This is a genomic window from Phocaeicola salanitronis DSM 18170 (genome assembly GCF_000190575.1).
GTDB classification, from domain to species: Bacteria; Bacteroidota; Bacteroidia; order Bacteroidales; family Bacteroidaceae; genus Phocaeicola; species Phocaeicola salanitronis.
Window position 1 is genome coordinate 3,087,501 of sequence record NC_015164.1, and the last position, 57,671, is coordinate 3,145,171.

Sequence of the window (57,671 nt, forward strand, 5' to 3'; positions counted from 1 at the left end):
AAAGTTCACGCTTCCATAGTGCCGGTGTTCGGAGAAGTGCGGATGATTTTCAAAGTTCAGGTTTTTCCCGTGCTCCAATACGAATAAACCGTCTTGTTTAAGCAGGTTGTATTCAAATATTCTGTCGGGGATATCCGCTAATTCGGGCAGCGCATAAGGTGGGTCTGCAAAGATGAAATCGAATTGTTCCTGGCATTTGCTGATGTATTTGAACACGTCTCCTCGTATTGTCCAGCTTTTATCGGTTTTTATTTCTTTCATAACCTTGCAGATGAAAGCGTAATGTTGCGGGTCTTTTTCTACAGATACCACCTTTTCGCATCCTCTCGATATTAATTCAAGGCTGATGCTTCCTGTGCCGGCAAACAAGTCGAGGGCTGTTATGCCGTCTTCGAAATCCAAATAATTGTTCAGGACATTAAACAGGTTTTCTTTCGCAAAGTCGGTGGTGGGGCGGGCTTTGAATGTATGGGGTACATCGAATCGCCGGTGTTTGTAAATTCCGCTTATTATTCGCATATCAATAAGGATAAGATGTCGAAAGGCATATCTTCAATCCCTTCGGGCGAAGGTGTGCTGATTTCAGACAATGGGTTCATGACAAAAATTTTTCTTATAAATTGCCTTAGAAAAGTGATTAGCCCGTTTCTTTCCGCTTTGTTTAAGCCGATTAGATGCAATTCACTGTGTTCAGGGTTTAAGGCAAGTTGTTTCCAAAGATTTAGCAGGTAATACGAACGGTCATCGTTATTTGTTACGGAGTATGTATTTGCCAATTGTAATTTCCCGTTAACATAACAACATACTTCCATGTCGTTTTCATGAAAGTTCGCATATACTTTATGTGCATTCTCGTGCTTATTCTTGTTTGTAAAATATTCCACTTGCGGGCTGATACTTGCAAAAAAACGAGCTTGAGGAAAGTGTTCAGATAAAAATATGTGGGTAAGTTTATCGATGGAAAACAATACCGCCACATTGCTTTTCCCTAATACATTGCATAAGATGATTTCGTTGTTTTGTTTGGGCAAGTTCTGATAGAAAAGCATTTCCATTTGTTCGTCTTCAAAAAGCTCGAACGGGATTGTCGTATAGCGCTGGGTATGAATCAGGATATTGGTCTGCCGGTAAGCAATGTTCAGCTCAGGCGTATTTGTTAAGAGGCTTTTTACGTTTGCCGCCATGGAGCGTTGGATATTTACCGGTATGTATTTATAGTAAAGGTTGTTTTTCTTGTCCGGATTATAGATGGAAAAAGAAAATCCATCCGTACTGAGACGGATGGATAATGTATTGTGTTCTAATTGGGTAAAATCAACGTTATTGTCACTCATGCTTATTATTCCCAATTTCCTGCGTTATTGTTCGGTTGCTCGATGTCGCCCACTCTTAATCCGCAATACTTGCCTAATTTCTCTTGTACGTCTTTCAGGTTAATTAATTCCTGGCGGTTCAGGTCACTCAGGTATACGTCATAAGCTACTTGTGCTTGGAACAAGTTCAACGGTGCGCCTGATTGTGTCGTGTCTTTGCGGATAGCCATTTCAAATTTAGCTCCGTTTCCGTAAGGAACGAATTGCAAAGAGTCTGGGTTAAAGCCTTTTTCGAAAATGGTATCCATTACGGCTACCCACATTGTATCACGGCGGAAATTTTGCAGCCCGGCTTTTTCCACTTCAGTCCAGTTATTGGTTTTCTTCGCTTTGTTTATAAGATCCATTGCTTTTTGTTCGGTCATGCCATTGTTCAATTGGTCATCGGTCAAGCTACCGATTTTCATGATGAATGGAAGCTTTGCCGTTTTGACAAAATGAATAAGGGTATCAAAGCTTGCCGTGTAGGCTCCTTCGTGCACAGAGCGGTATTCTTGTTGTGCTTTACGAATATCAATCAATCTGGCGATGATTGCTTTTTCACGGATGTCTTTTTGCTTGTCGAAGTTAATGGGGCCCATAATACTGCCATAGCAAATGTACACTAAAGCTAATGCACATATAACCAATACACAATTAATGACTGTTTTCATGATATTATTTATTTTTTTAGTTTATATTCGTGTCTTAAATAGGTAAAGCGTTCAACTTTTTGAAAAGAAGTTGATATTTTTTTATTGGTTAAATTGATGTATTATGAATTTATCGGAACAAATTAAGCAAAAATTTTTGTATCAACCAACAAAAGAACAAGAAAATCTGCTTAAGATATTGGCAAATTTTCTATTATCTTCCAATAAGGACGAAATTTTCCTGTTAAAGGGATATGCCGGAACAGGAAAAACCACTCTGGTAAGTGCATTGGTGAGAGCTCTCGACGAGATGAAGCAGAAATGTATATTGCTGGCTCCTACGGGGCGGGCGGCCAAAGTATTCGCGCTTCACTCCGGACATCCGGCTTACACCATCCACCGGCGTATTTACCGCCAGCGTACTTTTTCGAACGAGATGGATAATTTTACGATGAATGTCAATCTGCACCAGCACACGTTGTTCATTGTGGACGAAGCCTCGATGATATCTAATCTGGGCTTGTCGGGGAACGTGTTCGGGAGCGGACGCTTGCTGGACGACCTGATACAATATGTATATGGCGGGCAAGGGTGTAGGTTGGTGTTGGTGGGCGAGACCGCCCAGTTGCCTCCTGTAGGCGAAGAAGAGAGTCCGGCACTCTCGGCAGATGTGTTGAGAGGGTACGGGTTGGAGGTTGTAGAGCAGGAGCTGACGCAAGTAGTCCGGCAGGAGTCTGAGTCGGGCATCTTGTACAATGCCACTTGCCTGCGCCGGAAAATGGCGGAAGAGTTTTCCGGAGAGCTTCCCCGCATACGGGTAGAGGGATTTCCCGATGTGCGTGTGGTGCCGGGGAGCGAACTGATAGAGACCCTCAACACCTGTTATGGGCGCGAGGGAATGGACGAAACCATCGTGATTTGCCGTTCGAACAAGCGGGCTAACCTTTATAACCAGGGAATACGGAATACGATTCTTTATCGTGAGGATGAATTGAATGCGGGCGATATCCTGATGGTGGCGAAGAACAATTATTTTTGGGGAGCCGATGTCAAGGAACTGGATTTTATCGCCAACGGGGATATAGCCGTGGTACGCCGGGTGCGCCGGGTGCACGAGATGTATGGATTCCGTTTTGCCGATGTGCTTCTTGCGTTTCCTGATTACAACGATATTGAGCTGGAGGTGAAAATCCTGCTTGATACGCTCCATACCGATGCGCCGGCATTGCCCAAAGAGCATGCCGACCGTTTGTTTCATGCCGTGCTCGAAGATTACCAGGATATTACCACGAAAGCGGGGCGGATGAAGAAGATAAAGGCAGACCCGTGGTATAACGCTTTGCAGGTGAAGTATGCATACGCCGTAACGTGCCACAAAGCGCAGGGCGGGCAATGGCAAAACGTGTTCATCGATCAGGGGTATCTGACCGAGGATATGGTTTCGCCCGATTATTACCGCTGGCTTTATACGGCAATTACGCGTGCTAAAGGAACTTTGTATTTGGTGAACTGGCCCGAGAGCCAAAAGGAATAAAAAAGAAGTGCGCCCGATAGGACTCGAACCTACACGTCTCACGACACCAGATCCTAAGTCTGGCGCGGCTACCAATTACGCCACGGGCGCATGTCCATGTTAAAATGGAATTGCGGGTGCAAAGGTAAGGCTTATTTTCGAAATCGCCAAATCTTTGTGTGAAATTTCACTACAGAGGTGCATAGAAACCATTTCCTTACTGTCCTTTCAGCACCCGGCATGCCGTTTCTATCATGGTATCTTTCCCTTGGGCAATGTCTTCGCTGGTCATGTCTACTTTCACATCAGGGTCTATCCCAAATTCCAGATGGTTCATTTCGGGGTCGAGCATCGGGCTGGCAGAGAAACGGATGGACCAGCCGCAGGGGATTTCCGACGAGAAGGGAAGCCCTGAGCCTCCGCCTGTCTTGTCACCTACAAGGGTCACGTTGGGGAACTGGTTCATGCTGTTCACAAAATCGTTGGTGGCACTATAGGCACGGCGGTTGGTGAGCACTACCACCGGCTTTTGCCACCGGATGCCGTCCGAAGGCTCGATGTAGACAGGTTTGGGGTCGGAAAAATCATCGTGGGCAGGTCCCGTCTTGTGGTACATATAGCCTACAAGCACCCGCTCGTTGGTGAAACGTGCCGCCAGTTTTTGTGCCGTGGTCAGGTTTCCGCCTCCGTTATCCCGTACATCTACAATCAGTCCGTCGCATACGGCAAGCGAGTTCAGGGTCTGGTCCAGATTTCCGTCTCCAATGCCGTTCGAGAAACTTTCGCAATAGATGTAGCCGATGTTGTTTTCCAGTATCGACCAGGTAATGCCCGACGAGTTCACGTAGTCTTTTCCCAGGTAATTGCTCTGGATGCTGTCACTGAAATTATGGGGGAAGGCGTCAAACCATGCGCGGTATTGCGATGTGCCGATGGAACTGGACAGGTTGACATGCCCGTCTCTCAGCTCGTTCACCATGTCCGAGAGCACTTCGTAGAGGTTTTCCCACGTCATGTCGGACGTGATGCGCTGGGCGTAGCGGGTGTGCACTTCGTCCCAGTCCAGCCCGTATTCTTCGTGCTTGTATTCCAGAAAGCAATATTGTTCGTCAATGATTTTCCATAGGGACTCGAAGTTCGACTCGGGCGTATTGCCTGATATGTCTTCGCGGATGCAGGAGGCGAACAATGCCTGCACGGTAATGCATAGGTAGAGGATATATTTTCTCATGGTTTAAAACGGAGTTATTTTAGGTGGCGTGGTCATGTGTTTCTTTCCATGGAACAGGTACAGATTGCGTACGACGCCTATCATGAAGTCGTGCGAGTAGGTATGGCTTTTCAGGTTGTTTACCTTTGCTTGCTGGAGGTCGCATACGTAGCCCACACGCATCACCGTGTTCCCTACCGGGAAGTCGAGGGTAAGGAGCTGGCGCAGGGACGGGTTGTTGTGCAGGGAGGTGAACACTGCGTTCCGTCCTCCGTTGCCCAGCGAGAATATTTCGTAATACGATTCGCCGAACTCAGGCGAGAACATCACGCCCAGCAGGGGCAGGTTCGCTTGCCAGCGTACCGTGAGCGGATAGTTCTTGATGCGGAACCGGTAGATGAGCATCCCTGATGCCCCTAAGCCCCCGTAGGCTTTTGCCTGGGCAGGGTTGTTCGAGTTGCGCCGGTTGTATACCACGCCTGCATTGAGGTCGAGCATGGGGCCGAAAAGTATCTTCAGTCCCTTGGCAGGGCGGAACTGGTAATGCAGGGCATAGCTCCAGTTCACCAGCCCGCCGTACGTATGATTGGTCTGCGAGATGTTTTCGGTGTACGAGGCATGTAGCTGGAACAGGTTTTGCGCCGAAACGTTCCCGTCCATCAGGCGGGTCATCCGCATCGTTTCGTAGGCGAAGCGCACTTCTGGACCTTCGTATTCCAAGGGCGAGAGATAGGTTTCGAATGTGTTGTTGTGTCCGGCTCCTATCATCACCGAGCGCATCACGTGGCGTGTGGCTTGCAGGGAGTCTTGTGCTTGGATACGGGTCGGAAGGCAGGTTAAGACTATCAGAATAAGAACACAGAGGCGCAGAGGCACAGAGGCTTTATTTTTTATTCTCTGTGTCTTTGTGTCTCTGTGTTCGATATAAATCAATGTTTTCATTCTTCTTCGTTATCGAATAGGTTCATTTGTCCGTTTTCGTCTTCGGGCGTTCCGTTATCCTCTGTGTCGGGAGCTTCTTCTGGTTCTGGCATGCGGGTAGGTTCCAGTTCGTTTACCTCGCCCACGGTGTAGGTGGTGAGGCGTTTGCCCTTAGCCTTGTAGCTCTTTATGCCTACAAAGTCGGACGCTTCGACTATCAGCGGTTCCCGGAACGCGTCGTGTCCGCCGAATACCACCTGGATGCGCGGATAGGCTTCGGGGCTGAGCAGGAGCAAACGGTTTTGCTTGTTCTCGCCCAAGTAGTTCTGGCGCTTGCTTGTCGCCTCGAAGCAGAAGCGTTTCAGGTACGGGTAGTTCTGCTGGTCGGCATCGTAGAGCACGGCGGTCCATACCTTGTCGGCATCAAACTTCTCGATGAGCCGGATATCGGGGTCGTAATGGTTGTTCAGGTCGAAGTCGGTAGTATAGAAGTCGCCGTCTGTATGTACCACGAGGATGCGGTCATCGCTTTGGAACTCGCCTAAGTATTGTCCGCGCCCGTCGTAATTGAGGCGTAATACATCGTGGTCGAACCACACCTTGCGTCCGCCCAGGGTAGAGCCTCCGCGTTGTTTCAGCCCGATTTTGTGTACCTCGTACTTGGTGAGCAGGTTGCCCATCGACTGGCGTCCCTTGATGTTGATGGTGCTGAAGTCGCGTTCGAACACCAGTTTCTTGATGCGCGGGTTGGGGCGCAGGGTCACTTTCACGGTTTCCGCCTCGCCGTTGGGGTTGGCGGTGAAGTAGACGATGCGCGAACCCGGTGTGCCTTGCGTCACGTCGTACTCGCGGTCGCGTATCATCGAAGTCACGTTGAAACGCTTGATGTAGTGGTATCCGTCTTTCCCGTCGCGGTAGATGACGTTGTAGATAGTACGCTTGTCGTTCTTCTTGAACACGTTGACGTAGAGGATGTTCTTGCCTACGAAGAGCTTGTCCTGTACGCGCACCACCTTGTATTTCCCGTCGCGGTAGAAGATGATTACATCGTCGATATCGGAACAGTTGCACACGAATTCGTCCTTTTTCAGCCCCGTGCCGATAAAGCCTTCCTCGCGGTTGATGTAGAGCTTTTCGTTGGCTTCCGCCACTTTTGTGGCTACGATGGTGTCGAAGTTTCGTATCTCGGTGCGGCGGGGGAACTGTGCTCCGTATTTCTCTTTCAGGCGGCGGAACCAGGCGATGGTATAGTCGGTAAGATGAGCTAAGTGGTTTTCCGTTTCCTCGATGTCCGCTTTCAGGCGTGCAATGTTTTCGTCCGCTTTGTCTTTGTTGAACTTCAGGATGCGTGCCATCTTGATTTCCATCAGGCGCAGGATGTCGTCTTTGGTCACTTCGCGCACCATTTGGGGGTAGAACGGGGTGAGTCGCTCGTCGATATGCGCGCAGGCGGCGTCCATGTTTTCGGCTTGCTCGAAGCCGCGGTCTTTGTAGATGCGCTCTTCGATGAAGATTTTCTCCAGCGAGGCGAAGTGCAGGGTCTCCAGGGTCTCGTCGCGCTGTATTTCCAGTTCGCGGCGCAGGAGCCCGAGGGTGTGGTCGACCGACTTGCGGAGCACCGTGCCTACCGAGAGGAAATGCGGCTTCTTGTCCTCGATGACGCAGCAGTTGGGCGAGATGTTCACTTCGCAATCCGTAAAGGCATAAAGGGCGTCCAGCGTCTTGTCCGACGAGGCTCCGGGGGCGAGGTGTACCAGTATTTCCACCTTGTCGGCGGTATTGTCGTCTACCTTGCGCACCTTGATTTTCCCTTTTTCTACGGCTTTCAATATGGAGTCGATGAGCGACGATGTGGTTTTTCCGTAGGGAATTTCGCTGATGCAGAGTGTCTTGTTGTCTATTTTCGATATCTTGGCACGTACGCGCACCACTCCGCCCCGCTCGCCGTCGTTGTAGCGCGACACGTCTACCGCCCCTCCGGTCTGGAAGTCGGGGTAGAGGTGGAACTCTTCGCCGTGCAGGTAAGCGATGGCTGCATCGCATAACTCATTGAAGTTGTGAGGCAGGATTTTCGATGAAAGTCCTACGGCGATGCCTTCTACGCCCTGTGCCAGCAACAGGGGGAACTTGACCGGCAGGGTTACGGGTTCGCGGTTGCGTCCGTCGTAAGAGGCCTGCCATTCGGTGGTCTTGGGATTGAACACCACGTCGAGGGCGAATTTCGACAAGCGTGCTTCGATGTATCGGGGTGCGGCTGCATCATCGCCCGTGAGGATGTTTCCCCAGTTTCCCTGGCAATCGATGAGCAGGTCTTTCTGCCCCAGCTGCACCAGCGCGTCGCCGATGGAAGCGTCGCCGTGCGGATGGAACTGCATGGTATGCCCCACGATGTTCGCCACCTTGTTGTAGCGTCCGTCGTCCAGCCTTTTCATGGCGTGCAGGATGCGCCGCTGCACCGGTTTCAGTCCGTCGTTGATGTGGGGTACGGCACGTTCCAGAATGACGTACGAGGCATAGTCGAGGAACCAGTTCTGATACATTCCGCTCAGCTGGTATTTCACTGCCTTGTCCGCCGGCGAGGCGGGCTTGTAATTCGTATCCGATTCTTTTTCAGGTATATCCGTTGTTTCGTTTTTGTCTAATGTGTCGTCGCTCATAATCGTTTTCTGCTTGTTGCAAATATACGGATAATTATTGAGAAATCCAAATGTTTCCGAGGCGCTGCTTTCAAGCTTGTTCAGGCGTTACAGCGTTACAATTACAATTAAATGATAACGATATAACAATAACAATATAACAATTAATGAAATGAGAAACTGAATCGAAGGAAACCATTACATAAATTATATACTATATATAAATATATATATTTATATATAGTATATAATTGTTTTATTCGCTCTCCTTTTGGGTAAAACTGATTTTAGCTAATTGTTATATTGTTATTTGTTATATTGTTATCGGTTGTTTGTCTCTGGAGAAATTGATTTTTGCTTTATTGTAATTGTAACGCTGTAACGCGCTCAGGCTGGGGCATGAGATGAGCTTTGTTTCAAACAAATTCATCCTTATAGTTGCATCGCGTCGGGAATATACATGCGTAGCCCGGTGCAGATAGCTTCGCGCGCCGGCACAACGGCATGCAATGAAGATTGTACATTTTTAGCCTTATTGCCCGAACAAAACCCTTGGTTGTTTGGTTTATTTTTTATAAATTTGCTATGTTTATTCAGGCGGTATAGCCTTTATAAGCATGGATACTAAAAGTGAATGAGTATGAAAAAAATTCTGAATCTTGTTCTGCTATTGACGCTTGCCCTTGCTTCGCATGCCCAGCGTGTGCTTACGCTGGATAGCTGCCGCGCCTTGGCTTTGGCCAACAATAAGGAACTGCGCATGTCGCAGGAGAAAGTCAAGGCGGCGCATTATGAGCAAAAAGCGGCATTTACTAATTTCTTGCCTAAGATTGATGTGGGGGGCACCTATATGCGCATCCAGAAAGAAATCTCCTTATTGAGCGATGCCCAGAAAAATGCCATAGGAAATGTCGGTACAGCTGTAGGGGCTCAATTGCAGCAGTTCGGGAACCAGTTGCAGCAGATAGCGGTGAGCCACCCCGAGCTGCTCCCTTTGCTTGAGCCGTTAAGCGGCGTCATGGGGCAATTGCCCGGTGCGCTGAACGGGGTAGGGCAAGGCATTGTGGACGCTTTCCGCACGGATACGAGAAACCTGTATGCCGGTGCGGCAACGTTGACCCAGCCGATTTTTATGGGCGGCAAAATCATTGCTTACAATAAAATTACGAAGTATGCGGAGCAATTGGCTGCATCACAACACGCTACGGGCATGCAGGACGTGGTGATGAGTACCGACCAGGCTTATTGGCAGGTCATCTCGCTGGTGAACAAGAAACGGCTTGCCGAGAGTTTTGTGGAACTGGTGCGGAAACTGGATTCGGATGTGAACAAAATGCTGGAAGAAGGTGTTGCTACCCAAGCCGATGCATTAAGCGTGCGGGTGAAGGTGAACGAGGCTGAAATGGCTTTGGTGCAGGTAGAAGACGGGTTAAGCCTGTCGAAGATGGTGCTTTGCCAGTTGTGCGGCTTGCCGCTTGACACCGAAATCCGGCTTGCGGATGAAGAGATGGAAGACCTTGCCTTGCCCGACACATTTACCGAAAGTAATGTGAATACGGCTTTGGCGAACCGCGAAGAGTTGAAGAGCTTGGAGCTGGCTTCGAAAATCTACCGCCAGAAGGTGAATGTGGCACGTGCCGGTTATCTCCCCTCTATCGGTCTGACCGCCAGCTATTTGTTTTCCAATCCTTCGCTTTTCAACGGGTTCGAGAATAAGTTCCGCGGGACATGGGGTATCGGGGTGGTCGTGACAATCCCTGTATTCCATTGGGGAGAAAATATTTATAAGGTGCGTGCGGCGAAAGCCGAAGCCAATATTGCCCGGTACCGGCTTGATGACGCGCGCGAGAAGATTGAGCTTCAGGTAACTCAAAACTCGTATAAGGTGAACGAAGCCGCCAAGAAACTTGCGATGGCGGAGAAAAACATGGAAAAGGCGGAAGAAAACCTCCGTTATGCGAATTTCGGGTTCAGGGAGGGGGTTATCCCGACCAGCAATGTGCTCGAAGCCCAGACCGCTTGGCTCTCTGCCCAGTCGGGCAAGATTGATGCGCAAATCGACCTGAAGATGAGCGAGATTTATTTGAACAAATCAATGGGGACATTGGATATGTATACAAAATGAATATTTTCACCGCAGAGCCTTTCATTTGCGATTGGACAATTGGCTTTTTGAAATTGAATCGTACTTCGTAAATCATCGGTGTTTCTCTGTAGTGAGTTTGAAATGTGGTAATTAAAAAATAAGGCAATATGACAGAAAGAACGCAACGCAGCAACATTACGCTGGCATTCATTACCCTGGTAGGGGTGGTTGTAATAGTCAGTGTCATCGGCTTTTTCACTTTCCGGAAAGGAACGGAAATCATTCAGGGACAAGCCGAAGCGACCGAATACCGGGTGTCGAGCAAGGTGCCCGGACGTATCCTGAAATTCTTTGTAAGCGAGGGTGACCAGGTGAGGGAAGGCGATACGCTTGCCATCCTCGAAGCGCCCGATGTGGTGGCAAAGCTCTCGCAGGCACAGGCATTGGAACAGGCGGCTCAGGCTCTGAGCGAGAAAGCCGAAAAAGGCACGCGTGCCGAGAAGCTTCAGGAGGCATACGAGATGTGGCAGAAAGCGAAAGCCGGAAAAGAAATTGCGGAGAAATCTTACCAGCGTGTGAACCGCCTGTACGAAGCGGGCGTAGTGTCGGCGCAGAAGCGCGACGAGGCAAAAGCGCAATATGACGCCATGACAGCTACCGAACGGGCGGCGGAAGCCCAATACACCATGGCGCAAAACGGGACGCAACGGGAAGACAAACTCATGGCGCAAGCCAAGGTAAGGCAAGCCGAAGGTGCTGTGGCGGAAGTCAGTTCCTACATCAGCGAAACGTATCTCACGGCATCTGCCGATGGAGAAGTGACGGAGATATTCCCTAAGGTAGGCGAACTGGTGGGCACCGGAGCACCCATCATGAATGTAGCCCAACTGGATGACATGTGGGTGACGTTTAACGTGCGTGAAGACTATCTGAAAGATTTCCACGTAGGGGGCGAGATTTCGGCGTTTATCCCGGCATTGGAAAAAGACGCCACATTTAAAGTGACCTATATGAAAGACTTAGGCACTTATGCCGCATGGAAAGCGACCAAGACCACCGGCGGTTTCGACCTGAAGACATTCGAAATTAAAGCCAAGCCCGTACAGCCGGTGGAGAACCTGCGGCCGGGCATGTCGGCGATAGTCAAAGGGTTGGAATGAGTGTTTTTTCACCACAGATTACACAGATTATTTTATTTAATCAATTATGAAAATCTGTGTAATCTGTGGTGAAAAAAAGAAACAAGAAAGGAAGGATTATGCAATACACAACCATTCATAAACGCCTGTACCGTATAGCCGTACGCGAACTGCGGCACATCGCGACCCGGCCGATTTACCTCTTCTGCATGGTAATAGCACCGGTATTCTGCTACGTGTTCTTTACCACGCTGATGGCAAACGGCTTGCCTACAAACATGCCCGCAGGTGTTGTGGATATGGACAATACGGCAACTACGCGAAGCATCATCCGCAATTTGGATGCATTCCAGCAAACGCATGTCACGGCTCGTTATGCAAATTTCCACGAAGCACGCAAGGCGGTCCAGCGTGGCGAGATTTATGCTTTTTATTACATACCCGAAGGCACCACCGAGGAAGCCATCTCCGGAAGGCAGCCCCGCGTGTCGTTTTACATCAATTACGCGTACCTCATCGCAGGGTCGTTGCTGTACCGCGACCAGCGCACGATGTCGGAACTTGCTTCGGGTGCCATCGGGCAGAGCACGCTTTTAGCCAAGGGGGCTACCGAAAAGCAGGCAATGGCGTTTCTCCAGCCCGTCGTTATTGACACCCATGCGTTGAACAATCCGTGGCTGAATTATTCGGTGTATTTATGCAATACCTTATTGCCGGGCATCCTGATGTTGCTCATTTTCCTGACCACCTCGTATGCGTTAGGCATGGAACTGAAGGAAAATACGGCACACGTTCTGATGCGTTTGGCAGACAATTCCATCGGCACGGCATTGGTAGGGAAACTCTTGCCGCATACGGTTATCTTCTTTATCGTGACCGTATTCTATAATGTCTATCTGTACGGGTTCTTGCATTATCCTTGCAATAGCGGCATTTTCCCGATGCTTCTTGCGGGATTGTTGCTGGTGCTGGCTTCGCAGGCGGTCGGCATCTTTTTCTTTGGCATGTTCGGCACCCTCCGCCTTGCCTTGAGTGTGGCTTCGTTATGGGGAGTCATTTCATTTTCCATCTCCGGCTTTACCTTTCCGGTCATGGCGATGCATCCCGTCTTGCAAGGGCTGGCGGTTTTATTCCCCTTACGGCATTATTTCCTGATATATGTAAACCTTGCCTTAAACGGTTATCCGCTCGTCTACGTATGGCAACCCATAGTGGCGCTTTTGCTTTTCCTGCTTCTTCCGTTCTTTGTGCTGAAGAAGTTGCGCACGGAAATGTTGCACTATGTATATATCCCCTAAAACCGATGGATTATGAAAAAATATTCGTTCAGACATACTATAAAGCAGGGCATCGCCGGATTGTTCCATATCTGTAAGGAAGAGCTGAAGATGACCGTCAAAGACCAGGGCGTACTGATTTTTTTCCTCCTTGTGCCTTTGGCGTATCCGCTGGTCTATGCATTCATCTATACCAATGAAGTTGTGCGTGAAGTGCCCGTGGCTGTGGTCGATGCCGACCGTTCTTCCGTGAGCCGCGAATACCTCCGCCGGGTAGACGGAGGTCCGGATGTCCGTATCGTGTCTTATTGTTCCGATATGGAAGAAGCCCGGCTTTTGCTGAAAAAGCAAAAAATATACGGCGTGGTTTATGTTCCCGAAGGTTTTAGCCGCGACTTGGCTTCGGGAGAGCAGGCGCATGTTTCCATCTTTGCCGACATGAGCGGCATGCTTTATTATAAGGCGCTTTTGCTTGCCAATACCGAGGCTTCGCTGGAGATGAACAAGGATATCCAAATCCGGCGTGCGGGCAATACCACCAGGCGGCAGGATGAGATTACGGTCCGCCCGATAGATTACGAAGCGGTATCGCTCTATAATCCGCAGGACGGATTCGCCAGCTTTCTTATCCCTGCCGTGCTTATCCTGATTATCCAGCAGACCTTATTGCTCGGGATAGGTCTGTCGGCGGGTACGGCGCGCGAGAACAACCGTTTCCGGGATTTGGTGCCCATGGTACGCCATTATCAGGGTGCCATCCGCATTATTTTCGGGAAGTCCTTGGCTTATCTTTTGGTCTATCTTGCCGTGGCGGCATATATCCTTTGTGCGGTGCCCAAGATGTTCCGGCTGGTCTTTCTTGCTTCGCCGGATACATTGGCGGCCTTTGTCCTGCCCTACCTGCTGGCATGCATTTTCTTTGCCATGGCATGTTCGTGTCTCATCCGGAGGCGTGAAGACTGCATGATGATATTCGTGTTCACATCGTTGCCTTTGTTGTTCATCTCAGGCATTTCATGGCCCGGAGCGGCAATCCCGGATTTCTGGAAAGCGGTGTCGTGGATATTCCCTTCTACTTTCGGCATCAACGGATATATCCGCATACAGACGATGGGAGCCACACTGAACGATGTCTTGCCCGAATACCGGGCATTATGGATGCAGGCAGGCATTTATTTCCTTCTCACATTCTTCCTCTACCGGAGGGAAATCCTGTTGAGCCGGAAACATGCCTTAAAACGCTTGCATGAGTTCCGGAAGAAGCGGCAGGCGGTGTTGCGGTAAGGTTTATCCTATTTTAATGGGGCACAGATTTTTTATTTATTCCGTTTGTGTTTTATGATGTACTTATGATACGGTTTGCGTTATTGTCTATAAAGAACTTCAATAAATGACATAAACTTTATCATGGATAAAAACAACGGTTTAAGCGAAAGGGCAGAACGCATCCTTCAGCGTACAGTCAATCTATTTGAACAGGTACGGCAAAAAATCATCCTGATTAGAGATTGTCAGGTGATATTAGACGTGGATGTTGCAGAATTATATGGGGTGAGGACAAAAGAAGTCAATCAAGCTGTGCGTAACAATCCGGAGAAGTTTCCGAGTGGATACGTACTTGAGCTTGACAAACAGGAATTTACAGATTTGCGGTCAAATATTTTGACCGCAAATCTATCACCCAAGACCCGTGTCCTCCCCAAAGCGTTCACGGAGAAAGGATTGTATATGCTTGCCACTATCCTGAAAAGTCCGCAAGCTACGCAAGCCACCCTTGCTATCATAGAGACATTTGCCTCTGTGCGCCAGCTCAAGCGTGAATTGCATGCCTTACACGGTGAAACGGATGGCAAGTCGCAGCAATCCAAGATGCAACACATTGGAGAAATGCTTTCAAGCATAGTCATGCCTGACCTGGAAACATCCGAAACAGAATCAAGCCTTGAACTCAATTTCCTGATAGGCAAAATCAAGCATACGGTAAAACGGGTGAAAAGGCAAAATGATGCAGACCATACCGAAGTGGAATGACTTTAAAATATCAGATATACAATCAATCCCAATAGAACGATAAGGGCGATGCTTGCTAATATCCATAACTGCAACCGGAATAATTGTTTGGCATCGGCTTTCTCCTTTTCGCTTATCTGATGCCGTGTTTTTTCCCAGTCTTCCAGGGATATGTTTTGTAAGTCGGTTTTATAGCCAGTACGGATGAGCTGCTTTCGGGTTTCTTTCATCCGTTCACGGTTATGTTTGCGGAGCCGGCGATTTTCCTTGTCGCGTCCTATCATGTCATTTATATGTCCTAATGTTCCCATAAACAAATATTTTATGCTTCATGCAGCCCCTCGATATACTCATACAGCTTCCGGTAGAAGGCGTGGCGCGTCAGGGTGGAGGCATCGCCTAAGATGATGAGCTTCATGCGGGCACGGGTGATGGCTACGTTCATCCGGCGCAAGTCGTTGAGAAACCCGATCTGGCCGTCCTCGTTGGCACGCACCAGGCTGATGAGGATTACATCACGCTCCTGTCCCTGGAAACCGTCGACCGTATTGACCGTTATCGAGGAACGGAAGGGCTTGAAGAACGCGTCGCGCCGGAGCAGCTGGCGGAGGTATTGCACTTGTGCCTTGTAAGGGGAAATCAATCCGACATCGATGCGTTCTTCGAGGAAGCGTTCCCTGCCGATGCGGGTGATGTAGGATTTCAGCTGGCCGATGGAGAGTTCGGCTTCGGCTTTGTTGATGCGCCCGTAACTTTCGCCTACAAACTCTTCGCCGGCATCCATTCCTTCTGTGTTTATCCATTCGATGGGTGTATCGAAATCGAGGATGCCGCGGTATTTCACTTCGGGAGCCGACTGGAGCATGCCTCCGTAGAACCATTCGGACGAGAAACGCATGATTTAATCGTTCATCCGGTATTGCAATTTCAACAGGGAAACCGTGTCGGGCTTTTGCTTGACGATGCATTGCATCAAGGTATGCCCCAGTCCGCCGCGCATGGCTTCGACGCTTTTTACCGTGGGCGGAAGCTGGCAATGGTCTCCGGCGAAGATGACCCGGTCGGCTTTCCGGATGGCTATCCAGCAGGCGGCTTCCAAGGCTTGGGCGGCTTCATCGATGAATAATGTCCCGAATTTTTGTCCGATTAATAACCGGCTGGCACTTCCCGTCAGGGTGCAGGCGATAACCCTTGCTTCGGAGAACAATGCGGCGTTGATGCGGATTTCCAGCTCCGAGGCACGGTCTTTCAAAGCGTTGATTTTCGTGCGGATATGCTCGCGGTCGCTTGCCTTGTGCAGGCGTGCGTAGAGGTCACGGATGGCCCGGCGGATGCCCCATAACTGGGTATAGTCGGGATGCGCCTCGAAGCGGCGCTCGTAGGTGAATGAAAGCATCTTGTCGTTTACGCGGGTCGGGTTTCCGATGCGCAACACGTTCACGCCCCGGTCTACCAGCTTTTCGCTAATCCAGTCTACCGCCATGTTGCTTTGCGCGCACACCAATACTTGGTTTTCGCGGTGCAAGGTTTCGTAGATGGCTTCCACCAGCGTGGTGGTCTTTCCCGTTCCGGGAGGGCCGTGCACGATTGCCACGTCTTTGGCATGCAGGACCTTGTTGACCGCCGCTTCCTGCGTAGGGTTCAGCCAGGGGAAGCGCAGGGGTTGGAAAGAAAAGACAGATGCCGGTTGCGTTCCGTGAAAAATGTCACGCAATTCCGCCAGACGGTTATTCTTGGCTGAAATGACTTGCTTCAGCGCCTCGAACATCAGCCGGTAGCTGGTCTCGTCGAAATAAAGCTGCACGCCCGTCATTTCCCTTCCTTGCAGGGAAGCCAGTGCATCGGAATTGGGAAGAATCACCACCATACGCTCTTCGTCGGCATAGTTTACCGTGGCTACGAAAGGAAGGTAGGTCAGTTTCCCCGATACGTCTTGCGTAAAGAAGCATACCGGGCGCCCGTATTCGAACAGGTGCTCGATGTCTTTGTCCTCGCGGCGTTCCACCTCTACCACTAATTGGTTCAAGGCATTGTAATAGCTCCGCCCGATGTTCAGCGGATACCAGCATACGCCCCGCTTTATTTTCCTGCCGATTCCCATCAGCTCAGTCTGTTGCTCGAACTGCTTTTTCTCGTATTCGTATTCCAGTTTGAGCAACTCGTATTGATGTTGCAGGTAGAGGACCGGTGAATGTATGGAAGTCGTTTCTTTCATATCTTTGGGATTTCGCTTTGCAAAGGTACAAGTTCTGCGAAAAAAGAAAGGCGAAAACATTGATTAATTCCATTATTATCCTTATTTTTACGAAGATTAAAGGCATAAACCCAATAATAGCCATGAAAAAGCAAGCAGATTATATCAAGCGCATTGAAATCAAAGGCATGTGGGGGCGTAAGAACATTTCGTGGGACCTGCGTGCCGATGTGAATATCCTGAGCGGCGTGAACGGCATCGGGAAAAGTACGATATTGAACAATTCCGTCCGGAGCCTGACTGCGTTGGAAGGAGGCGCGCTGACCAATGATTTTGAAAAAGAAGGCGTGTCGTTCGTCTTTTCGCCCGAGGATGCCACGTACATCAATTTCGATGTCATACGCAGCTTCGACCGCCCGCTCATCAGCTCGGGCCTGCTCGAGAAAATCGGGAACCAGGATGTCAAGACCGAGCTGGACTGGCAATTATACCAGTTGCAACGCCGGTATTTGGATTATCAGGTGAACATCGGGAACCGGATTATCGAGATGCTGACCAGCGGCGTGCTGGAGCAACAGGCGCAGGCGGCGGAAGTGTCGAAACCCAAGACCAAGTTCCAAGACCTGGTGGACGACCTCTTCAGCGATACCGGAAAGAAGATAAACCGGAAAAGCAATGAAATCCTCTTCGAGCAGGACGGGGACGAACTGACTCCTTACCAGCTTTCTTCGGGAGAGAAGCAGATGCTCGTCATCCTGCTTACGGTATTGGTGCAAGACAACCGGCATTGTTCCCTTTTCATGGACGAGCCTGAAATCTCCCTGCATGTGGAATGGCAGCAGAGGCTCATCTCGCTCATCCGTACCCTGAACCCGAACGTGCAAATCATACTTACCACTCACTCGCCGGCGGTGATTATGAACGGCTGGATTGATGCCGTGACCGAGGTGAGCGACATCACTACACGCTAAAATTTTGCGGCTATGGGAAAAAGACTTACCGAGAACTTGTCTTCGATGTATTTGGGCGCAGCCAATAGCCTGAAGCCCAAACGCGCGCGGAGGAAAATCGTGGCATACGTAGAGAGCTACGACGACATCTCTTTCTGGCGTTCCTTATTGGCCGATTACGAGAACGAGAACCGTTATTTCGAGGTCATGCTTCCCTCGCGCACATCGTTGGCGAAGGGCAAGAAAAGTGTGCTGATGAACCAGCTGGGCAGGCAGTTGGGCGAGAACATGATTGCGTGTGTGGACAGCGATTACGATTACCTCTTGCAGGGGTGTACCCAGACTTCGCGCTACATGATAGAGTGCCCGTACGTGCTTCAGACTTACGCGTACGCCATCGAAAATTACCATTGTTATGCCGAAGGGCTGCACGAAGTGTGCGTCATGGCAACGCTGAACGATCACGTCTTGATTGACTTCCCCGGTTACATGAAACTCTATTCGCAGATAGCCTACCCCTTGTTCGTATGGTCGGTGTGGTTCTACCGCAAGCACAACCTGAGCGAGTTTTCCTTGCTCGACTTTTGCTCGTACGTGCGGATAGACCAGGTGGGCATCCGGCATCCGGAGTACAGCCTGGGGGTTATGGCTAAGAAGGTAGGCCGTAAATTGCGTGATTTGGAGCACCGTCATCCCGAAGGCATTCCCGAGGTGGAAGCCATGAAAGACGAGTTCAAGAAGCTGGGGGTTTATCCCGAAAACACCTACATGTTCATCCAGGGGCATCACATCCTCGATAATGTGGTGATGCGCCTGCTGGTGCCGGTATGCACGTATTTGCGGCGCGAACGCGAGCAACAGATAAACGACCTCGCCCTGCACGAAACCCAGCGGCGCAACGAACTGACCGCCTACCAGCGGAGTCAGGTGGACGTGTCGCTGGTCATTCACAAGAACACCAATTACAAGAACTCGCCGGTATATGCCATGATTTGCCGGGATGTGGAGAAGTTCTTGAAGCTTATCAAGGCGTAAAATCCGTTTCCTTTATTTTTAATTGAATATCCGCAAACATCCCATGTAGGGGCGTATCGCATACGCCCTGAAGACATCCACGTGGATTAGTTGACGTATTCGGGCGTATGCGATACGCCCCTACAAGGCAATTGGGCAAAATGCGGATATTCAAATTTTTATATTACGTGCATGTGCCTTTGTATATGCCGGCAAATGTAGAGACGATGTGCACATCGTCTCTACGGAAACGTTGGCGTCACGAAATCCCAAGTAAAAAAATTACGGAGTGGCCCGCACCTCGTAGCAGAAGGTTTCGGATGCCGGAACGGACTCCGTGGGGCTGGGGGTGTAGTAGAATTTCCCTTCGGCGGGCATGCTTTCGGTAAGCGGCACAAGCAGGGGGGATAATTGCGCGCAAAATGCCTGATACGCATGCACGTTCCTGCGTTCGCCTGCATCGTCGCGGAGGAGCAGGGCGAACCGGTTGAGCGGATAGGCTTGCACCAGCCGGTTGATTTGCCATGCCAGATGGCGGGATTCCGCCGGCGGGATGCGTCCGGTCAGGTTGGAGACATTGAACACAATCAGTTCGGAAACCGTGGCGTGGGCGTGCCAGAACGAAGCGGGCACGTCTTCCAGCCTTGCATGGAAAAGGGCTTGTACGGCTTGGTACCCTTCGGCCTGGAACATGCGGCGTGCCGTGTCTTGCATTTCTTCGATGGGGCAAATGCCCAGATAAGCGATGCCGGCATGCGGCAAGCGCCGGCAGGCATCGGCAAAGGCAAGTCCCGAAGCGCCTCCTTCGTAGCTTAAATCGCAGAAGACAACGCGTCCCGACACGTTGCGGACGGCAGGGAAAAGCCAGCTCCCGACGGTTTCATACAGGGCGCGGGCGGCACAATAGCTGCGCCGCATATAATAGTAGGTATAGAGTTGTGTGCGCCGGACGGTGTCACCGGTCGGGCGGAAATCATAGCGTCCGTAGGCGAGAAGTTCGCGGAGGCGGGCGCTTTCGTCCGGCGTGCCGGAGGCAAACGGTTTTCCGATGGTTTGCTCGAATGCCCGGATGAATGCCGGAGAGAGCGGATAATGTCCGGAGTGCAAGTCCCAGTCCGGCGCGAAGTCATGCACCTCGAAGTCTCCTTGGCAAAAGCGTTCCAGCGAGGTCTGGACGTATCCGTTGTGCATGCGGATGTATTCCATCAGCTTGTAGAACGTCAGGTTCGCGCCCAATATTTCCGGGTTTCCGGTAAGGAACAATTGCTTGCGGGCACGGGTAATGGCTACGTTCAGCTTGCGGTCGATGGTATAGTCTCCTTCGCGGAAGGTATTGGCGGCGAGGAAGTTCAGCTGGTTGAAGTCGCGCACCGTAAACGAGTAGACAATCACGTCCCGCTGGCTTCCCTGATAGCGTTCCACCGTATCGATGGAAACCGCCTCCAGCTCCGGTATGCCGAGCCGGGACACTTCCTGGCGTATCATGGCTATCTGGTTCCGGTAGGGCACGATAACCCCCACGGTCTTATGGGCATCGAATTCGGGCCCTGCGAACCGGTGGATGCGTTCCAGCAATACGGCTACGATGCGGGCTTCGTTCGGGTTGGTCTTGTCCGAACGGGTGGTGTCGTCGGGAGCCTCCGAGGCGATGAAAACCATACGCCTTTGCAGCATCAGCTTGTCGAGGTTGTCTTTCGGCTCGACGGGGCGGTAAGGAAGCGTTTCTTCCTGGTGCGGAAGGGGCACGGGTTCCAGCCGCTCCTGCGCGTAAAAGGCATGGTTGGGGAACTCGGCGATGGCAGGGTGCATGCGCCCTTGCTTGCGGAGCACGCTCCGGAACTCCGGAGGGCATTGCCGGTACAGGCGTTCGAAAAGCGAGTTGCGGCAATCCGTCAGCCCGATTCCGAGCAGGAGCGGGTCGGTCACCCGGGCTTCTGCCTCGTTTTGTTGGGCTACGGCGGGCAATTGTTTGTAATCGCCTATCAGTACGAACTTGTCAATCGCGTTTCCCGTTGCGTCTTGTGCCGAGAGGATGCCGATAAGGTCGGGCTCCAGTATCTGGGAGGCTTCGTCGATAATCGCGGTCTGAAAGTGCTTCATGCCGAACAGGTACAGACGCCCGTTGAGGGCGCTGGTGGTTCCTGTGAAGATGCGGGTGCGGGCGATGCGGGCACGGATGTCGCTCAGCTTGGGACAATCCGCCAGGCTGTTCTTCATCAGGTAGGGGACGAAACGCTTGTCGCATGCCATTTCGTTCCCGATGCGGATAAACGGGTGGCGTTCGGCGATGCCCGACTCTGTCAGCATGTGGCAGATTTCGTCTACCGCACGGTTGGTGTAGGACAGCAGCAGAAGGGAGGTTTGCGGGTCGGTCAGGGCTTCTTCTACCATGTAGCGCAGGGCGCACGAGGTCTTTCCCGTTCCCGGAGGGCCTACCAGCAGGAAATAGTCTTTGCTTTGCTTTTCCTTCAGGATGAGCTCGTCGAACCTTCCGTACTCTCCGTTCAGCTTGCGCGAGGGGTCGCGTTCCGGCATGCGTTGGTTCAGCAAGAGCTGCTTCCGGTCGTTGCTTGCCGAGAGGAAGGCATACAGCCCCCGCATGGCGTTGGTGGCGGATACGTCCGACGCGTCATGCTCCAGGGCGAATGTGTCCGCTTCGGTTCCGATGATGTCCTTGTTCTGTTGTCCGTTGCGCAATTGTACGGTAATCCGGTCGGGGCGTATCTCCGCCAGGCTTCCTTTCATCAATATCTCCCGGCGGGCGTCGGGCTGGTCTTGGCAGGGATAAAGGATAACGATGTCTCCGGTGCGGAAATTGGGGAGGAAGTCATCGCCTTGACGGGGGATGCGGAGCGTGATGAGGTCGAATCCTTTTCCCGGCGCGCTCTGCCGCTTGCCGGTGATTTTCAGCCCGGACAGGAGGTTTCCCGACTCAATCTTTTCGGCGGTCGGCGTGTGCCAAAGCCCGGCAAACCCTCTCGACGAATCGTTGTTCCCTCCCGTCTTGCTCAGTATCTGCTCTTTCGACACGAAGGTGAAGAAGCGCTGGAAATAGGCGCGCTCCAGCGGGGTGCCCCGTTTGAGTGGGGCTATCAGCCTGTCCAGCTCCGGCTTTTGGTACATCGTCCATAGCTTGCCCGATTCGCCTTTCTGGTTCAGCATGTCCGTATCGATTTCTTCCATCAGCGGGGAGATGCCGCCTTCGCCCAATGCCATTTCCTCGCATACGATGTAGTTGCGCAGGCGGATGCATTCGCGGAACAGGGTTTCCGAGAAATGCTCCGGCATCAGCCCGTCATCGTATTTCGAGTAGAGCAGGAGGGTTTGCGTGTCGTCGGCTTTCCGTCCGAAGTTGTACATCAGGACGCCCTGGTAAAGCATCATCTGCACATAGTGGTCTTCCTTGTGCCGGCGGTTGTACTCGTCCCGCTTGCCGGCCTTCTGCTCGATAAGGATTTTCAGGTCTTTCTGGAGCATGTCGGCACGTCCCTGCAAGCCGAGCTTTTCGCACACGAACGAGGCCTCGAGCAGGGTGTTCCGCCTGTCGAAGTCCGCCAGGTTGCGGGGCAGGATGTCGTGGACGAACGAACGGATGTTCAGCATCTGCTTTTGTGCCGAGGCATGGAAATCGGCGGCGAGGTCGCAGGTGCAGAACTCCAGTGCCGAAGAAGCGAAGAACTTCTTCAGGGTCTGTGCGTACGACACCGGGGCGTCCGCCTCTTCGTTGATGTAATCGTCCAGGAACTGGCTGGCGAGGTTTCCCAGCAGGATGGGCGACGTATTGGCGCGCGGCTTGATTTTATTGAGGAAGAAGTTAAGCGGATGATGCCCGTACTCGCGGAAGCAAGCCGCCAGCGAGCTGATGTCAATCAGGTAATCGGGATGCGCCACGATGAGTTTCGGGACGTATTCATGGTGTTCGTTGATACGGGCGTCCAAGAGGTTGAGCTGCATGTTTTCCTTGAGCAGTTCGCGGAGGTAGCCCAAGTCGTGGTTGTATCCCCCTTGGAGGTAATCGATGACGATGAACGGGTCCGCTTCGTTGTCCGATGAGGCGTAGATTTTCGTGTCGGTCCAGCTGGACACCACTACGCGCACGTAGGGCACGTAGGTCTGTCCGCCCTCGTGGTACGGGCGGTTTTCGTCCGGGATTTCCGCTTGCAGGCCCGGGGGGATGGGCGCATCGTATGCCAAAGATACGAAGCGCGCCAGGGCACGCAAGTCGTACCGGTAGGCCTCCATGTCGGGCGTGAGCTTCCCGTTTAGGGCTTTCTTGCCGTTCCGGCGCATGGTTTGGATGGCATACCGGTCGGCGGGTGTCATGCGCTTTTCCTTGCATACGAAGTCCAGCCGCGAGAACAGGTTGGAGAAGGAAAGCGTCATTTCCGAGGTCTGCTCATAACACGCCTGTTCCAGCAATTTATAGAGCCGGATGTACTTGTCCGTCAGGTTTTCGGGGCTTGCCGCAGGGCGCCGGTGAATCCGTTCGATTTGCCTGTACAGGTCGAACGCTTGCAGTTCGATGCGCTCCGTCATGTTCAAAGGGTTTCGCCGGGGATGTATTGCAGGCAGTAGGCTTCCTCCAGTTCCGGATAGCTTGCGCGGTACGTGCCGGTCACGTCTTGCCGCATGAAGCGTCCCGGTGCCGTCCCGCTTTCCGTGCCGGGGTCGGACGAATCCGAGAGGGTGAGGTCATATTCCGTCCCGCCGGTCAGTTCGATGTGTATCCGGAGGTCTCCGTTGTCCTGTGCGGTTTGCGTAAAGATGCCGTGCCGTTCGTTGGCGCCTGTCCCGTCCGCATAGAGCGTCACCATGCCTTCCGTATGGCTCTCGTTGGTGTAGGTGAAGACATATTTCCCTCCTGCCTGCACGAACGCGTTGGCTACGATGGCGTGCTGGATGTCGAGGGTTTCGTCTTGCGTAAGCCCTCCGCCCCGCGCGATGCCCGAAACTTCGCTTACCTCGTATGTCGTTTCGGGGTAAGACACGTTCACCTGCAAAGTCGTATGGTTGCCCGCCCGGTCAGAGATGGTCAGCGAGGCGGTTCCCAGTGCTTTCGGGAGGATGGTCAGCTGGTTCCCGTCATACCGGTAGTCTATCTTGTCCGTGTCGGGGGCTTCGATGATGTAGCTTCCGTTCCCGCCTGTGATGTAGAAGCTGACTCCCTCGCTGAAGAGCGGAATCTCCAGGATATTCTCCTCCAGTGAAGGCGTTTCACTCGATACAGAGGTGAGCGTGATGGGCGGATAACCGTCGTCTTTGCACGAAGAAAACGGAAGGGAGGCTATCCCTAACGTAAGGCAAAGCAAGCCTTTCAGTATGTTTTTTTTCATCATGATGGTCATTTTAAATGTTATCAATGAGCCAAAGGTACGATTTTACTCGGATGCGTGCAATGTTCGAAAGTTTTTTTATACTTTGCGCGGGTTAAAATTGTGCATTTCTACATCGCCCGTCCCCGTATTTGCTGACAACTTCGAAAAGATTGAACCTCGCACACCCTGCTCTTTCTTGCCCCGTACATTCTGCAACCTCAAAGAGGTTAGACCCCGCACATTCGGAAACCTCAAAGAGGTTGGACCTCGTACATTCTGCAACCTCGAAGAGGTTGAACTATGCTTAACCGCTGGTGGCTCCCGAAGGGAACACCTGCGGATTATCTCGTCTCCCCCATCTCCCATCGACCTCGAAGGGGTCGAACCTCGCACACCCTGCTCTTTCTTGCCCCGTACATTCTGCAACCTCAAAGAGGTTAGACCCCGCACATTCGGAAACCTCAAAGAGCTTAGACCTTGCACACTCTGCAACCTCGAAGAGGTTGAACTATGCTTAACCGCTGGTGGCTCCCGAAGGGAACACCTGCGGATACTCGTCTCCCCCATCTCCCATCGACCTCGAAGAGGTCGAACCACGCACACCCTGCTCTTTCTTGCCTCGTACACTCTGCAACCTCAAAGAGGTTGAACTATGCTTAACCGCTGGTGGCTCCCGAAGGGAACACCTGCGGATTATCTCGTCTCCCTCTCCTCCATCGACCTCGAAGGGGTCGAACCTCGCACACCCTGCTCTTTCTTGCCTCGTACACTCTGCAACCTCGGAGAGGTTGAACTATGCTTAACCGCTGGTGGCTCCCGAAGGGAACACCTGCGGATACTCGTCTCCCCCATCTCCCATCGACCTCGAAGAGGTCGAACCACGCACACCCTGCTCTTTCTTGCCTCGTACACTCTGCAACCTCGGAGAGGTTGAACTATGCTTAACCGCTGGTGGCTCCCGAAGGGAACACCTGCGGATTATCTCGTCTCCCTCTCCTTCATCGACCTCGAAGGGGTCGAACCACGTTTACTCTGCCAAAAAGAACCGCTCATCCATCTCAATTCCATTCTTACGGACGAGCCTGAGCAACTCTTCACGAAAATCGAACCGCTTATGATGCTCTCTTTGGTTCATGATGTACTGCGTCACTGCGTCCTTCCCGGACATTGAAACCGTAGCGGCGAAGTATGACTTTCCCCAACCGTCGAATCTCGGAAACTTGTCGGCATTCGAGCGCATGAAGGCGCCGGCGGAAAGCTTCAGGTCATGCATGAAAGAAGAAAGGGAAAGCGAAGCAGGCAACTGCACCAACATATGCACGTGGTCTTCCATGCCACCGATACGGTACAGGACTGCCCCTTTCTCCTTGACGAATCCCCAGATGTAACGGTACAGGCCTTCTGCATGACCCGGGCTGATGACCGGCGCACTGCTGCGAGGGCGGAAAACGATGTGGTATATCAGATTGGTATAGCTCATGGGTAATGTGTATAGATAGAACAGAATACAAAGATAGTATAAAATGATGAATCGGAGATGAGGTAATCAGAAGAATGTGGCTGGACATGTGTGGTTCGACCCCTTCGAGGTCGATGGAAGATGGGGAAGGCGAGATAATCCGCAGGTGTTCCCTTCGGGAGCCACCAGCGGTTAAGCATAGTTCAACCTCTCCGAGGTTGCAGAGTGTGCAAGGTCTAAGCTCTTTGAGGTTTCCGAATGTGCGGGGTCTAACCTCTTTGAGGTTGCAGAGTGTGCAAGGCAAGAAAGAACCGGACGTGCGAGGTTCAATCTCTTTTGAGGTTGTCCGTGCAGGCAATGTGGAAATGTACAATTCTAACCCGCGCAAAGTTTAAGAAGCTGCTTTGAATTTATCGTGCGCTGATTTGGGATGAGTTTTTGTAGAGACGCAAAATCTTGCGTCTCTACTATGAGGAAGATAGCGGGCTATCTGACGAAGAACAGGAGCGGAAAGGACCAAAAAATCGCCCAAAGCACACACGAAAACGGATACATCAAGCCAAGAAAAACTTTTTGGAGAAATTCAAAACAGTTTTTAAACAATTCTGACAATTGTTGTCGGTTTAGCCATACCGTTTCATCGTCCAGCCGTACTTCCAGTTTGATTTCTTCGTTTGGCTGGTATAAAATGATTTCTCCGTATCCTTCCGTCATGTTTCCCTGGTTTTATTAAAGTTTGTAATCCCAAAGATACAGATTATTCTTCACTTATCGTATAATCTCCCGCTTTTTCCGTTATCACCTGCTGGAGGGTTTCTACCGGAAGCGCTTTTCCTTTGGCATAGACAAGCGTTGCCACGGGCGGCTCCAAGGTCACTTGCGCCTTTACGCCTTCTATCGAGTTCAGCGCTTTTTCCACGTATGTGCGGCAATGGTTGCACATCATGCCTTCTACCCGGTAGGTGCGGCTCGCGGGGGCGGGTTGAGGCCCGCTGGGGGCAAGAGCCTGAGGGGCATCCGATTCCGGTTCCGTAAGCGGAGCCGGGGCAGGCGCTTCCGGTTTCCCGATGCGTTTCTTCCGCAGGCGGAGGCTGTTGGTCACGACGCTCACGCTGCTCATCGCCATGGCGGCTCCGGCTATCATGGGGTTGAGCAGGAAGCCGTTTATCGGGTAAAGGATGCCCGCGGCGACAGGTACGCCTATCAGGTTGTAGATGAACGCCCAGAACAGGTTCTGGCGGATGGTGCGTGTGGTGAATACCGAGAGCCGGATGGCATCGGCTATCTTGCTGAGGTCGGAAGAGATTAGCGTCATCTTCGCCACATCCATGGCGAGGTCGCTTCCTTGTCCCATGGCGATGCTCAGGTCGGCTTGTGCCAGGGCGGAGCTGTCGTTGATGCCGTCGCCTGCCATCGCCACGTGTCGCCCTTCCGCCTGCAATTGCCTGATGGCTTCCGCCTTATGCTGGGGCAGCATTTCGGCGCGGTATTCTTTGATGCCTGCCTGTGCGGCTATGGCTTTCGCCGTGGCTGCATTGTCTCCGGTCAGCATCAGGACGGTCAGCCCCCGTTTTTGCAAGGCTTCGATAGCGGGTCTCGAAGTCGGCTTGATGCGGTCGGCAATGGCGAATACGCCCAGGGCGGTTTCGGCGTCGGAAAACCAGATGACGGTCTTGGCTTCGGAAGCGAATGCCCTGGCTCGGTCTTGCAGCCGGGCAGGAACCGCGATGCGGTTTTCGGTGAGCAGGCGGAGGCTCCCGGCATAGAATGTCTTGCCGTCAGACTCGCCTTTGATTCCTTGCCCCGTCAGGCTTTCCGCGTTTTCGATAAGGATGTGTGCAGGGATGTCGGGAAGGTCTTCGGCATAGCGCACGACCGCGCTTGCCAACGGGTGTTCGGAGCATCTTTCCAAGGCATAGAACACGGCTTGCAGGCGCTTGTCCTCCGTGTCCCATACGGCATCGGTCACCACGGGCTTCCCTTCGGTGATGGTGCCGGTCTTGTCCAATACGATGGTGTCTATCTTACGGGCTGTCTCCAGGCTCTCGGCGTCTTTGATGAGGATGCCCTGCTCGGCTCCCTTGCCGATGCCCACCATGATGGCGGTCGGCGTGGCAAGCCCCAAGGCGCAAGGGCAGGCGATAATCAATACCGTCACGGCGGAGAGCAGCCCGTGGGTAAATCCGTTTTCGGGGGAAAGGGCCAGCCATAAGACGAAGGTAAGCAAGGCGGTGCCCATGATGGCGGGTACGAAGATGCCCGCAATCTTGTCCACCAGCTTCTGTACCGGGGCTTTGCTTCCTTGCGCGTCTTGCACCATGCGGATGATGTGTGCCAGCAGGGTGTCGGCCCCCACTTTCTCGGCACGGAAGCAGAAGCTGCCCTTTTGGTTGATGGTGCCCGCGTAAACCTCGTCGGGGGCTTGTTTCAATACCGGCACCGGCTCGCCGCTCAACATGCTTTCGTCTACGTACGAATGGCCTTCGCTCACCCGTCCGTCCACCGCGATGCGTTCTCCCGGCTTTACCGCCAGCATATCGCCCGGCACGACCTGCCCGATTTCCGTTTCTTCCCATTCGCCTTCCGCGTTCAGGCGGGTGACGGTGCGGGGCTGAAGCCCCATCAGCTTCTTGATAGAATCGGAAGTGCGTCCCTTGGCACGTTCTTCCAAGGTGCGTCCCAACAGGATAAAGGCGATAATGACGCTCGCCGCCTCGAAATAGACATGAGGGGTGACGCCGCGCTCCAGCCAGAATTCAGGGAAAAACAGGTTGAACAGGCTGAACAGGTAAGCGATGCCGGTGCTGTTTGCCACCAGCGTGTCCATATTGGCGGAGCGGTGCTTCAGCTGCTTCCAGGCGTTGATGTAAAACCCTCTCCCCAGCCAGAATACCACGGGAGTGGAGAGAATCCACATCGTCCAGCCGGCGTAGGGCATATCCATAAAGAACATCCCGATGACGGCAACGGGCAAGGCCAGGGCAATGGCGCAAAGGGTGCGGAAGCGCAAGTCGCGGTAGCGCCGGGTATGGGCGTCTTCGGCGATTTGCGCACTGTCTTTTCCGGTGTCGGTCACAAGGTCGTATCCCGCATCCTGAACGGCTTTCCGCAAGGCTCCGGGCGAGCATTGCGAAGCGTCGTATTCCACCGTAGCGGTCGCCGCGGCATAATTCACGCTTGCCGTGCATACGCCCGGCTGGCGGTTTAAGGTCTTGTCTACCCGTGCGGCACAAGCGGCGCAGCTCATGCCCAATACGGGGAATGTCTGTTTCTGGATAGCAGATGGGTTCATATCGGTTCGTGTTTTAGTTTTCGGGTGCAAAGTTAGCAACCCTCTGCGATATCCTTTTATATAATTATGGATATAATTTATAAATGAAGAACCTTTTTAATGAAGAGCTAAGAATGAAGAATCGCCCGCATGGAAATTCTTCATTCTTCATTCATCATTTAAATACACGAGGTCACGCCCAAGGTCGTCCCGATAGCGGTCAGAATCGTAATCAATGTCTGGATAATAATCCCCCAAATGTTTTTCTTTTCCATAGTTTTTAGTTTTTGAGTTTGTGAGTTTTTTTGAAACGCAGATTTTCGCAGATTAACGCAGATTATTTTACTCTTTTTTTGTCATGCTGAACGAAGTGAAGCATCTCGTAATCATCCACTTGGCGTATCCGAGATCCTTCACATTCGTTCAGGATGACATGGAAGGTCTGCACGTTTATATTCTAAAAAAATTAATCCGCGAAAATCTGCGTTAATCCGCGTTTCAACGTTTGTGAGTTTTTTTGAAACGCAGATTTTCGCAGATTAACACAGATTATTTTACTCTTTTTTGTCATGCTGAACGAAGTGAAGCATCTCGTAATCATCCACTTGGTGTATCCGAGATCCTTCACATTCGTTCAGGATGACATGGAAGGTCTGCACGTTTATATTCTAAAAAAATTAATCCGCGAAAATCTGCGTTAATCCGCGTTTCAAAAAAAAGTTACACGCCCGGCTCCGATGCGGCAGGCTTGCGTTTCGCCGCTTCGAGGTCCACGGTAGTCTCGCCCGCCTTCTCCGCCTTCAGCGTAGCCGCCTGCGCCAAACGGCTTGCCACGGGGTTGAACTGCGCCCGGCTGATAAGCCCCTCGAAGTCCGTTCCGGGCGTGAAAATCACGTTGATGCCCGTGATGTTCGCCGCCGTGAACTCTTCCATCGTTTCCGCGCCCGCCGACGAGAGCGAAATCCAGAAGTCGCCCAGCGCGCCCAGCTGCACCTTGTTGCCGTTCAGGAGCATTTCCACCAGGCACTCGCACATGTCGAGCACCACGCCCTGCACCGTGCCGCGCGAATACACCCCGTTGTGGTCGGCAATGTGTTTCACAAACTTGTCAAAGGTCATCGACTCGCTCATCTGAGCACGTGCATACGCTTTTTCGCTCGCTTCCTCGTCCAACGGGTTGCGCATCATGTAGACAGAATAGTTAATCATAGTAGTTTAGTTTTAAGTTGGTTAGTTTTTAAGGTTGTTAGTTTTTTACCACAGATTACACCGATTAATGAATAACGAAGGATGTTGCCGTTGCCAATTATTAATTATTAATTGTTAATTATTAATTGATAAAATCTGTGGTGAAAACCTTACGATGCAAAGGTACGCAATCCCCTCCACATGGCAATGGATTTGAAACGGGTGAGTGTAAAAATCTGTTAATGGTGTGCATTTTGCTTTATATATCGCTGTAAATGAGGAATATAACAGGGTGGAAAATCGCGTCTTCATAGCTTCTTACACCGTTCGTTCATGGCGCTGGGCGGATGCGCGGGCGGATGCAACCATATCCGTTGCGGCACGCCCTTATGTGCATCAGGATATGCATATATATGCATTTCTTATGTGTTTTTATGTATGTTCGAATCTAACATCTAACAATATAACAATATAACAATAACAAAATGAACAGGAGCAAAAAAGGAAGATACAACCATATAACATATATATATTATATATATATATTTATATATATATAATATATATATGTTATATCTATCACTTTCTTTAAGTGGCGTTCGAAATCGAAAAAACTTATTGTTATATTGTTATATTGTTAGATGTTAGATTTTTCCGGACGGTCATTTATGTTCTACAACAACAACCCCTTGAAAAAGTACCCGTATCATTCCCTGTATGAATTTTTTTTATTATTTTTCGGTTATAATTAATTATTAACCAATATATTAAAAATATCAATGAAGAAACAAAACAAACAAGCAGGAGAGTTCCAAGAAGACGAAGCGTGCGGAGAGCAGCCGGTCCTGCTCCCCTCGAATGCAACAAACGAGTGTAGAACGATTCCGGTGCAGATGGTGCAGAAGCTTGCCGACATGCTGATTGACACGAAAGCCGCCAAAGAAGAAGCCGTCCGCGAGAGCGAACGCTACCGGAAGGAGAATGCCGACCTTGCCCGCCGGCTGGAGCAAAGCGAATGGGAAAAAGAACAGATACGCGCCGAATGCCAGGCGATAAAGCGCGCCTCGGCGCTCTACCTTGCCGAACGGCTCGCACCGTCTCCGCCCCAGCAGGCGGCAGAGAGTCCCGGCATGCCCGACGGCACGGAGAGCGCCGAGGCGCCTCTTTCCGAAATGGAGGGGAAGATAAACCGCGCCATCGCCGTGATGCAGGAAGAGCGGGTCTTCAAGTTCGCCTACGACTACGTGTGGGTGATGCTGGTGATGAACCAGACGGCAGGCATGCCGCATTTCGAGTCCACCCCGTCGTTCCATTGCTTCCTCGGCCGCATCGGCGTGAAGGAGATGCCCACACTGGCAAGCCTGAAGAAGAAAGCCGCTACGGCACGCCGCCTTCACCCCGGCTGGACGTTCGCCGACACCGCCGACGTCAACGAGACGCGCCGCCGCAACAACGTGGCAAGCCGCTTCCTGAGCCTCGTGCGGAAAGCTGCGTGATAATGTGTTAATGTGAGAATGTGGGAATGTGCTAATATGCGAATGTGTCAATGTGGCAATGTGATAATGTGCCAATGTGAAATGAAGTAACGAGCACATTAGCACATTGTTTATTAGCACATTATTTATTAGCACATTGTTTATTGTCAATTGAAAGAGGGGGTAAGCTCGATATTCAGCGCATGGGCGATGCGGAAGAAACTGGAAAGCTGCATGTCTACTTCCCCTTTCTCCACACGGGCGATGTAGCTTTGTTCCTTGCCGATTTTCTGCGCAAGCTGCTTTTGCGTCATCTTCAGCTCCTTGCGGCGGTTACGGAGTATTTCCCCGTAATACCATGCCATCGCTTTTTCGTGAAACTCCGCCCGCGAAAGAGTTCCTTCTTTCCCGTATTCCTCATCCAGCAGCTGGTCGGCCGTCTTGAGCTTCGCCAATTTCGATTCGTCTAACTTTATCATAATTCCAAGTCTTTTAATATCCGTCTTGCTTTGGCTATCTGTTTCTGGTAGTCTTTCGACGACTTTTTCAGAAATCCGTTAAGCAAAATTATCTTTGTCGATAAAATGATGTTTTCGTTATCCACCGCAAACAATACCGTCCGGTATTCGTTGTAGCCCACAGAAACACGCATTTCGTATAAGTCTGTGCCCTCAAGGCGTTTTACGTATTTCACCGGCAGGGCATATACACTTTTAATGACTTCAAATGTGTACTTGAATTTAGTCTTTACCCGTTCGTCCAATGTTTCGTAAAACTCATCGAATTCCAGCGTTCTGTACAGGGTACGCATACTTGTCCTTTTGTGCGCAAATATAACTAATTAGTTATATTCAGCCAAGGATTTTCCTCTAAAAAGCGGTTTAATCCCTTCATTTTCTCCGAATTTCTATGAACGTCCCGGCGGCAAATGATTTACAGCACCCGGAGCGACAAGGGCTTTCCGCTTTCTCTTTCCCTCTCCAGCCAAGCGGTATGCCTGTTCCCGTCTGCGCTTATCACGCAAGGCATGTAAACCTTATCTTTCTTTTCTCCCTCATCTTCGGGGTTTTCTCCCCACACAATCTGTCCGGGACTTATCTGCCTTAAATCTTCATCAATATAAGCGCAATACAATAGTTCTTCGATGCGGCTCACGGGCGGCTCTTCCAGTGTCGCTTTCAGCAACTCGATGGTTTCTTCCGGCAAGAGCCGGATGTTTGGTTTGTTTTCTGTTGTTTTCTTCATGGTAAAATTGATTATAAACCTCATTTATATAAACGCATAAATTCCGAAAAGTACATAAATAAAGTGTTAAAAAATGTAGGTGTTGTGGCGGAAAGTCTAATGAGGCAAGATGCGGACATTCATAAAAATTTAAAGACTCTGTGTCCTCTGTGGTGAAAAAAAAGCGTATTTTAATTCTGCTTAAAGCATGAAAGAAAAAAACTGACAAATTTATTTGTATTTGTTTAAATTTATGTTACATTTGCGGAATATGAAAGCTTGTGATAACTTTAAATGAATGTAGCATGATTTTTTATTTTGATTCGAGAAAAATCCGTATACGTGCGGTGCGCGTGTTTATGCCGGTGTTTTTGCTTGCCTTATGTGCTTGCGGAGGCGGAGACGAGCCGTCCGGAGAAGAGGCAGAGCAAGAGTTTTTACGTATTCCCTCATCGGAAATGACCCAGTCGTTCCCGTACGAAGGGGGCAGCGCCTCGATTGTTTTCTCCTCGTCTGATGCCTGGACGGCAGAGGTGTCGGCAGGGGTAGAATGGATGCATGTTTCGCCCGGGCAGGGAGAAATGGGAGACAATTGCACGATTGAGTTATCGGTAGACAAGAACGAAGCGAGCGACCCGCGTGCCGCGATGGTGACCATCCGGAGCGGAAGTTTCAGCGAGACGGTAACGGTCACTCAGGACGCATGGCTGCTCGTGCCCGGAAGCGACGGCCCGGACGATATGCCGGTTGAGCCTTGGTGATTTTTTATTTGGTATCCATTAAAATGAATAGAGTATGAAAAGACTGGTGAATTACATAGGCATCCTGCTGCTGGTGTGGGCGGCATGCGGCTGTACGGACGAACAGATTGTCGGCAATGCCGGAGCGGAATTGCGTGTGACAGGAAAAATAGATACACCTTCTTCCTCGCGGACATCCTATGCCGTGGGCGAAGAAGCCGTGACCGTATCGTGGGCGGCAGGAGACCGTATCGGGCTGTTTTCGGAAAGCCAGCCCGCGGCAATGGCTTATCAGGCGGCTTCGGCAGGGAAGCAAACCGATTTTATGCCGGAAAGCACCCGCCTGAAACGGGAAGAAGGGACGGAGGTTTACGCCTATTATCCATACGATTATAATACGGACATAGCCTTTCCGAAAGCGCGCCTTCCTTATCTGTTCGGGCAAAATTACAACGGAGGCTTGCCCGATCCGAATGCGGATTTCATGTATGCGAAGGGTGAAATCAGGAACGATATGTTGAGTTTGGATTTTGCTCACTTGTTTGCATTCCTGAAAGTGAATATCCGGACGGAACTCTTGCAGGGTGCCGCAGGCTTGCGCGTCCTTTCGGATGAACCCATCGGATTCATGGGCGTAGGCGATGCAAACAATCCTGCTTATTATGATTTGGAAGCAGACAGCCTTATTGCGGAAAAATATAACTATCTGTGGTATAGCATTCCGCAGGAGGTCTTGAGTACGCAAGAAGTGGTCACTTGCTTTATCGCTGTATTGCCTACTTCGGAACAAAATACCGTTTCGTTTTTTATTTGGGACGAAAACGGCTATAGCGATAAGGGTTTAATCGAAAAGAAAGCCCCCGAAGGGGGGTTCCAAGCCGGACATGTGTACGATTTATCGGTCAACGAAAACGAGTTCGACAAAATACTCCAGCAAGAGCGGGAAGCCTTGATTGCTTTTTACGAAGCTACAGGCGGGGACAATTGGACAGACAATACGAACTGGTGCAGCGACAAGCCGTTGAGCGAATGGTATGGGGTATACATGTGGGACGGACGTGTCAAAAATATAATTTTAACGGATAATAACCTGACCGGACAAATTCCTGAACAATTTGGAGATCTTACCGGATTGGAATATTTGTATCTTTCATCTAACAAGCTTGAAGGGAATATTCCGGAAAGTTTAGGCAATCTGGCTTATTTGCATGATGTGCAGTTGAACAACAATAATTTGAGCGGAAACCTGCCTGCTTCGATGGCAAATCTGAATGAACTGGAATTTATCAACTTATGCGGAAACAAACTGAACGGCACCATTCCGGATGAAATCATAGCGAGCGATTGGTGGAACCGGATAGGGTATGATGCAATCGTTTACCAGCAGGGAGGAAATAAGCTGACCTTCCCCATGTATGAATCGTCCGATTACTCGATGGATGGGACAACGTTCACTTTACAAGAGCATACAGCAGGCAAAGGACTGAAAGTGGTGATTTTGGGCGAGGCTTATTCCGACCGCCTGATAGCCGACGGGACATACCGGAGGGATGCGGAAATGGCAATGGAAGCTTTCTTCTCGAAAGAACCTTACACTTCTTTCCGCGATTATTTCGATGTATATGCCGTTAATGTGGTTTCGCGCAACGAAGTAATAGGCGAGAATACGGCATTCCAGACTTCTTATGAGTTTGAGCGGAATACGTTCGAAACCGACCCCACAATAGCGATTGACTATATTAGCAAAATGCAGGAAACAAATTATTCGGCGGCACATGTCACATCGATGATTCTGATGAAGACAAAAGCTCCTTTCCGTTCGAATAACTGGTCATATAGTGACGACTTTTCGGCTGCTTTCTGCCAAAACAATAGCGATGATCCGGAAAGCCTGAAAAGTTTGATACACCACGAAGCCTGCGGACATGGATTCGGAAAACTGGATGATGAATATGTCGAGTTTGAAGGGACTTATCCTTATCCGGAAGCAATACGTTCACTTCATACGATAAACGAGTCGATGAACGTGGATGTAACCAACGACCCGAATGAAATTGTCTGGAGCTATTTCCTGACCGACATGCGTTACGAGAAAGAGAAAATCGGCATTTACGAAGGTGCCATTTACTACCCGAAAGGAGCCTACCGGGCTACGGAAACCAGCATCATGCTTGGCAATACCGGCAGGTTCAACGCTCCGAGCCGGCAGAGCATTTACCGGCGCATCATGGAGAAATCCGGCGGAGTGTATAGCTTTGAGGCTTTCTTGGAATACGATGAAATCAACCGCCGGCAGATAGAGATTGAAGGTGCAAGCCGTGCCGGAGCCGTAGAGAAAGGCACTATCGGATTGCCGCCCGTAAGGTTCGACTATCCTTCCAGCGAGGCGAAAACACGTTGGAAGCAAAAGAAAGGAGTAAATGTACCGCTTCGCTGATAGCATATTCTTGTAAAATGCTTTTGACAGGACGGGGAAGAAATTTTTCTTCTCCGTCTTTTTTTTTGCCTTTTCTTCTCCGGAAATTTCCCCGAAACCGTCCATTCTTCCCCGCCGGATTCCCCGAAGTCCGAAAACTATTTCACAGGTCGTGGCATGCCCTTACCTTTGCTTCTGTAACAAGCAAGGGATTAGGTAATTAAAACTAAAGAAACGTATGAGAGGATTTTTCAAAATTGATGAATGCGGAGAAACCTGCACCGTGCGCGACGAAACGACACGGGGAACGATAGACAAGCGTGTGGTGAAGATGCACGACTGGCTCAAAGAAGGGGCAGAGCCGTTCGCGGCTACCCTGTTCGGGACGCTGGCGCAAACCGGCATCGGCAAGGGCGATATTATCTACGGCGAACTGCTGCTGAAGGTGCAGGGCGAGGCGACTTTCGCCACACTGCTCTACGTGGTGAAAATCGGACACGAGGAAAGTTCACCACAGATTACACAGATTTAATTAATAATTAATAATTAACAATTAATAATTAACAATTAACGATTCGCCACAGGGAAACACAGAAGAAATAAAATTTAAAAATCTGTGTAATCTGTGGTGAGAAAAACAAAACGGAACATGGAAAAATTAGTGACAATCATCGGCCAGCTTCCGCTGGCGTCGCGCCCCTATACGGCGCAGGACGGAACGCAGAAGGTATTCAACTCGCGTGGGTTTATCCTCAGTGACGGGATAGACGAATTTTACGCCGAAATGACGGGCGACATGGCGGTGGCGGCTGGCGAATACGACCGCACGGTGTGGCACAAGATGCAGGGCTACATGCGCCAGCGTTCGTTCCAAGACAAGAACGGGGTGACACGGTATGAGAACCAAATCTTTATCACGAAGCTGATTTAGGTTTTCACCACAGATTACACAGATTTTTTAATTAATTATTCATTCACCACAGAGGACACAGAGGAAATAAATTGATTAATCTGTGTAATCTGTGGTGAGAAAAACACACAAACATGGAAAACATGATATTCAAAAGCAAGGAGTTCGGCGAAATCCGGACGGTGACCGATGAGAAGGGCGAGCCTTGGTTCTGCCTGATGGATGTATGCAAGGCGTTGGAACTTCAAACCAAATTTGTAAAAATGAGATTAAGAGATGAGGTTGTTTCAAACAACCTCATCTCCGACACCATCGGAAGAAAGCAAAAAGCGTTGTTCGTCAACGAGGACGGGCTGTACGACGTGATACTCGAAAGCCGCAAGCCCGAGGCGAGGGCGTTCCGGCGGTGGGTGACGGGCGAGGTGCTTCCCGCCATCCGCAAGCACGGGGGCTACATGGCGGTGCGGGCGAACGAGCCGGACGAGGTAATCCTTTCGCGTGCGCTGCTCATCATGCAGAAGGCATTGGAGCGCAGGGACAAGCGGATTGCGGAACTGGAGCCGAGGGCGGCGTATGCCGATGAGGTGATAGACTCGGTATCGTGCATGACCACCACGCAGGTAGCCAAGGGCTTGGGCATGACCGCCATTGAGCTGAACCGCCGCCTGTGCCGGCTGGGCATCCAGTATTGCCAGAGCGGACAGTACCTGCTCTACGCCGGCTATGCCCGGCAGGGGTATGCGCAGAACCGCACGTACATGTACCGCGACGCGGAGGGCGAAACGCATACACGGGCGTACCTGGTGTGGACGGAACGCGGACGGGAATTCATTCATTCGCTGCTGGACAGGCTCACCACAGATTACACGGATTTAAATAATTGATTACCCCTACGGTAAACTTAACACAAAGACTTATGAATATAACATTGCAGATTTCGGACGCCGCATACCAGCGGCTGGTTTCCACGGGAAGCCGAATCCAAGGGACTATCGGGCTGATTAACCCGACGGAAGGTAATTTTTCGGAACATCGCAAGGGACAGGCGAAGCCGGGCACACGAAGCATCAAATTACGCCACGGAAGGGCTTCGGTGGGCGACACGCAGGTACGCCTGACGCTCCGCATCGGGCTGGACGAAGTGGACGTAATCCCCTCGCAGGTGATTGAGAACGAAAGCAAGGAGGCGAGCGCGTTCATCGAAGGGATGTATGACGATGTTTTCGGATACTGATTGATTGGTTGGTTGAAACGCAGATTAACGCGGATTTTCGCGGATTAATTTTTTAGAATAAAAACATGCAGACTTTCCATTGTCATCCTGAACGAATGTGAAGGATCTCGGATACGCCAAGTGGATGATTACGAGATGCTTCACTTCGTTCAGCATGACAATGGAAGAGTAAAATAATCTGTGTTAATCTGCGAAAATCTGCGTTTCAAAAAAAACTCACAAACCTAAAAACTTAAAAACTTATGTTCGGAATATCAAATAATGTACGTTGCCGGGAGGTGCGCGAATGCACGCCCGAGCTGTTTTGGAAAGCGGTACGCTCGCCGCAGGTCGCTGATATCTGTGCGCAGATAGCGGACGGATTAGAGAAAGTTCGTCGGGGAGAAATGGTAAAAGAAGATTACGAGACCTTGAAGGCGGGACTGAAGAAAAGGCTTCCGATTTTTACGCCACACGCCACGTTCCGGAACGGGCGGAGATTGAATGCGGATGCGGTGCCTTCGGGGCTTTCGATGTACGACATCGACCATTTGCCCAATCCGCGCGAGTATTGGGTGGAGAAAAGTCAGGAATTGAGCGTGAAGGATGTGCTTCGGTTTGTAGTGCTGGCGCACATTACGCCCAGTACCGAGGGATTGCGGTTGTTCTTTATTATCCCGCAAGGCATGGATTTGGCAGGGGCGCAAAAGTGGATGTCGGAGCAGCTGGGGGACGCGAATTATGACCAGAGCGTGAAGGACTTGGCACGGTCTTCGTTCGTGGTGCCGGAGGATTATATTATCTATGTGGATGAGGAAAGACTTTTTAAGAATGAAGAATCTCCTTGTCACGCTGGATTGTCCGATGATAATCGTAGGGGCGTATCGCATACGCCCGAATGCGTCAACGAAAACGCCAGCGGTGATGCGCATGTGGATGATAAAGCGGATGTTTCCGGGCGTATGCAATACGCCCCTACGGAGATGGCTTTCAAGGGCATCCCGTATGCCGACATCATCGCCCGTTGGTTTGCGCTTACGGGAGGCGAGCCGGTGCAGGGAGAGCGCAACGACAAGCTGCACCGGCTGGCTTCGCATTTGCGCTACATTACGGATAATAACGAGGAAATTCTTTTACAGATTATGCCGAGGTATGGGCTGGGCGAAGAAGAAATGAAAGGGCTGATTCATTCGGCTTGTTCGGCTAAGTGGTTTACAATGCCGAAATTAATGGGGGAAGCTATATCCCTTTGTCATCCTGAATACCCTCCTTGTCATCCTGAACGAAGTGAAGGATCTCGTGTACGTCAAGTGGGTGATAACGAGATTCTTCGCTACGCTCAGAATGACAATAGTGGAGTGAATGAAAATAGGGAGATAACACCGCCTGAATTGCCGAAAAAGCTGCCCAAACTTATCGGGCTTCTTGTGAGCCGCACTCCCGACGTGTACAAGCCTGCCGTGGCTCATGCGGTGTTTCCACCGCTCGCAACACACCTGCATAAGGTAAGATTTAAGTACATCGACAACGTGGAGCATGAAGCCACGCTGATGAACGTACTCATGGCAGGTACGGGTGCCGGAAAGGACTGTATCTCGGAGCCGATAAACCGCATCATGGCGGACATCCGGCGCAGGGACGAAGAAAACTTGCGCAGGGAAAGGGAATGGAAGAACGAGGTGAACTCGAAAGGCTCGAACAAAGACAAGAGGCAGCGTCCCGAGGGGCTTGTGATTCAGGAAATTGATGCGGATATGACCAATCCGGCATTTGTACTCCGCACCGCCGAAGCAGAAGGGCATTTCCTCTATACGAAGCTGAACGAGATTGACCAGTTTGATGCGCTAAAGGGAAGCGGCAGGACGAACCAGCAGTTCCAGATTATGTGCCTGGCTTTCGACCCGGGAAACCGCTACGGACAAACCCGTGTGGGGACGCAGAGTATCACCGAGAAAGTGACCATCCGGTTTAACTGGAATGCCGCTACAACGATTCTCAAAGGAAAACGGTATTTCTCGCGTGTGCTGACGGACGGGCCTATCTCGCGCATCAATTTCTGTACGATTCCGGAGCGTGAGATTGGGGCGGACATGCCGGTGTATGGCACGTATGATGCGGCGTTCGATGAAGAGTTGAGACCTTACATCGAAAACCTGAACCGTGCCACGGGGCTGGTGGATTGCCCGCAGGCTTTCCGGCTGGCGGAAAAGATGCGGAAGGAAAACGCCGAGTTCGCCACGCTCTCGCAAAGCCGGGTGTATGAGAACCTTTCGTTCCGCGCCAATGTGATTGCGTACTTAAAGGCTTGCGTGCTCTACGTGGCGAACGGGGAGAAATGGGACAAAAGCATTGAAGACTTCGTGCGCTGGAGTTTCCAGTACGACATGTGGTGCAAGATGGAGTTTTTCGGGGCAGCGATAGAGGAGGCAATGAACATGCCTGTGCCCGATAACACGCGCGGACGGCGCAATCTGTTGGAACTTTTGCCCGATGAATTTACTTATGAAGATGCGGTAAGAATAAGGCAAATGGAAGGAATGAATGTTGCAGGTACCCGACAGATGTTGTATCAATGGGTGTACAGACATTACGTCGTAAAACAACCCAATCTAACATCTAACAATCTAACATCTAACAATTACAAAAAACTAAAATTCAGGAGCGATGGAATTAACCTTAAACCGGATTGTGAAAGATAAAGCCTATACATTAGGCAAGTTATTGGTGGACGGAGAGGAGTTTTGCCATACCTTAGAGCCTCGTTGGCGAAGTCCCGAAGCCCGTAAGGTGCCGGGGCGCACGGCAATCCCCGCAGGGCGTTATCCGGTGGTGATTACCCTGTCTCCTAAATTTAAGCAATGGTTGCCCCTGCTGCTCCATGTTCCTAATTTTGAGGGCATCCGCATCCATGCGGGCAATACCGTAAAAGATACGAAGGGGTGTATTTTGGTGGGCGAGAATACGGAAAAGGGTGTATTATCGGATTCCCGGCTTTGGGTGGACAGGCTGAAACAGAGGATAGTGGACGCGAAAGAACGGGGCGAAGGCGTGTGGATTACGGTTGACAATTGACAATTGCCTTGCGGACGTTTGTCATGCCAGTTTATAATCCGGCGTGACAAACGTATCGCATACGCCCCTACATGGGGATGTCTGCATTTTATGGATATGATTTATCCCAGGGGGGCATGAAAAACATGCTTTTTTTCGGATTCAGAGAAAAAGGACACTAATTCTGACATATAAAAGGAAAATAGCAGGAAGAGTTTCTCGTGTTTTTTCTGTTTTTTATTTACCTTTGTTCTTCATAACAAGTTTTTAAACATAAGGTGTATGAGCAAAGTAGTAATTAATTCGTACGAAGAATTTGAGAGATTGTTAGGCCAGCAAATCGGCGTGTCCGATTGGCTGGAAGTGACGCAAGAGCGTATCAACCAGTTTGCCGACGCTACGCTGGATCATCAATGGATTCATGTGGACGTGGAACGTGCGAAAACGGAAAGCCCTTTCAAGAGCACCATTGTACACGGTTATCTGACCCTTTCCCTGCTTCCGTATTTCTGGAATCAGATTATCGAAGTGAACAACCTGAAGATGATGGTAAACTATGGGATGGACAAGATGCGTTTCGGTCAGGCTGTATTGTCGGGGCAACGCATCCGCATGACGGCTGAACTCCATTCGCTGGTCAACTTGCGCGGCACGGCAAAGGCTGAAATTAAGTTCTTCATCGAAATCGAGGGACAGAAGAAGAAAGCCTTGGAAGGCATCGCCACGTTCTTGTATTATTTCTGTTGAAAAAAATGAGGACACGAAGGCACATCCTTTTTCGTCTTTAAGGATGCCTTTGTGTTCCCGTTTCTTATTTTTTCTCTGAATACTATGAAAAGGCTTTTGATCTTCTTGTTGTTTGTCTGTTTGACGTTTGTGTTTGTCGGGGCGCAAGGTTTATTGAGTATCAAGCATTATTCTTCGCGTGACGGCTTGTCGCAAAACATGGTGCAAAGCGTGTTGCAAGATGCGGACGGGTTTATTTGGATGGCAACGTGGAACGGCTTGGAGAAATTCGATGGTTATTCGTTTACGAATTATAAGTCTTATCCGACTGATAAAGTGAGGCTCAAACATAATCGTTTGCTTTGCGCAGCAGTGGGAGGGAAGCATACCCTTTTGTGTCAAAGCTATGACCATAGTTTGTATGTGTTTGACACTCAAAAGGAATGTTTTGAAGATATTTATGTGGGTAATCCTGAGGTGAAGCGTTGCCAGAATGCAGTTGAAATGTGTTCGGTCGGGAATGGGATTGTTTGGGTGTTAAGTGAGACGAACGAGCTTTGGCGGATTGATTGCGAGCATTATGCGGAAAAAGGAGGCATCACTTATTTTGACCATTTTGTCCGTACAGGGGATGTAGGCTATTTTGAGGCCTTGTCGGATGACGCTGGACATGAATGGGTGTTAACCGACAAAGGATATTTTGTTTATGGAAATCCGTCCATAAAAGGGAATGTGGGAATCATTCAGACTGTAAAAGCAGGAGGCAAGTTATTCTTTATTAATGAAGAAAAGCGGTTGATGACATATTCCGACACGGATCAGGCGATGTGTGATGTGGAATTGCCGGAGCGTTTAGGAGCGGTGAATTGGTTGCTTTTGTTGGACGGCGGACACTTGGGAATCATATCTCAGCGGGGATTTACGGTCTATGGTCCGGAAAAAGGAAATACCGTTTCTTGTTTTATAGACGAAGCGCAGGAGATTCTGCATCCTATAACCGCTTTTCAAGACTCGAAAGGGGATATCTGGCTTCAAAGCGGAAGAAAGCATGTTGTGCATATCGATGTTGCGTCGGGGCGGTTTTCTTACATTGATTATCTTCATGTGAAAGGGAAAAATGTTCCTTGTTTTATGTTGGAAGATGAACATGGAGGCATTTGGGCTTACCCGCCCGATGGCGTGTTTTCGTATTACCATCCGGACAAGCATGTCTTTGAGCAAGGTTGTGTGGTGAACAATGCCATTAAGGAAGTGTATAATGGAGTGAATAAGAACTATTACATCGATAATCATAAAAATGTGTGGCTTTGTCAGGATTCGGGCATAGACTGCATTATGTTTTCAGATTGGAATTTTGATTATATCCATACGCTTGACCGAAGCGTGGTGAGGGGATTGTATATTGACCGTTCGGAAAGGCTCTGGGTAGCTGATAAAGGCAATGTGGTGCAAGTCTATGATAAAGAGAGGGCTTATTGCGGAAATTTGAGTCCTGACGGAAAATTGGTGAAAGACCATTCGGTCAAGTTCGGTGAAAATGTTTATGCTTTCTTCGAGGATAATAAAGGCAATCTGTGGATGGGTACACGTGAGAACGGTCTTTTTATCGGCATGCCGGATGGGAGAGGGAAATACCGTTTCAAGCATTATAAGCAAGGGCAGAATAGCGGACTGAATTGCAATGCTGTTTATCAGATAGCGCAGGACGCTTCTGGAAGAATGTGGATTGCCACTTACGGCGGAGGGTTGAACTTGGCGGAAGGTGATCCGGATGATTTGCGTTTTATCAATGTAGAGAACCTGTTGAGGCGGAATTATCCGGGCAAGGAATATCTGCGTGTGCGCACTGTGTGTCCGCTTTCGAACGGTGTCATTTTGGTGGGGACTACGGGTGGATTGATATCTTTTTCTTCTCGTTTCGACCAGCCCGGACAAATTCGTTTTTATGTGAACCGATGTGAAACGATCCGCGAAAATAGTCTGAGCGACAATGATGTAATGGATATATTGGAAACTTCCGGTAAGGAGGTTTATATTGCTATGTTCAGCGGAGGAATCAGCAAAGTCTTGTCTTCCGATCTTCTGTCAGAGAATGTGGCTTTTTCGCATTATAACCGGAAGAACGGTTTGCCGTCTGATTTCGTTTTGTCTATGACGGAAGATAGCAGCCATCGGTTATGGGTCGTTTTAGAGAATAAGATTTGCCGTTTCTTTCCTTTGGGAGTAGGCTTTGAGGTATATGATTATTTTAATCAGAATTCGAACCTGGTGTTTACAGAGGCTGCGCCGTGCATTGATTCAGAAGGGAAAATGTATGTAGGATGTAACGAAGGGGCGCTTTGCCTTCAGTTGGATCAGCTTAAGAAAAGCCTTTATGTGCCTAATCTTGTGTTTGTCGAAGCGGATATCCGGTCGGATAAAGGAATTTCTCAAACGGTCATGATAGCGAACGATACGCTTTTGCTGGATAAAGACGAACGGAACGTGACGGTTTCTTTTGCAGCTATTGACTTTATGCGTCCGTCGCATATTCAGTATGCGTACCGGATTAAAGACATGGGAGAAGGGTGGACCGGTTTAGGCGAAAACCGATCGGTCAGTTTTGCGAATCTTCCTGCCGGCAAGCTGGCATTGGAGGTGAAATCTACAAATGGAGATGGTGTATGGACTGATAATGTGCGTGTGTTATACATAAATGTGGAGCCTAAGTTTTGGGAAACGGGCTGGGCTGTTTTGCTCTACGTTTTGCTGTTTTTTTTGTTGTTGGCGTTTGCTGCAGGGATTGTCACGTACATTTGGGGACTTCGGAAGAAGATAGGCTTTGAGCAGGAGATGACGAATATGAAGTTGCGTTTCTTTACGGATATTTCTCACGAATTGCGCACGCCGCTTACCTTGATAGAAGCTCCTATCGAAGAAGTGCTGAGGCATGAAACGCTTTCTCCGGAAGGGCAAGCCAATATGCGGATAGCCCGGCATAATACGGAACGGATGTTGGCGCTGATCAATCAGATATTGGATTTCAGGAAGATTCAAAACAACAAGATGAAGCTGTACATCGAGCAGGTAAATGCCGTAGAATTATTGCGGAAGATATACGATGACTTTCTCGCGATGGCATCTGCCATGGAAATAGATTTCCGGTATGTGGTGAAAGAAAAAGAACTGAACGTGTTTACCGATGTGGATAAGTTGGAAAAGATTGTGATTAACTTGCTTTCGAACGCCTTTAAATATACGCCCAAAGGCAAAGGTATTACGCTTTCGGCAGAGGGTCAGGACAATCGTTTTGTCATAAAGGTGAAAGACGAAGGGCAGGGAATAGACATCGGGAAAATCAGCAAACTGTTTGAACGCTTTGAAACGGCGGGAAGCAAACGTGCGTCTTTTTCTACCGGCATCGGGCTTTCATTGGTGCATGAACTGGTGGATTTGCTGCATGGGACGGTAGACGTCTCCGCCGAATTGGGGAAAGGAAGCGAATTTACCGTTTCTCTTCCGGCGGAAGATAAGGTTTACCGCAACGATAAAGGGGCGGAGTTTATATTGAATGACTGTGCTCTTCAGGCGAAAGAGCTTGCCGGAGAGGAAGAATGCGCGGAGGATGATGCTCAGGATAAAAGCGTGACGATATTGCTCGTTGAGGACAATGAGGAATTGCGCAAGTTTACGGGACGTGTCTTGCGGCACGAATATCGGGTATTGGAAGCGGAAAACGGACGGGCCGGCTTGGATATGGCTTTGAAAGAAATCCCCGACATTATCATCAGTGATGTGATGATGCCCGAAATGGATGGCATTGAATTGTTGGACATCATTAAGCACAACCCTTCTGTTTGTCACATACCGGTTGTTGTTTTATCGGCAAAAGCATCGTTGGAAGACCGGATTAAGGGGCTGGAGTATGGGGCGGACGGATACATTACGAAACCTTTCAGTTCCGCTTACCTGCTGGCACGCATAAAGTCATTGATGCGGCAAAAGGAGAATCTGAAGAATTTCTTGTTGGCCGGAAAGAAGCTGTCTGACGGTTTGTCTCCTTCGCTTCCGAAAATCACCCGTTTTGATGAGGAGTTTATCCGGGGAGTGCTTCAAAAGGTGGAAGAGAATTTGGAAAATCCGGAGTTTAAGATAGATGATTTGGCGGATTCCATGAAAATGGGACGCACGATGTTCTATCGGAAACTGAAGTCCATATTGGGATGCACGCCGATTGATTTGGTGAAAGACATGCGTGTCAAGCGTGCGGTCCAGCTCTTGGAGATGAGTGAGTATACGGTGTCGGAAGTGGCGTATATGTGCGGATTTTCTTCTCCCCAGTATTTTAGCCGTGTGTTTAAGTCGGCCAAAGGATGCACCCCTACAGAGTATAAGGAAAAGATGGTTCAGGAGGAAAAGGCGGGCGGACACGATCGTTAATAAGGGTGTATCAAAATAAAAAACGGCTATCAAAAAGTAATGTCATTCTGAGTGCCCATTTCCTGCGGAAAATCCATTCGGTTATGACAATTGCAAATTCGTCATTGGTAGCAAAGCGAAGAAACAACGTTCGACGAAGTCAATCTCGTATACAACAGCTTATGTTTTCGAGATCCTTCACTGCGTTTAGGATGACAAAATGAAAGCTGATTTCTATTTTGATACACCCTTGTTGGGTGATGAATATAGGCTGTTCGTTTTTAGCGGCTTTTTATCTCTTTTCCGTTGGCTGTGACATTTTCGAAATGAATGCCTTCCGCACCGGAAACGTAGTTAATGGCGGGTCGGGCGATTCCGTTGAACGTGCAGTTCTTGATAAAGATATCCCGTGCCTGGATTTTGCCTTCGGTACCGTCAATATGCAAAAGATAATTGCTTTTTTGGCTGGTGATGTTTTCCAGATGTATGTTGTGGAAATAGGGAGGATAAGGTCCGTCTTCCACGTGCCAGTAGTTGAGTTCTATGCCTAATATGGATTCTTTGCATTCGCCGACGGTGATGTCGCGCACAAAAATGTTTTTCACCTCTCCGCCACGTTCGGAGTTCGACTTGATGCGGATAATCCGGTCGAGTTCGGGACTGTCCATGCGGCAGTTCTCCACCCATACATTTTGGCATCCTCCGGTAATTTCGCTTCCTATGGCTACACCGGCGTGTCCGTCTTTCATCAGGCAATTCCGTACGATGATGTTTTCGCTGGGGATGTTCCAGTAGCGTCCGTCTTCATCCCGTCCGGATTTGATGGCGATGCAATCGTCGCCTGTATCGAAGGAGCAGCTGTCTATCAATACGTTTTTGCACGATTCCGGATCGCATCCGTCGTTGTTTCTTCCGTGGCTTTGCAGGATGACTTTTCTCACCGTAATGTTTTCCGATAGCAAGGGATGGATGAGCCAGAACGGAGAACGGTGCAGGGTGAAGCCTTCCAGCAGGATATTCTTGCATTTGTACAAGTTGATGAACTGGGGGCGGATTCCTTTTTCGCCGGCAAAGACGCGCCGGCTGGCAGGTATGGAGTCTTTCATCATTTGATAAAGCAAGGTTTTTTCGTTGATTTCCTTTCCGTTTTCATCGATGCTCTTCAGCCTTGCCGGAGAGAACCAGTTGCTTGTATCCGCTTGTCCGTCTAAAATCCCTTTTCCGGTCAGGGCAATGTTGGTTTCGCCGTATGCATAAATCAACGGGGAGACATTATGGCAGTCGATGCCTTCGATGCGGGTGAGTACCGTCGGAAACAAGGCAGGGTCGGTGACGAATTGCAGGACCGTGCTGTCTGATAAGTGTAGGTTCACATTCGACTTTAACCGGATAGGTGCCGTGCGGTATGTTCCGTTGGGGATGAGGACGGTGCCTCCTCCTTGCGCGGAGCATGTGTCAATGGCGCGGGATATGGCTTCTGTATAAAGTGAGTCTGTACCGTTGTAATATTCGGTAATGATAAATGTTTTGTCGGGGAAGGTGGGAATCGTAAGCTGGCTGAGCGCTTCGTTCATCTCTTCCCAAGGATTGGCTTCTTTGGATTGGCACGATGCCAATAAAGAGGCGGCTAATAGTAAAGTGGCTGGGAAAATACTCCTTGTTTTCATCGTTCTCGTTTTATTTAGAGGGTTCTGTCATGTATGCGCGCGGATTCCAGCCGTCATCAGCCATGATGATGTTTTCATACGTATAGCGTTTGGCATCTTCGGCACTGACGGTTGCCGGGCAAGAGCCTTTGGCGGGATTATCGCCACGTCCTTCGTATTCTGTCTTGCGATGGCTTAAGTCAAGTATGTTCCCTTCCGCGTCACGGCTATCATATTCGGCAAACAGTGCCGGAATGGCTCCCATGTTGGTCCAGCCTTCTTCGGCGATGGGGATGCGCATCGTGGTGTGAAGGTAGACGGCACGCGGAGAGTTATGCCAGGGGCGCCCTAACTTGACATTGCCTTTGGCGGCTTCGGCGTTTCCGTCTACAATGCAGTTTAAGAAGACATATCCGAAACGGGGGGAAGTATGGCAGGGAGCTACAATGACCGAAGCGTCGCGGACGTTGTACAACGTGCAGTTTTCCAATAATGCGTCACCTCCGCCATAGAAGTAGTCTACGGCTCCTTCGATGTAACAATCTTTTACGTACAGACGGTGCTCGTCTTGGGTGGATGTCATCCACGTATCTTGGAAGGAGCGGAAGTTGCAATTGTAAAAAGCGGCGCAATCGCCTTGTATTTTCATTGCCAGTGCTTGCGGTCCGTTGTGCGCTTCTGTGCCATAATCATTAATGTAGGAAATGTTTTCGGAATAGAAATGGTCGCCTTTGACCAAAACGACAGAGCCTTCATGCTGATAAGTCTTGGCATCCGGATTGTGCACCGAACATGCCCAATAACCAGCCGGGTCATCTTCCGGCTTTTCCGGTTTCCCTCCGACGTTAAGCCGCATGTGGATGACGGTGCTGTCTTTGTCTTGTCCGATGAGATGAATGTATGGCTTGGATTGAGGCACGATGACTTGTTCTTCATACGAGCCGTTTTTCACGAAGATGCGCCAGGGTTGTAGGCAGCTGTCCGGAGCTGCATCGATGGCGGCTTGTACATTTGTATAGTCTCCGCTTCCGTCTTGGGCGACTATGGCTTGGTATGCGTCAACTTCTTTTTGCTGCGCGCAGGCGGTGAGCAATGCACCACATAGTAAAACGCTGGTCAATAGATTGTGTTTCATAAGGCAATTAATTTAATTTGAATGATTTCTTTTGTGCAAACTTACGGCAGGGAATCGAAAGAGAGGTGTATTTTTTAGTGGTTCAAGTGTATTATTTGACGAATGGAGGGGAGAGTGGGCTTTTAGGGGAGGCGATAGCATGGAATATCCGGCTGTATATGGCGAATATGTATACGTTATTGCCGAAATAATGCAAGCCTGATTGGCAGGATGGTGGTAATTTTGAGCACTTGAATTAATTAAACACATTTGATATACATGAAAACATTAAACGTATTATTGGGATGCGCCTGTGCATGGGTTTGCAATGTGACAGGATTGTGTGCGCAAGAGTCATATAAAATATGGTATGACAAACCGGCAGCTTATTGGGAAGAAGCGCTTCCGGTCGGTAACGGCCGTATTGCCGCAATGGTTTTCGGCAATGCGCGAATGGAACGTCTTCAGTTGAACGAGGAAACTGTATCCGCAGGTTCTCCTTATCAGAACTACAATCCCGAGGCAAAAGCCGCTTTGCCCGAAATCCGGAGACTGATATTTGAAGGGAAAAACGAAGAAGCGCAGTTGTTGGCAGGCAAGGCTATCATTTCGCAGGTAGGGAATGAGATGCCGTATCAAACGGTAGGAAACTTGAATATCCGTTATAAGAATCATGAAAATGTAAGCGATTATTACCGTGATTTGGATATAAGCCGTGCGGTTGCCACTACCCGGTATCGGGTCGGAAGCACGGAATATACAGAAGAAACATTCGCTTCCTTTACCGACCAGCTAATCGTGAAACACATCAAGGCATCGAAAGCGGGAGCCATTGATTGTGACGTGTTTTTCGATACGCCGATGAAGCGTCCCCAACGTTCTGCAATCGGGAAGAAGGGGTTGCGTTTGGAAGGCATGGCCGACGGGACAAAGTTCTTTCCGGGAAAAGTGCATTATTGTGCGGATTTGCAAGTGAAGCTGAAAGGAGGGAAGGCGGAAACTTCCAACGATACGTTATTGAGTGTGAAAGGGGCTACCGAGTTGACTTTGTATATCTCGATGGCTACCAATTTTGTGAATTATAAAGACGTTTCGGCTGATCCATACGTCAGGAACCGTGTTTATCTGAAAAATGCAGGCAAGGAGTATGAGAAAGCCAAATCGGCTCATATTGCCGCTTATCGGGAACAGTTTGACCGGGTGACGTTGGATATGGGCACTACCCCGCAAGCCGATAAGCCGATGGATGTGCGCATCAAGGAGTTTGCTTCTTCATACGATCCGCATTTGATTGCGTTGTATTTCCAGTATGGGCGCTATCTGCTGATATCCAGTTCGCAACCCGGTTGCCAGCCTGCTAACTTGCAAGGGAAATGGAATGCGAAAACCAAACCGGCATGGAATTGCAATTATACCACCAATATCAATACGGAGATGAATTATTGGCCCGCCGAGGTTACGAACTTGCCGGAATTGCATGAACCGTTGATTCGGATGATACGTGAACTGAGTGAAAACGGAAAAGAAGCGGCAAGCAAAATGTATGGTTGCCGTGGATGGGTGCTTCATCATAATACTGATTTGTGGCGTATGACCGGTGCCGTAGATTATGCGTATTGTGGCACGTGGCCTGTTTGTAATGCCTGGTTGTGCCAGCACCTGTGGGACCGTTATCTGTATTCGGGTGACAAACAATACTTGAAAGAAGTATATCCGATTATGAAAAGCGCGTCTCAGTTCTTTGTCGATTTCTTGGTGCGTGATCCCAATACAGGCTATTTGGTTGTAACTCCTTCCAATTCTCCGGAAAACGCTCCCCGCTGGATTAAGAAAAAAGCGAACTTGTTTGCCGGAATCACGATGGACAATCAGCTGGTTTTCGACTTGTTCTCGAATACATGCCGTGCGGCTTCTGTGTTGAATGAAGATACGTTGTTTTGTGACACTTTGCGTTCGATGCGCCGCCAGTTGCCCCCGATGCAGGTCGGACAATACGGCCAGTTGCAAGAATGGTTCGAGGATTGGGACCGGCCGGACGACCACCATCGACACATTTCGCATTTATGGGGACTGTTTCCGGGATATCAAATATCGCCTTATCGTTCTCCGGTATTGTTTGAGGCGGCACGCAATACGTTAATTCAGCGCGGCGATCCGTCCACCGGTTGGTCAATGGGTTGGAAAGTCTGCTTTTGGGCACGTATGCTTGACGGAGACCATGCTTATAAGTTGATAAAGAACCAGCTTACTTACGTTAGTCCTGAAAGTCAGAAAGGGCAAGGAGGAGGCACCTATCCTAATTTGTTCGACGCACATCCGCCTTTCCAGATAGACGGTAATTTCGGATGTACGGCAGGCATAGCCGAAATGCTGGTGCAAAGCCATGACGGAGCGGTGCAATTGCTTCCCGCTTTGCCTTCGGAATGGAAAAGCGGAACGATAAAAGGATTACGTGTGCGTGGCGGCTTTTTGTTGGAAGAGTTGTCATGGGAGAATGGAAAACTGAAGAAAGCGGTTATCCGTTCCGTTATCGGAGGTAACTTGCGTTTACGTTCCTATTCGAAACTGGTTGCGTCAGGCAGGTCATTAAGCCCGGTAAAAGAAGGGACTCCGAACCCGAATCCCTTGTTCTGCGTGCAGCAGGTTTCCCGTCCGATGATAAGCGAGAAAGCTCCGCTGAAAGGCATAGAGCTTCGGGATACCTATTTGTATGATGTGGAGACAAAAGCGGGAGAGACGATAGTTGTTACTATATATTAACTGAATGTTTAACTAAAATTCATTTACATGAAAAAGAAAAACATGAGTGGCAGATTGCTTCTTTTTTGGGTATTATGTTGCATGATACCGATAGGAGTATTTGCACAAGGCATTACGGTGAAGGGTATCGTAGTGGATTCGAGTGGAGAACCGATAATCGGTGCTACCGTTTCGGAAAAGAGCAGTAAAACGAATGCGATTATTACTGATTTAGATGGAAGTTTTTCTTTATCTCTTTCTAAAGCAGGAAAAATTGTTGTTTCTTTTGTTGGAATGCAAACAAAAGAAGTGGATGCAGTGGAGGGACGCACAATGAGAATCATGTTGGAAGATGATTCACAAGTGCTGGATGAAGTGGAAGTGGTAGCTGTAGGTTATGGAAACGCGCGTCGACGGGACTTGACAGGCGCGATTTCATCGGTAGGAGAAGGTACCTTGAAGAATATTCCGGTCACTTCGGCTTCGAGTGCGATTACCGGTCGATTGGCGGGTGTAAGCGTTGTTACCACACAAGGCTCGCCGGATGCATCGGTAAGTATCCGTGTACGTGGGGGAGGCTCTATTACGCAGAGCAATGACCCGCTATTTATCGTTGATGGGTTCGAGGTTAGCAATATTGATGATATACCTCCTACTGATATTGAGAGTATTGACGTGTTGAAGGATGCTTCTTCTACCGCAATTTATGGTGCAAAAGGTGCTAATGGTGTCATTTTAGTTACGACAAAGAGCGGACGTTCGGGAAAGACAGAAGTTTCATTTAATGCATCGGTCGGATTCAATCGCTTCTATAATGAAACGGAAGTGCTGTCTCCTTATGAATATGTATATTTGCAACGCGAGCTTGACTCTTCGGAAAATGCGGGCTTTTTCAACCGTTTCGGACGTTGGGAAGACATTGATATCTATAAAGCGAAGCAAGGCACTGACTGGCAAGACATGTTGTTTGGCGATACAGGCATTAAGCAGAACTACAACCTGAACATTAACGGAGGCAGTGAAAGTTTGATTTATAGCATCAGCTATACACATGATGATGAAAGTTATATCATGCAGACTTCCAATTTCAAGCGCGACAACTTGAATGTGAAATTGTCGAAGAAATTGTTTAATGATAAAGTGCGTTTGGATTTTAATGCCAAGATGACACACCGGGTAATAGATGGTCCGAGTGTGTCAAGCGGCAATAAGTTGCGTGATGCCGTAAAATATCCTCCTGTAAAGACGTTGACCGAATTGTCGGATGAAGACTTGGCGGGTGATGATGCGTTGGAATTGGAGAATATCAATACCTTGAATGACCCGTGGTTTAATATTACCAATGAGTATAAGAAACAGACGAAGTTTAATAATAGTTATAATGTAGCTTTGACATGGGATATTATTAAAGGTTTGTCATGGCGGGCAGAAGGTACGTACGGATATACTTACGACCGTACGGACAACATTTGGCTGGCTAATACAAGTACGGCAAACGGACGTGCCGGACAACCGGTGGCACAACGCCAGTATTGGAACGGTAATAATTGGACGTTGCGTACGACGTTGAATTATGATGTTAAGTTGGCGGATATACATCGTCTGGACCTAATGGCAGGTATCGAAGCCAAACATTCAGAGCGTGACGAAATGGAAATCAATTCTGACTATTTTCCGGGAGATTATACCGTAGAAAATATTCTTTCTATGTGGAATAACGGTACGGCGGAGCCTACTTACACTACGATAGAAGAACCCAGCCGGAGCCTTTCCTATTTCGGGCGTTTGAATTATGTGTTGAAGGATAGATACTACCTGACTTTTACATTGCGTGCTGATGGTACGAATGTATTTGCGCCCGGCAATAAGTGGGGTATTTTCCCTGCAGGTTCGGCCGCTTGGCGTATCAGTGACGAAAAGTTTATGGAACCGACAAAAAAGTGGTTGAGTAACCTGAAATTGCGTGCCAGCTACGGTAAGTCGGGTAATGCGCGTGTAGGCTCTTATTGGCGACAGACTTATAGCCCGGTGACCAATATCAAAAATCTGTATTATCAGAATGGCATAGGGCAGAGCGGCTTGCAGCCTGCTACCCGTTTGCGTAACGAAAACTTGACATGGGAATCTAAGTATTCTACTAATGTCGGTTTGGATATGGGTTTTTGGAATAACCGTGTCAACTTAACGTTTGATTTCTATAACGATGTGACGAAAGATTTGATTATGGAGGTGCAGCTCCCTTCAAATTCGGGGTATCGCACACAATATCAGAATCTGGGACAGACTACCAATAGAGGGGTGGAGTTGACGTTGAATGCGAATTTGATTAACAAGAAGGATTTCTTCCTTGACTTTAATTTCAACATTTCGTTCAATAAGAATACGGTGGATGCCCTTTATGGTTCTGGAGGCGATACGGAAATGATTATTAATGGCGGTGCTGTGGAAGTCGGAAGTGATAACTATCGTATTTTTGTCGGCGAAGAGGTCGGATTGATGTATGGCTATGTATGCGACGGCATGTATTCATTTGATGATTTCACTTTTGATGATGCTTCTAAGAAGTGGGTGTTGAAAGAAGGCGTTCCTAACGTGACGGAAGAAGTATTGACTAACAGTGGGGATAATTTCGGTCCCGGACATATTAAACTGAAAGATTTGAACGGTGACGGTAAGATAGATCCGGATAACGACCGGCAGATTATTGGTCATGCGTTGCCTAAGCATACGGGCGGTTTCGGCCTGACGGCAGGCTGGAAAGGATTCGACTTAACCGCTCTGTTTAACTGGTCATACGGTAATGATGTGTTCAATGCCAGCAAGATTGACTATACATCTTATCAGGGCTCGAAACGTTACCAAAACATGAGTACGGAAATGAGCCTTGCCAATCGTTTCACAACAATTGACCCGGAAACCGGCCAGAACATTTATTCCGGTGAATTTGCCGATCCGGAACGTTTGCAAGCGTTGAATGCGAATGCAACGATGTGGCACCCATTGATGAATAATTCGGTGATGACAGACTGGGCGGTAGAAGACGGTTCGTTTTTGCGGTTGGGTACGTTGACGTTAGGATACACGTTCCCCAAGCAATGGACTAAGAAGTTTGGGGCGAAAAACTTGCGCCTTTACGTGACCGGGAACAACTTGTTTTGCATTACAGGATATAGCGGGCAAGACCCTGAAGTAAACACCAGTTCTAATAATATGGTCTTGGGATACGATTTGTCGGCTTATCCGAAATCACGTTCTTATATTGTTGGTTTAAATGTTACATTTTGAATAATAGAACACGTATGAAAGTATATAGATATTTAGCTGTTTTGCTTGCAGGATGTTTGATGTTGGGGTCTTGCAGCGATTTTTTAGATACGGAGTCCCCGTCCGAGCAGACATCACAAGTCATTTATGAGAATGAGGGATTGGCGCGTTCCGCCCTTATGGGAGTTTATTCTATTATGACCGGTACCTACGTTTATGGACAGAAGATGTCGGTCAATTGGCAGGGGGTGTCGGATATTGAGTTGGCAAGCGGTTATCAGGATGATCCGTCTACTTCCGGTGCGGATAATGGCATCGCCAATTATTTTTGTAATTGGTACTTGGAGAATACGAAATGGGAAGATATTTTTAAAATGGCGGAACTGGCGAGTACGGCGGTGGAAGGCATTCGGAATTCTTCTATGCTGGAAGGTTCTTCTACCTTGCGAGGTTATTTAGGCGAAGCGTTGGTGTTGCGTTCGTTGGCCTACTTCGAATTAGTTCGCCGTTACGGTGACATTCCTTATAAGGAAGGTACTTCAAATTCAGACCTTTCTAATGTATATATGGGCAAGATAGACCGCGACAGTATCTATAGCGGTATCATTCGTGATATGGAGGAAGCGATTGATTATTTGCCTTGGATGGGAGCTTCCGATTATAATGCGGAACGTGTGACGAAAGGTTTTGCTAAAGGGCTCTTGGCACGTATCGCTTTGTTTGCCGGAGGATGGTCGGTGCGCGACGGCAATCAGTTCCCTGATAATGGGAAGGTAGAACACTATCCTAATACGGAAGGAAATCCGGGAATGGCGGAAGTGAATGGCTATTATATCGGCCGTCCGCTCAATTGGCGTGATTATTATAAAATTGCGGCGCAACAATGTGCCGAGTTGATTGGTGATCCGGAGAATCCCCATCAGTTAGATCCTGACTATGGCGATATTTGGAAGACTGTTTGTGCAGACCAATATAATAAGTATAACGAAAATATGTTTGAAGTGGCTAATGGCGTTGGGTATAGTGGTGATATCGGTACATTGATGGGGCGCCAGATGGATGGAAATTTAGGGTACGGGCAGCGTGGCTTCGGCGGTACATACGTCAGCACGAACGCTTACTACTTCTATTCGTTCACTCCTACGGACCAACGCCGTGACTATGCTTGCTATTGGCCTACTTATAAAGCCGATTCCGACTGGGGAGACAAAGCCAACCGCGAAGTGATGAATAATGATATTATGAATGTACGTCTGGGCAAATGGAGTTTTTGGTGGACATCGGATACATACCGATCGATTGCGGCTACGGCTACAGCCCGTACTCCGACCGGCATCAACTGGATTCTGATGCGTTATCCGGATGTCTTGCTGATGTTTGCCGAGGCGCGGTATGCGCTCGACGGCAATGCCAATCAGATTGATCCGGTGGCGGGCATCAGCCCTCGCCAGGCTTTGGAGCAAGTGCGCGAACGTGCTTTCGGGGCAGGATCTCCGGAAATCGCCAACTATGACTCCGATTTCTTTGAAGCTATCGTAAACGAACGTGCTTGGGAGTTCGGTGGGGAAAGTATCCGTAAGCTTGACTTGGTGCGTTGGGGATTGTTGGATAGCAAAATCGAAGAGATGAAGCAAGCGATGCTGTACATGATGGACGGGACGAAGGAAGTGAGGATTTTCGATAAGGTTTACCAGCCGAGCAGTTTCCCGACCAAGTTGTATTATGCATACGATGGCAATAAGGAATTTATCGATTGGTCTACGGTGAACTTTTATTCGCAACGTAATGCGAATCCCGACCCTAATGTGTATCGTGAAATCAATTGGTTCCCCAATAATTATTGGGATAATGATCCGGAGAATCCGCAGACAGCCGATGACGCTGAAACGCTGATTAAGAATTCGGGAAAGGTTTTGGCCTGTGCTTCCGGCTTGCGCGCTTCGTATGATTATAGCAATCTGATCAGCGCTTTGCGATGGGGAAATGAGATTCAAACTTGGATAAACCAGAATATCCATCAGTTAGGTAATAATGAGTGTAATTATCGGCATCTTTACCCGATTTATTACGAAGATGTCTATAAGTCTGATGGTTACTTGTCTAATTCTTATGGGTATTGATAATCGAAAAAACGAGTTGTATGAAAAAAACTGGATTATATTTATTGGCAGGGCTATTCATTGGGGGAATGGCCGCTTGTGAAGATGCCAACGACTGGGGATACGATGCGGCCCACGACCGCCCGTTCCGTCCTACGCAGTTCGAAACGGTAGAAGAGCTTCCTACTTCGGTGCAAGTCAGTTTCAAAGGCGTGCAAGACGCGACGAAGTATGTGTTCGAGTTTAGCAAGGGCGATAGCCTGTTGTTCAATAACATTGTGCGCACAGATGAAGTGCTGGCGGATACGTTGACTCCTTTTAGCGAATCGCCGTTGGTGGTTTCTACAGAATACCGTGTTTGGTTTCAGGATTTGGACGGGACGTCCCGCTACTCGATTCGGATGAAAGGAGTTGATGAAAGGACAGGCCGTGAATCGGGCTACATCGCCCTTTGTTTTGATACGCCGA

The 57,671-nt window shown here is 49.5% G+C and carries 41 protein-coding genes, 1 tRNA gene and 2 pseudogenes (2 of these 44 cut by a window edge); 23 read left to right on the plus strand and 21 right to left on the minus strand.

Annotation, left to right across the window (positions count from 1 at the left end; translation table 11 throughout):
• The 3 genes in view from BACSA_RS13345 to BACSA_RS13355 are tightly spaced (at most 5 nt apart) and all read right to left on the minus strand, a layout consistent with a single transcriptional unit that may run on beyond the window.
• Positions 1 to 519: the 5' portion of an RsmD family RNA methyltransferase gene (locus tag BACSA_RS13345; protein ID WP_013618560.1), read on the minus strand. 15 nt of this gene lie to the left of the window's left edge; the window shows 519 of its 534 coding nt (coding positions 1-519); the start codon lies at positions 517 to 519; its stop codon lies beyond the left edge, outside the window.
• The gene (locus BACSA_RS13350) at positions 510 to 1,334 is read right to left on the minus strand and encodes a DUF3822 family protein (protein WP_013618561.1); all 825 of its coding nucleotides are present in this window, start codon (positions 1,332 to 1,334) and stop codon (positions 510 to 512) included. The genes BACSA_RS13345 and BACSA_RS13350 overlap by 10 nt, the downstream gene beginning before the upstream one ends.
• Before the next feature lie 5 nt (positions 1,335 to 1,339).
• Positions 1,340 to 2,026: a hypothetical protein gene (locus tag BACSA_RS13355; RefSeq protein WP_013618562.1), complete on the minus strand. Its 687-nt coding sequence runs from the start codon at positions 2,024 to 2,026 to the stop codon at positions 1,340 to 1,342.
• Positions 2,027 to 2,129: 103 nt separating this feature from the next.
• On the opposite strand from BACSA_RS13355, the gene BACSA_RS13360 reads away from it, so the two are divergent.
• Positions 2,130 to 3,539: an ATP-dependent DNA helicase gene (locus BACSA_RS13360; protein ID WP_013618563.1), complete on the plus strand. Its 1,410-nt coding sequence runs from the start codon at positions 2,130 to 2,132 to the stop codon at positions 3,537 to 3,539.
• A gap of 8 nt (positions 3,540 to 3,547) precedes the next feature.
• Here BACSA_RS13360 and BACSA_RS13365 read toward each other — a convergent pair.
• The 4 genes from BACSA_RS13365 to BACSA_RS13380 all read right to left on the minus strand — a co-directional run bounded on the left by BACSA_RS13365 (position 3,548) and on the right by BACSA_RS13380 (position 8,306).
• Positions 3,548 to 3,629, minus strand: a tRNA-Leu gene (locus BACSA_RS13365).
• Between the two features lie 106 nt (positions 3,630 to 3,735).
• Positions 3,736 to 4,749 carry a S41 family peptidase gene (locus BACSA_RS13370; RefSeq protein ID WP_013618564.1) on the minus strand — a complete coding sequence of 338 codons (1,014 nt, stop codon included), beginning with the start codon at positions 4,747 to 4,749 and terminating at the stop codon, positions 3,736 to 3,738.
• Between the two features lie 3 nt (positions 4,750 to 4,752).
• Entirely contained in the window at positions 4,753 to 5,670 is a 918-nt protein-coding gene (locus tag BACSA_RS13375; protein WP_013618565.1) for a DUF3316 domain-containing protein, read from the minus strand.
• Complete coding sequence (locus BACSA_RS13380; RefSeq protein WP_013618566.1) at positions 5,667 to 8,306, minus strand: DNA gyrase/topoisomerase IV subunit A; 2,640 nt, start codon at positions 8,304 to 8,306, stop codon at positions 5,667 to 5,669. The genes BACSA_RS13375 and BACSA_RS13380 overlap by 4 nt, the downstream gene beginning before the upstream one ends.
• Before the next feature lie 619 nt (positions 8,307 to 8,925).
• Here BACSA_RS13380 and BACSA_RS13385 point away from each other — a divergent pair.
• From BACSA_RS13385 to BACSA_RS13405, 5 genes are all read left to right on the plus strand, one after another.
• Positions 8,926 to 10,410, plus strand: a complete 1,485-nt coding sequence (locus BACSA_RS13385; RefSeq protein WP_013618567.1) for a TolC family protein — start codon at positions 8,926 to 8,928, stop codon at positions 10,408 to 10,410.
• 128 nt (positions 10,411 to 10,538) lie between these two features.
• On the plus strand, positions 10,539 to 11,531 hold the full coding sequence (locus BACSA_RS13390; RefSeq protein ID WP_013618568.1) for an HlyD family secretion protein: 993 nt from the start codon (positions 10,539 to 10,541) through the stop codon (positions 11,529 to 11,531).
• A 98-nt stretch (positions 11,532 to 11,629) separates the two neighbouring features.
• Positions 11,630 to 12,808, plus strand: a complete 1,179-nt coding sequence (locus BACSA_RS13395) for an ABC transporter permease (RefSeq protein WP_041584037.1) — start codon at positions 11,630 to 11,632, stop codon at positions 12,806 to 12,808.
• 12 nt (positions 12,809 to 12,820) lie between these two features.
• A complete protein-coding gene (locus BACSA_RS13400; RefSeq protein WP_013618570.1) occupies positions 12,821 to 14,071 on the plus strand; it encodes an ABC transporter permease in 1,251 nt (416 codons plus the stop codon).
• Between the two features lie 123 nt (positions 14,072 to 14,194).
• Positions 14,195 to 14,818 carry an ORF6N domain-containing protein gene (locus tag BACSA_RS13405; protein ID WP_013618571.1) on the plus strand — a complete coding sequence of 208 codons (624 nt, stop codon included), beginning with the start codon at positions 14,195 to 14,197 and terminating at the stop codon, positions 14,816 to 14,818.
• A 2-nt stretch (positions 14,819 to 14,820) separates the two neighbouring features.
• On the opposite strand, the gene BACSA_RS13410 is transcribed toward BACSA_RS13405, so the two are convergent.
• Positions 14,821 to 15,108, minus strand: coding sequence for a hypothetical protein (locus BACSA_RS13410; protein ID WP_013618572.1), 288 nt, complete (start codon positions 15,106 to 15,108; stop codon positions 14,821 to 14,823).
• An 11-nt stretch (positions 15,109 to 15,119) separates the two neighbouring features.
• Positions 15,120 to 17,012, minus strand: a pseudogene (locus BACSA_RS13415) (AAA domain-containing protein).
• 122 nt (positions 17,013 to 17,134) lie between these two features.
• Between BACSA_RS13415 and BACSA_RS13420 the strand changes: the two are divergent.
• Both BACSA_RS13420 and BACSA_RS13425 read left to right on the plus strand, forming a co-directional pair.
• On the plus strand, positions 17,135 to 17,962 hold the full coding sequence (locus BACSA_RS13420) for an AAA family ATPase (protein WP_013618573.1): 828 nt from the start codon (positions 17,135 to 17,137) through the stop codon (positions 17,960 to 17,962).
• A 12-nt stretch (positions 17,963 to 17,974) separates the two neighbouring features.
• Positions 17,975 to 18,976, plus strand: coding sequence for a DUF4435 domain-containing protein (locus BACSA_RS13425; RefSeq protein ID WP_013618574.1), 1,002 nt, complete (start codon positions 17,975 to 17,977; stop codon positions 18,974 to 18,976).
• A 261-nt stretch (positions 18,977 to 19,237) separates the two neighbouring features.
• Here BACSA_RS13425 and BACSA_RS13430 read toward each other — a convergent pair whose 3' ends face one another.
• The 7 genes and pseudogenes from BACSA_RS13430 to BACSA_RS13455 all read right to left on the minus strand — a co-directional run bounded on the left by BACSA_RS13430 (position 19,238) and on the right by BACSA_RS13455 (position 30,209).
• On the minus strand, positions 19,238 to 23,491 hold the full coding sequence (locus tag BACSA_RS13430; protein ID WP_013618575.1) for an AAA domain-containing protein: 4,254 nt from the start codon (positions 23,489 to 23,491) through the stop codon (positions 19,238 to 19,240).
• 2 nt (positions 23,492 to 23,493) lie between these two features.
• Positions 23,494 to 24,291: a hypothetical protein gene (locus BACSA_RS13435; RefSeq protein WP_144005226.1), complete on the minus strand. Its 798-nt coding sequence runs from the start codon at positions 24,289 to 24,291 to the stop codon at positions 23,494 to 23,496.
• Between the two features lie 1,006 nt (positions 24,292 to 25,297).
• Positions 25,298 to 25,750: an IS200/IS605 family transposase gene (gene tnpA / locus BACSA_RS13440; protein ID WP_013618578.1), complete on the minus strand. Its 453-nt coding sequence runs from the start codon at positions 25,748 to 25,750 to the stop codon at positions 25,298 to 25,300.
• A gap of 576 nt (positions 25,751 to 26,326) precedes the next feature.
• Positions 26,327 to 26,443: pseudogene (locus tag BACSA_RS20655) on the minus strand (virulence RhuM family protein); the annotation flags it as partial.
• Between the two features lie 43 nt (positions 26,444 to 26,486).
• Complete coding sequence (locus tag BACSA_RS13450) at positions 26,487 to 29,021, minus strand: heavy metal translocating P-type ATPase (RefSeq protein ID WP_013618580.1); 2,535 nt, start codon at positions 29,019 to 29,021, stop codon at positions 26,487 to 26,489.
• Between the two features lie 158 nt (positions 29,022 to 29,179).
• Positions 29,180 to 29,275, minus strand: a complete 96-nt coding sequence (locus tag BACSA_RS20265) for a smalltalk protein (protein WP_013618581.1) — start codon at positions 29,273 to 29,275, stop codon at positions 29,180 to 29,182.
• 445 nt (positions 29,276 to 29,720) lie between these two features.
• A complete protein-coding gene (locus tag BACSA_RS13455; RefSeq protein WP_013618582.1) occupies positions 29,721 to 30,209 on the minus strand; it encodes an HU family DNA-binding protein in 489 nt (162 codons plus the stop codon).
• Between the two features lie 758 nt (positions 30,210 to 30,967).
• On the opposite strand from BACSA_RS13455, the gene BACSA_RS13460 reads away from it, so the two are divergent.
• Positions 30,968 to 31,684 carry a hypothetical protein gene (locus BACSA_RS13460; protein WP_013618584.1) on the plus strand — a complete coding sequence of 239 codons (717 nt, stop codon included), beginning with the start codon at positions 30,968 to 30,970 and terminating at the stop codon, positions 31,682 to 31,684.
• A 146-nt stretch (positions 31,685 to 31,830) separates the two neighbouring features.
• Here the strand turns inward: BACSA_RS13460 and BACSA_RS13465 are convergent, their stop codons facing one another.
• From BACSA_RS13465 to BACSA_RS13475, 3 genes are all read right to left on the minus strand, one after another.
• Positions 31,831 to 32,142 (minus strand): helix-turn-helix domain-containing protein, encoded by a 312-nt coding sequence (locus BACSA_RS13465; RefSeq protein WP_013618585.1) that lies wholly within the window; start codon positions 32,140 to 32,142, stop codon positions 31,831 to 31,833.
• A complete protein-coding gene (locus BACSA_RS13470; RefSeq protein WP_013618586.1) occupies positions 32,139 to 32,474 on the minus strand; it encodes a type II toxin-antitoxin system RelE/ParE family toxin in 336 nt (111 codons plus the stop codon). The genes BACSA_RS13465 and BACSA_RS13470 overlap by 4 nt, the downstream gene beginning before the upstream one ends.
• Positions 32,475 to 32,596: 122 nt before the next feature.
• Complete coding sequence (locus BACSA_RS13475) at positions 32,597 to 32,908, minus strand: hypothetical protein (RefSeq protein WP_013618587.1); 312 nt, start codon at positions 32,906 to 32,908, stop codon at positions 32,597 to 32,599.
• Between the two features lie 284 nt (positions 32,909 to 33,192).
• On the opposite strand from BACSA_RS13475, the gene BACSA_RS13480 reads away from it, so the two are divergent.
• From BACSA_RS13480 to BACSA_RS13525, 10 genes are all read left to right on the plus strand, one after another.
• Entirely contained in the window at positions 33,193 to 33,648 is a 456-nt protein-coding gene (locus BACSA_RS13480) for a BACON domain-containing protein (protein WP_013618588.1), read from the plus strand.
• A gap of 34 nt (positions 33,649 to 33,682) precedes the next feature.
• The gene (locus tag BACSA_RS13485; protein WP_013618589.1) at positions 33,683 to 36,064 is read left to right on the plus strand and encodes a M64 family metallopeptidase; all 2,382 of its coding nucleotides are present in this window, start codon (positions 33,683 to 33,685) and stop codon (positions 36,062 to 36,064) included.
• Between the two features lie 217 nt (positions 36,065 to 36,281).
• Complete coding sequence (locus BACSA_RS13490; protein WP_013618590.1) at positions 36,282 to 36,575, plus strand: hypothetical protein; 294 nt, start codon at positions 36,282 to 36,284, stop codon at positions 36,573 to 36,575.
• Between the two features lie 117 nt (positions 36,576 to 36,692).
• Positions 36,693 to 36,974 carry a hypothetical protein gene (locus BACSA_RS13495; RefSeq protein WP_041584039.1) on the plus strand — a complete coding sequence of 94 codons (282 nt, stop codon included), beginning with the start codon at positions 36,693 to 36,695 and terminating at the stop codon, positions 36,972 to 36,974.
• Between the two features lie 113 nt (positions 36,975 to 37,087).
• Positions 37,088 to 37,837, plus strand: coding sequence for a phage antirepressor Ant (locus BACSA_RS13500; RefSeq protein ID WP_013618592.1), 750 nt, complete (start codon positions 37,088 to 37,090; stop codon positions 37,835 to 37,837).
• Positions 37,838 to 37,869: 32 nt separating this feature from the next.
• Complete coding sequence (locus BACSA_RS13505; protein WP_013618593.1) at positions 37,870 to 38,187, plus strand: hypothetical protein; 318 nt, start codon at positions 37,870 to 37,872, stop codon at positions 38,185 to 38,187.
• A gap of 242 nt (positions 38,188 to 38,429) precedes the next feature.
• Positions 38,430 to 40,865 (plus strand): BT4734/BF3469 family protein, encoded by a 2,436-nt coding sequence (locus tag BACSA_RS13510; protein WP_013618594.1) that lies wholly within the window; start codon positions 38,430 to 38,432, stop codon positions 40,863 to 40,865.
• A complete protein-coding gene (locus BACSA_RS13515; RefSeq protein WP_013618595.1) occupies positions 40,831 to 41,238 on the plus strand; it encodes a DUF5675 family protein in 408 nt (135 codons plus the stop codon). Before BACSA_RS13510 ends, BACSA_RS13515 begins: the two co-directional genes overlap by 35 nt.
• A gap of 261 nt (positions 41,239 to 41,499) precedes the next feature.
• Positions 41,500 to 41,964 (plus strand): MaoC family dehydratase, encoded by a 465-nt coding sequence (locus BACSA_RS13520; protein ID WP_013618596.1) that lies wholly within the window; start codon positions 41,500 to 41,502, stop codon positions 41,962 to 41,964.
• Between the two features lie 84 nt (positions 41,965 to 42,048).
• Entirely contained in the window at positions 42,049 to 46,362 is a 4,314-nt protein-coding gene (locus BACSA_RS13525; RefSeq protein ID WP_013618597.1) for a hybrid sensor histidine kinase/response regulator transcription factor, read from the plus strand.
• 260 nt (positions 46,363 to 46,622) lie between these two features.
• Here the strand turns inward: BACSA_RS13525 and BACSA_RS13530 are convergent, their stop codons facing one another.
• Positions 46,623 to 48,008 carry a glycoside hydrolase family 28 protein gene (locus BACSA_RS13530; protein WP_013618598.1) on the minus strand — a complete coding sequence of 462 codons (1,386 nt, stop codon included), beginning with the start codon at positions 48,006 to 48,008 and terminating at the stop codon, positions 46,623 to 46,625.
• A 10-nt stretch (positions 48,009 to 48,018) separates the two neighbouring features.
• Positions 48,019 to 49,122 (minus strand): pectinesterase family protein, encoded by a 1,104-nt coding sequence (locus tag BACSA_RS13535; RefSeq protein ID WP_013618599.1) that lies wholly within the window; start codon positions 49,120 to 49,122, stop codon positions 48,019 to 48,021.
• A gap of 258 nt (positions 49,123 to 49,380) precedes the next feature.
• On the opposite strand from BACSA_RS13535, the gene BACSA_RS13540 reads away from it, so the two are divergent.
• The 4 genes in view from BACSA_RS13540 to BACSA_RS13555 are tightly spaced (at most 27 nt apart) and all read left to right on the plus strand, a layout consistent with a single transcriptional unit that may run on beyond the window.
• Positions 49,381 to 51,861, plus strand: coding sequence for a glycoside hydrolase family 95 protein (locus tag BACSA_RS13540; protein WP_013618600.1), 2,481 nt, complete (start codon positions 49,381 to 49,383; stop codon positions 51,859 to 51,861).
• 27 nt (positions 51,862 to 51,888) lie between these two features.
• Positions 51,889 to 55,125, plus strand: a complete 3,237-nt coding sequence (locus tag BACSA_RS13545; protein WP_013618601.1) for a SusC/RagA family TonB-linked outer membrane protein — start codon at positions 51,889 to 51,891, stop codon at positions 55,123 to 55,125.
• 14 nt (positions 55,126 to 55,139) lie between these two features.
• The gene (locus BACSA_RS13550) at positions 55,140 to 57,224 is read left to right on the plus strand and encodes a RagB/SusD family nutrient uptake outer membrane protein (protein WP_013618602.1); all 2,085 of its coding nucleotides are present in this window, start codon (positions 55,140 to 55,142) and stop codon (positions 57,222 to 57,224) included.
• Between the two features lie 20 nt (positions 57,225 to 57,244).
• Positions 57,245 to 57,671, plus strand: partial view of a DUF5123 domain-containing protein gene (locus BACSA_RS13555; RefSeq protein WP_013618603.1) — the start only. Its footprint extends 1,205 nt past the window's final position; only the first 427 of its 1,632 coding nucleotides appear in the window; the start codon lies at positions 57,245 to 57,247; its stop codon lies off the right edge, out of view.

Excerpts from the sequence above, each read along its gene's own strand:
- BACSA_RS13350 (WP_013618561.1), bottom strand. The coding sequence starts at position 1,334 with ATGAGTGACAATAACGTTGATTTTACCCAATTAGAACACAATACATTA.
- BACSA_RS13355 (WP_013618562.1), bottom strand. The coding sequence starts at position 2,026 with ATGAAAACAGTCATTAATTGTGTATTGGTTATATGTGCATTAGCTTTA.
- BACSA_RS13360 (WP_013618563.1), top strand. The coding sequence starts at position 2,130 with ATGAATTTATCGGAACAAATTAAGCAAAAATTTTTGTATCAACCAACA.
- BACSA_RS13370 (WP_013618564.1), bottom strand. The coding sequence starts at position 4,749 with ATGAGAAAATATATCCTCTACCTATGCATTACCGTGCAGGCATTGTTC.
- BACSA_RS13375 (WP_013618565.1), bottom strand. The coding sequence starts at position 5,670 with ATGAAAACATTGATTTATATCGAACACAGAGACACAAAGACACAGAGA.
- BACSA_RS13380 (WP_013618566.1), bottom strand. The coding sequence starts at position 8,306 with ATGAGCGACGACACATTAGACAAAAACGAAACAACGGATATACCTGAA.
- BACSA_RS13385 (WP_013618567.1), top strand. The coding sequence starts at position 8,926 with ATGAAAAAAATTCTGAATCTTGTTCTGCTATTGACGCTTGCCCTTGCT.
- BACSA_RS13390 (WP_013618568.1), top strand. The coding sequence starts at position 10,539 with ATGACAGAAAGAACGCAACGCAGCAACATTACGCTGGCATTCATTACC.
- BACSA_RS13395 (WP_041584037.1), top strand. The coding sequence starts at position 11,630 with ATGCAATACACAACCATTCATAAACGCCTGTACCGTATAGCCGTACGC.
- BACSA_RS13400 (WP_013618570.1), top strand. The coding sequence starts at position 12,821 with ATGAAAAAATATTCGTTCAGACATACTATAAAGCAGGGCATCGCCGGA.
- BACSA_RS13405 (WP_013618571.1), top strand. The coding sequence starts at position 14,195 with ATGGATAAAAACAACGGTTTAAGCGAAAGGGCAGAACGCATCCTTCAG.
- BACSA_RS13410 (WP_013618572.1), bottom strand. The coding sequence starts at position 15,108 with ATGGGAACATTAGGACATATAAATGACATGATAGGACGCGACAAGGAA.
- BACSA_RS13420 (WP_013618573.1), top strand. The coding sequence starts at position 17,135 with ATGAAAAAGCAAGCAGATTATATCAAGCGCATTGAAATCAAAGGCATG.
- BACSA_RS13425 (WP_013618574.1), top strand. The coding sequence starts at position 17,975 with ATGGGAAAAAGACTTACCGAGAACTTGTCTTCGATGTATTTGGGCGCA.
- BACSA_RS13430 (WP_013618575.1), bottom strand. The coding sequence starts at position 23,491 with ATGACGGAGCGCATCGAACTGCAAGCGTTCGACCTGTACAGGCAAATC.
- BACSA_RS13435 (WP_144005226.1), bottom strand. The coding sequence starts at position 24,291 with ATGATGAAAAAAAACATACTGAAAGGCTTGCTTTGCCTTACGTTAGGG.
- tnpA (WP_013618578.1), bottom strand. The coding sequence starts at position 25,750 with ATGAGCTATACCAATCTGATATACCACATCGTTTTCCGCCCTCGCAGC.
- BACSA_RS13450 (WP_013618580.1), bottom strand. The coding sequence starts at position 29,021 with ATGAACCCATCTGCTATCCAGAAACAGACATTCCCCGTATTGGGCATG.
- BACSA_RS20265 (WP_013618581.1), bottom strand. The coding sequence starts at position 29,275 with ATGGAAAAGAAAAACATTTGGGGGATTATTATCCAGACATTGATTACG.
- BACSA_RS13455 (WP_013618582.1), bottom strand. The coding sequence starts at position 30,209 with ATGATTAACTATTCTGTCTACATGATGCGCAACCCGTTGGACGAGGAA.
- BACSA_RS13460 (WP_013618584.1), top strand. The coding sequence starts at position 30,968 with ATGAAGAAACAAAACAAACAAGCAGGAGAGTTCCAAGAAGACGAAGCG.
- BACSA_RS13465 (WP_013618585.1), bottom strand. The coding sequence starts at position 32,142 with ATGATAAAGTTAGACGAATCGAAATTGGCGAAGCTCAAGACGGCCGAC.
- BACSA_RS13470 (WP_013618586.1), bottom strand. The coding sequence starts at position 32,474 with ATGCGTACCCTGTACAGAACGCTGGAATTCGATGAGTTTTACGAAACA.
- BACSA_RS13475 (WP_013618587.1), bottom strand. The coding sequence starts at position 32,908 with ATGAAGAAAACAACAGAAAACAAACCAAACATCCGGCTCTTGCCGGAA.
- BACSA_RS13480 (WP_013618588.1), top strand. The coding sequence starts at position 33,193 with ATGATTTTTTATTTTGATTCGAGAAAAATCCGTATACGTGCGGTGCGC.
- BACSA_RS13485 (WP_013618589.1), top strand. The coding sequence starts at position 33,683 with ATGAAAAGACTGGTGAATTACATAGGCATCCTGCTGCTGGTGTGGGCG.
- BACSA_RS13490 (WP_013618590.1), top strand. The coding sequence starts at position 36,282 with ATGAGAGGATTTTTCAAAATTGATGAATGCGGAGAAACCTGCACCGTG.
- BACSA_RS13495 (WP_041584039.1), top strand. The coding sequence starts at position 36,693 with ATGGAAAAATTAGTGACAATCATCGGCCAGCTTCCGCTGGCGTCGCGC.
- BACSA_RS13500 (WP_013618592.1), top strand. The coding sequence starts at position 37,088 with ATGGAAAACATGATATTCAAAAGCAAGGAGTTCGGCGAAATCCGGACG.
- BACSA_RS13505 (WP_013618593.1), top strand. The coding sequence starts at position 37,870 with ATGAATATAACATTGCAGATTTCGGACGCCGCATACCAGCGGCTGGTT.
- BACSA_RS13510 (WP_013618594.1), top strand. The coding sequence starts at position 38,430 with ATGTTCGGAATATCAAATAATGTACGTTGCCGGGAGGTGCGCGAATGC.
- BACSA_RS13515 (WP_013618595.1), top strand. The coding sequence starts at position 40,831 with ATGGAATTAACCTTAAACCGGATTGTGAAAGATAAAGCCTATACATTA.
- BACSA_RS13520 (WP_013618596.1), top strand. The coding sequence starts at position 41,500 with ATGAGCAAAGTAGTAATTAATTCGTACGAAGAATTTGAGAGATTGTTA.
- BACSA_RS13525 (WP_013618597.1), top strand. The coding sequence starts at position 42,049 with ATGAAAAGGCTTTTGATCTTCTTGTTGTTTGTCTGTTTGACGTTTGTG.
- BACSA_RS13530 (WP_013618598.1), bottom strand. The coding sequence starts at position 48,008 with ATGAAAACAAGGAGTATTTTCCCAGCCACTTTACTATTAGCCGCCTCT.
- BACSA_RS13535 (WP_013618599.1), bottom strand. The coding sequence starts at position 49,122 with ATGAAACACAATCTATTGACCAGCGTTTTACTATGTGGTGCATTGCTC.
- BACSA_RS13540 (WP_013618600.1), top strand. The coding sequence starts at position 49,381 with ATGAAAACATTAAACGTATTATTGGGATGCGCCTGTGCATGGGTTTGC.
- BACSA_RS13545 (WP_013618601.1), top strand. The coding sequence starts at position 51,889 with ATGAAAAAGAAAAACATGAGTGGCAGATTGCTTCTTTTTTGGGTATTA.
- BACSA_RS13550 (WP_013618602.1), top strand. The coding sequence starts at position 55,140 with ATGAAAGTATATAGATATTTAGCTGTTTTGCTTGCAGGATGTTTGATG.